General features: G+C 69.4%; 54 protein-coding genes (1 of these 54 running past the window's edge). 26 read left to right on the plus strand and 28 right to left on the minus strand.

What is annotated here, in order from left to right; translation table 11 throughout:
• Positions 1-1,970 (minus strand): phosphatase PAP2 family protein (locus MKL09_RS01555; protein ID WP_244017310.1); only part of this gene is annotated, 1,970 nt, incomplete at its 3' end.
• Between the two features lie 497 nt (positions 1,971-2,467).
• Here MKL09_RS01555 and MKL09_RS01560 point away from each other — a divergent pair.
• Positions 2,468-4,096 (plus strand): inorganic phosphate transporter, encoded by a 1,629-nt coding sequence (locus MKL09_RS01560; protein ID WP_244017312.1) that lies wholly within the window; start codon positions 2,468-2,470, stop codon positions 4,094-4,096.
• A gap of 103 nt (positions 4,097-4,199) precedes the next feature.
• Here the strand turns inward: MKL09_RS01560 and MKL09_RS01565 are convergent, their stop codons facing one another.
• Both MKL09_RS01565 and MKL09_RS01570 read right to left on the minus strand, forming a co-directional pair.
• Positions 4,200-4,427, minus strand: a complete 228-nt coding sequence (locus MKL09_RS01565) for a hypothetical protein (protein WP_244017314.1) — start codon at positions 4,425-4,427, stop codon at positions 4,200-4,202.
• A 15-nt stretch (positions 4,428-4,442) separates the two neighbouring features.
• On the minus strand, positions 4,443-4,856 hold the full coding sequence (locus MKL09_RS01570) for a MucR family transcriptional regulator (protein WP_244017316.1): 414 nt from the start codon (positions 4,854-4,856) through the stop codon (positions 4,443-4,445).
• A gap of 251 nt (positions 4,857-5,107) precedes the next feature.
• Here MKL09_RS01570 and MKL09_RS01575 point away from each other — a divergent pair, with 251 nt between their 5' ends.
• From MKL09_RS01575 to MKL09_RS01585, 3 genes are all read left to right on the plus strand, one after another.
• Entirely contained in the window at positions 5,108-6,067 is a 960-nt protein-coding gene (locus MKL09_RS01575; RefSeq protein WP_244017318.1) for a helix-turn-helix domain-containing protein, read from the plus strand.
• Positions 6,068-6,207: 140 nt separating this feature from the next.
• A complete protein-coding gene (locus MKL09_RS01580; RefSeq protein ID WP_244017320.1) occupies positions 6,208-7,167 on the plus strand; it encodes a helix-turn-helix domain-containing protein in 960 nt (319 codons plus the stop codon).
• A gap of 381 nt (positions 7,168-7,548) precedes the next feature.
• Positions 7,549-8,508, plus strand: coding sequence for a helix-turn-helix domain-containing protein (locus MKL09_RS01585; RefSeq protein ID WP_244017322.1), 960 nt, complete (start codon positions 7,549-7,551; stop codon positions 8,506-8,508).
• 13 nt (positions 8,509-8,521) lie between these two features.
• Here the strand turns inward: MKL09_RS01585 and MKL09_RS01590 are convergent, their stop codons facing one another.
• The 5 genes from MKL09_RS01590 to MKL09_RS01610 all read right to left on the minus strand — a co-directional run bounded on the left by MKL09_RS01590 (position 8,522) and on the right by MKL09_RS01610 (position 13,499).
• On the minus strand, positions 8,522-9,847 hold the full coding sequence (locus MKL09_RS01590; RefSeq protein WP_244017323.1) for an MFS transporter: 1,326 nt from the start codon (positions 9,845-9,847) through the stop codon (positions 8,522-8,524).
• Between the two features lie 99 nt (positions 9,848-9,946).
• Positions 9,947-10,870 carry a hydroxymethylglutaryl-CoA lyase gene (locus tag MKL09_RS01595; RefSeq protein WP_244017325.1) on the minus strand — a complete coding sequence of 308 codons (924 nt, stop codon included), beginning with the start codon at positions 10,868-10,870 and terminating at the stop codon, positions 9,947-9,949.
• Complete coding sequence (locus tag MKL09_RS01600) at positions 10,867-12,060, minus strand: CaiB/BaiF CoA transferase family protein (protein WP_244017327.1); 1,194 nt, start codon at positions 12,058-12,060, stop codon at positions 10,867-10,869. Before MKL09_RS01600 ends, MKL09_RS01595 begins: the two co-directional genes overlap by 4 nt.
• Before the next feature lie 105 nt (positions 12,061-12,165).
• Positions 12,166-13,056 (minus strand): LysR family transcriptional regulator, encoded by an 891-nt coding sequence (locus tag MKL09_RS01605; RefSeq protein ID WP_244017329.1) that lies wholly within the window; start codon positions 13,054-13,056, stop codon positions 12,166-12,168.
• A gap of 32 nt (positions 13,057-13,088) precedes the next feature.
• The gene (locus MKL09_RS01610; protein ID WP_244017331.1) at positions 13,089-13,499 is read right to left on the minus strand and encodes a hypothetical protein; all 411 of its coding nucleotides are present in this window, start codon (positions 13,497-13,499) and stop codon (positions 13,089-13,091) included.
• A 219-nt stretch (positions 13,500-13,718) separates the two neighbouring features.
• Between MKL09_RS01610 and MKL09_RS01615 the strand changes: the two genes are divergently transcribed.
• The 3 genes from MKL09_RS01615 to MKL09_RS01625 are packed head-to-tail and all read left to right on the plus strand — an operon-like array spanning position 13,719 to position 15,810.
• Positions 13,719-14,345, plus strand: a complete 627-nt coding sequence (locus MKL09_RS01615) for a LemA family protein (protein WP_409566892.1) — start codon at positions 13,719-13,721, stop codon at positions 14,343-14,345.
• Between the two features lie 30 nt (positions 14,346-14,375).
• Positions 14,376-15,188 (plus strand): TPM domain-containing protein, encoded by an 813-nt coding sequence (locus tag MKL09_RS01620; protein WP_244017335.1) that lies wholly within the window; start codon positions 14,376-14,378, stop codon positions 15,186-15,188.
• A complete protein-coding gene (locus tag MKL09_RS01625; RefSeq protein WP_244017337.1) occupies positions 15,178-15,810 on the plus strand; it encodes a TPM domain-containing protein in 633 nt (210 codons plus the stop codon). Before MKL09_RS01620 ends, MKL09_RS01625 begins: the two co-directional genes overlap by 11 nt.
• Positions 15,811-15,831: 21 nt before the next feature.
• On the opposite strand, the gene MKL09_RS01630 is transcribed toward MKL09_RS01625, so the two are convergent.
• The 3 genes from MKL09_RS01630 to MKL09_RS01640 are packed head-to-tail and all read right to left on the minus strand — an operon-like array spanning position 15,832 to position 17,794.
• Entirely contained in the window at positions 15,832-16,347 is a 516-nt protein-coding gene (locus MKL09_RS01630; RefSeq protein WP_244017339.1) for a hypothetical protein, read from the minus strand.
• Positions 16,323-17,207: a hypothetical protein gene (locus tag MKL09_RS01635; RefSeq protein ID WP_244017340.1), complete on the minus strand. Its 885-nt coding sequence runs from the start codon at positions 17,205-17,207 to the stop codon at positions 16,323-16,325. The genes MKL09_RS01630 and MKL09_RS01635 overlap by 25 nt, the downstream gene beginning before the upstream one ends.
• 8 nt (positions 17,208-17,215) lie before the next feature.
• Positions 17,216-17,794, minus strand: coding sequence for a hypothetical protein (locus tag MKL09_RS01640; protein ID WP_244017342.1), 579 nt, complete (start codon positions 17,792-17,794; stop codon positions 17,216-17,218).
• Positions 17,795-18,228: 434 nt separating this feature from the next.
• Here MKL09_RS01640 and MKL09_RS01645 point away from each other — a divergent pair, with 434 nt between their 5' ends.
• A complete protein-coding gene (locus tag MKL09_RS01645; RefSeq protein WP_244017344.1) occupies positions 18,229-19,557 on the plus strand; it encodes a nucleotide disphospho-sugar-binding domain-containing protein in 1,329 nt (442 codons plus the stop codon).
• Positions 19,558-19,749: 192 nt separating this feature from the next.
• Here MKL09_RS01645 and MKL09_RS01650 read toward each other — a convergent pair whose 3' ends face one another.
• Complete coding sequence (locus tag MKL09_RS01650; protein WP_244017346.1) at positions 19,750-20,862, minus strand: alkene reductase; 1,113 nt, start codon at positions 20,860-20,862, stop codon at positions 19,750-19,752.
• A 351-nt stretch (positions 20,863-21,213) separates the two neighbouring features.
• Between MKL09_RS01650 and MKL09_RS01655 the strand changes: the two genes are divergently transcribed.
• The 4 genes from MKL09_RS01655 to MKL09_RS01670 all read left to right on the plus strand — a co-directional run bounded on the left by MKL09_RS01655 (position 21,214) and on the right by MKL09_RS01670 (position 26,375).
• On the plus strand, positions 21,214-22,389 hold the full coding sequence (locus tag MKL09_RS01655) for a zinc-dependent alcohol dehydrogenase (RefSeq protein WP_244017348.1): 1,176 nt from the start codon (positions 21,214-21,216) through the stop codon (positions 22,387-22,389).
• A 91-nt stretch (positions 22,390-22,480) separates the two neighbouring features.
• Positions 22,481-23,662 (plus strand): SMP-30/gluconolactonase/LRE family protein, encoded by a 1,182-nt coding sequence (locus MKL09_RS01660; RefSeq protein ID WP_244017349.1) that lies wholly within the window; start codon positions 22,481-22,483, stop codon positions 23,660-23,662.
• A gap of 470 nt (positions 23,663-24,132) precedes the next feature.
• Complete coding sequence (locus MKL09_RS01665; protein ID WP_244017351.1) at positions 24,133-25,611, plus strand: PAS domain-containing protein; 1,479 nt, start codon at positions 24,133-24,135, stop codon at positions 25,609-25,611.
• 89 nt (positions 25,612-25,700) lie between these two features.
• Entirely contained in the window at positions 25,701-26,375 is a 675-nt protein-coding gene (locus MKL09_RS01670) for an SOS response-associated peptidase (RefSeq protein WP_244017353.1), read from the plus strand.
• 15 nt (positions 26,376-26,390) lie between these two features.
• Here the strand turns inward: MKL09_RS01670 and MKL09_RS01675 are convergent, their stop codons facing one another.
• The 4 genes from MKL09_RS01675 to MKL09_RS01690 form a co-directional block, all read right to left on the minus strand.
• Positions 26,391-26,651 (minus strand): hypothetical protein, encoded by a 261-nt coding sequence (locus MKL09_RS01675; RefSeq protein WP_244017355.1) that lies wholly within the window; start codon positions 26,649-26,651, stop codon positions 26,391-26,393.
• An 87-nt stretch (positions 26,652-26,738) separates the two neighbouring features.
• A complete protein-coding gene (locus MKL09_RS01680; RefSeq protein WP_244017357.1) occupies positions 26,739-27,038 on the minus strand; it encodes a hypothetical protein in 300 nt (99 codons plus the stop codon).
• An 87-nt stretch (positions 27,039-27,125) separates the two neighbouring features.
• Complete coding sequence (locus MKL09_RS01685; protein ID WP_244017359.1) at positions 27,126-27,758, minus strand: pyridoxamine 5'-phosphate oxidase family protein; 633 nt, start codon at positions 27,756-27,758, stop codon at positions 27,126-27,128.
• A gap of 85 nt (positions 27,759-27,843) precedes the next feature.
• Entirely contained in the window at positions 27,844-29,031 is a 1,188-nt protein-coding gene (locus tag MKL09_RS01690) for a hypothetical protein (RefSeq protein WP_244017400.1), read from the minus strand.
• 319 nt (positions 29,032-29,350) lie between these two features.
• Between MKL09_RS01690 and MKL09_RS01695 the strand changes: the two genes are divergently transcribed.
• From MKL09_RS01695 to der, 3 genes are all read left to right on the plus strand, one after another.
• Positions 29,351-29,959, plus strand: a complete 609-nt coding sequence (locus MKL09_RS01695) for an NnrU family protein (RefSeq protein ID WP_244017360.1) — start codon at positions 29,351-29,353, stop codon at positions 29,957-29,959.
• A 116-nt stretch (positions 29,960-30,075) separates the two neighbouring features.
• Positions 30,076-30,786 (plus strand): tetratricopeptide repeat protein, encoded by a 711-nt coding sequence (locus MKL09_RS01700; RefSeq protein ID WP_244017362.1) that lies wholly within the window; start codon positions 30,076-30,078, stop codon positions 30,784-30,786.
• A 28-nt stretch (positions 30,787-30,814) separates the two neighbouring features.
• Positions 30,815-32,161, plus strand: coding sequence for a ribosome biogenesis GTPase Der (gene der, locus MKL09_RS01705; protein ID WP_244017365.1), 1,347 nt, complete (start codon positions 30,815-30,817; stop codon positions 32,159-32,161).
• 9 nt (positions 32,162-32,170) lie between these two features.
• On the opposite strand, the gene MKL09_RS01710 is transcribed toward der, so the two are convergent.
• From MKL09_RS01710 to MKL09_RS01730, 5 genes are all read right to left on the minus strand, one after another.
• Positions 32,171-33,289, minus strand: coding sequence for a carboxylate-amine ligase (locus tag MKL09_RS01710; RefSeq protein ID WP_244017367.1), 1,119 nt, complete (start codon positions 33,287-33,289; stop codon positions 32,171-32,173).
• 60 nt (positions 33,290-33,349) lie between these two features.
• On the minus strand, positions 33,350-33,757 hold the full coding sequence (locus tag MKL09_RS01715; RefSeq protein WP_243965694.1) for a dihydrofolate reductase: 408 nt from the start codon (positions 33,755-33,757) through the stop codon (positions 33,350-33,352).
• A gap of 62 nt (positions 33,758-33,819) precedes the next feature.
• Positions 33,820-34,569: an SDR family NAD(P)-dependent oxidoreductase gene (locus MKL09_RS01720; RefSeq protein ID WP_244017369.1), complete on the minus strand. Its 750-nt coding sequence runs from the start codon at positions 34,567-34,569 to the stop codon at positions 33,820-33,822.
• A 164-nt stretch (positions 34,570-34,733) separates the two neighbouring features.
• Positions 34,734-36,203: an amidophosphoribosyltransferase gene (purF, locus tag MKL09_RS01725; protein WP_244017371.1), complete on the minus strand. Its 1,470-nt coding sequence runs from the start codon at positions 36,201-36,203 to the stop codon at positions 34,734-34,736.
• Positions 36,204-36,335: 132 nt separating this feature from the next.
• Positions 36,336-36,944: a CvpA family protein gene (locus tag MKL09_RS01730; protein WP_244017373.1), complete on the minus strand. Its 609-nt coding sequence runs from the start codon at positions 36,942-36,944 to the stop codon at positions 36,336-36,338.
• A 132-nt stretch (positions 36,945-37,076) separates the two neighbouring features.
• Here MKL09_RS01730 and MKL09_RS01735 point away from each other — a divergent pair, with 132 nt between their 5' ends.
• The 5 genes from MKL09_RS01735 to radA all read left to right on the plus strand — a co-directional run bounded on the left by MKL09_RS01735 (position 37,077) and on the right by radA (position 41,200).
• Positions 37,077-37,787 (plus strand): queuosine precursor transporter, encoded by a 711-nt coding sequence (locus tag MKL09_RS01735; RefSeq protein ID WP_244017375.1) that lies wholly within the window; start codon positions 37,077-37,079, stop codon positions 37,785-37,787.
• 168 nt (positions 37,788-37,955) lie between these two features.
• The gene (locus tag MKL09_RS01740) at positions 37,956-38,177 is read left to right on the plus strand and encodes a PbsX family transcriptional regulator (protein ID WP_244017377.1); all 222 of its coding nucleotides are present in this window, start codon (positions 37,956-37,958) and stop codon (positions 38,175-38,177) included.
• A complete protein-coding gene (locus MKL09_RS01745; protein ID WP_244017378.1) occupies positions 38,177-38,536 on the plus strand; it encodes a type II toxin-antitoxin system PemK/MazF family toxin in 360 nt (119 codons plus the stop codon). The genes MKL09_RS01740 and MKL09_RS01745 overlap by 1 nt, the downstream gene beginning before the upstream one ends.
• 99 nt (positions 38,537-38,635) lie before the next feature.
• A complete protein-coding gene (gene alr, locus MKL09_RS01750) occupies positions 38,636-39,718 on the plus strand; it encodes an alanine racemase (protein WP_244017380.1) in 1,083 nt (360 codons plus the stop codon).
• Positions 39,719-39,763: 45 nt separating this feature from the next.
• On the plus strand, positions 39,764-41,200 hold the full coding sequence (gene radA / locus MKL09_RS01755; RefSeq protein ID WP_244017382.1) for a DNA repair protein RadA: 1,437 nt from the start codon (positions 39,764-39,766) through the stop codon (positions 41,198-41,200).
• Between the two features lie 4 nt (positions 41,201-41,204).
• Here the strand turns inward: radA and moaA are convergent, their stop codons facing one another.
• Positions 41,205-42,263 carry a GTP 3',8-cyclase MoaA gene (gene moaA / locus MKL09_RS01760; RefSeq protein WP_409566891.1) on the minus strand — a complete coding sequence of 353 codons (1,059 nt, stop codon included), beginning with the start codon at positions 42,261-42,263 and terminating at the stop codon, positions 41,205-41,207.
• An 81-nt stretch (positions 42,264-42,344) separates the two neighbouring features.
• Between moaA and MKL09_RS01765 the strand changes: the two genes are divergently transcribed.
• Both MKL09_RS01765 and MKL09_RS01770 read left to right on the plus strand, forming a co-directional pair.
• Entirely contained in the window at positions 42,345-42,767 is a 423-nt protein-coding gene (locus tag MKL09_RS01765) for a gamma-butyrobetaine hydroxylase-like domain-containing protein (protein ID WP_244017384.1), read from the plus strand.
• A 188-nt stretch (positions 42,768-42,955) separates the two neighbouring features.
• Positions 42,956-43,282 carry a cupin domain-containing protein gene (locus tag MKL09_RS01770; RefSeq protein WP_244017404.1) on the plus strand — a complete coding sequence of 109 codons (327 nt, stop codon included), beginning with the start codon at positions 42,956-42,958 and terminating at the stop codon, positions 43,280-43,282.
• A 50-nt stretch (positions 43,283-43,332) separates the two neighbouring features.
• Here MKL09_RS01770 and MKL09_RS01775 read toward each other — a convergent pair whose 3' ends face one another.
• Together MKL09_RS01775 and mdoH are read right to left on the minus strand one after the other, a co-directional pair.
• Entirely contained in the window at positions 43,333-43,992 is a 660-nt protein-coding gene (locus MKL09_RS01775; protein ID WP_092037144.1) for a L,D-transpeptidase, read from the minus strand.
• A 241-nt stretch (positions 43,993-44,233) separates the two neighbouring features.
• On the minus strand, positions 44,234-46,174 hold the full coding sequence (gene mdoH / locus MKL09_RS01780) for a glucans biosynthesis glucosyltransferase MdoH (RefSeq protein ID WP_244017406.1): 1,941 nt from the start codon (positions 46,172-46,174) through the stop codon (positions 44,234-44,236).
• Positions 46,175-46,487: 313 nt separating this feature from the next.
• On the opposite strand from mdoH, the gene MKL09_RS01785 reads away from it, so the two are divergent.
• Positions 46,488-47,984, plus strand: a complete 1,497-nt coding sequence (locus MKL09_RS01785; RefSeq protein WP_244017386.1) for a glucan biosynthesis protein — start codon at positions 46,488-46,490, stop codon at positions 47,982-47,984.
• Positions 47,985-48,170: 186 nt separating this feature from the next.
• Here the strand turns inward: MKL09_RS01785 and MKL09_RS01790 are convergent, their stop codons facing one another.
• Positions 48,171-48,371, minus strand: coding sequence for a hypothetical protein (locus MKL09_RS01790; RefSeq protein WP_007560314.1), 201 nt, complete (start codon positions 48,369-48,371; stop codon positions 48,171-48,173).
• Between the two features lie 123 nt (positions 48,372-48,494).
• Positions 48,495-49,967 (minus strand): glucose-6-phosphate dehydrogenase, encoded by a 1,473-nt coding sequence (gene zwf / locus MKL09_RS01795; RefSeq protein ID WP_244017388.1) that lies wholly within the window; start codon positions 49,965-49,967, stop codon positions 48,495-48,497.
• 618 nt (positions 49,968-50,585) lie between these two features.
• Here zwf and MKL09_RS01800 point away from each other — a divergent pair.
• On the plus strand, positions 50,586-50,873 hold the full coding sequence (locus MKL09_RS01800) for a GIY-YIG nuclease family protein (RefSeq protein ID WP_244017390.1): 288 nt from the start codon (positions 50,586-50,588) through the stop codon (positions 50,871-50,873).
• A 62-nt stretch (positions 50,874-50,935) separates the two neighbouring features.
• Here MKL09_RS01800 and MKL09_RS01805 read toward each other — a convergent pair whose 3' ends face one another.
• Positions 50,936-51,778: an SDR family NAD(P)-dependent oxidoreductase gene (locus MKL09_RS01805; RefSeq protein WP_244017392.1), complete on the minus strand. Its 843-nt coding sequence runs from the start codon at positions 51,776-51,778 to the stop codon at positions 50,936-50,938.
• A 180-nt stretch (positions 51,779-51,958) separates the two neighbouring features.
• Between MKL09_RS01805 and MKL09_RS01810 the strand changes: the two genes are divergently transcribed.
• On the plus strand, positions 51,959-53,143 hold the full coding sequence (locus MKL09_RS01810; RefSeq protein WP_244017394.1) for an endo-1,4-beta-xylanase: 1,185 nt from the start codon (positions 51,959-51,961) through the stop codon (positions 53,141-53,143).
• A gap of 133 nt (positions 53,144-53,276) precedes the next feature.
• Here the strand turns inward: MKL09_RS01810 and MKL09_RS01815 are convergent, their stop codons facing one another.
• Positions 53,277-54,446, minus strand: a complete 1,170-nt coding sequence (locus MKL09_RS01815) for an acyltransferase family protein (RefSeq protein WP_244017396.1) — start codon at positions 54,444-54,446, stop codon at positions 53,277-53,279.
• A gap of 212 nt (positions 54,447-54,658) precedes the next feature.
• Here MKL09_RS01815 and MKL09_RS01820 point away from each other — a divergent pair, with 212 nt between their 5' ends.
• A protein-coding gene (locus MKL09_RS01820) for a murein L,D-transpeptidase (RefSeq protein ID WP_244017398.1) crosses the window boundary here: on the plus strand, positions 54,659-55,979 show its 5' portion. 260 nt of this gene lie beyond the right edge of the window; 1,321 of the gene's 1,581 nt are visible here — the first part of the coding sequence; its start codon is at positions 54,659-54,661; its stop codon lies beyond the right edge, outside the window.

Consider the following 55,979-nt stretch of genomic DNA (forward strand, 5'->3'; position numbering starts at 1 on the left):
GCCAGCGGCACGTCGTTGCGGGTGAGCGTCAGGTCGACTTCGTTGGGCAGATACCGCAGCCCCGGCGACAGGAAGGCGAGGTTGGACGTGACCCCGTCGAACCGGCCGGTGACGCCGCCGGAAGCGCTCAGGATCGCGTAGCTGGTGCGCGGGTTGTAGGCGCCGGAGGCCGCCAGCACCTGCACGGTGCCGCCGCCGAGGCTGGCCGCGCCGCCGGCGGCGATCCGGTCGGCCTGGCCGGCGGCGTTGGCCTCGACCCGGTAGACCGAGCCCGGCGCGAAGGCGACCGCGCCGGTGACGGTGAGCGTGCCGATCGAGTTGCCCGGCGACACGGTACCCCCCGACAGGGCCGCGATCCCGCCGACGCTGCCCGAGCCGCCGAGCAGGCCGCCGGCATTGACCGAGACGGTGCCGGCGACGGTGCCGTTGGCGTAGAGCGCGCCGCCCTGGCCGATGCCGACATCGATGCCGAGGCGGTCGCTCGTGTCCATCCGCAGGGTGCCGGTGACGTTGCCGAAGTAGCCGGCGGCGGAATACAGGTCGATGCGGCTCCAGTAGCTCAGCGGGCTGCCGTAGAAGGCCGCGAGCGCGTTGGTCTCGGTGTTGACCACGATCTGGTTGATCGTGTCGGTCGCGAGCTGGCCGTAGAGGCCGCCGTTGGGCGCCAGCGTGCGGGCGGCTGAAGTCGATCCGCCGTAGAGCGGCGCCAGCAGGATCGAGGCGTCGGGTCCGCCGGCCGGGGCGGCCTCGCGCGGGGCCTGAGCGAAGGACAGGGTCGGCAGGCCGTAGGTGAGGCGGGCCTGGTAGGCGGCCTGGTTGGTGGCGGACGGGACGTAGGGATTGCCGGTGGTGTTGGCGGTGCTGCCCGCGCAGGCCGCGACGGTGTTGCCGCACTGGGCCGCGAGATAGGCCTGGATCTGGCCCTGGGCCTGCACGAACTGGTTCGGCAGATTGATCGCGACGCCGGTCACCGCGGCGTTGTTGATATAGGCCGGATTGGTGAAGGCCTGGGCGAGGTCATAGGCCGAGAGCGCCCGGCTGCCGATGATATCGAGCGGGTAGTGCACGCCGAGCACGATGCGGCTCTCGCCGTACTCGGAGGCCCGCAGCAGCATGCTCTGGTATTGCTGCGGCACCAGCATCGCCAGCAAGTAGCCGCTCGTATACGCGTAGGTGGTGTGCCCACTCGGGAAGGACGGGTTGGTGGCGATGCCGTTCAGCGCCGTCGGGTCGAAGGCGTTGAAGCGGTTCGGCGCCACCTGGACGGGGCGGGAAGATCCATAGACGTCCTGGCCGGCCTGGGTGTTCGTGACGCCGTAGCCAAGATCGTAGACGCTGTTGGTGGTGTTGGGCAGACCGTTGGCGGTGGGCAGGCTGAAGCCCGCCGGCGCCACGGCCGGCACCGCCACGTAGTTGGCCGGGGTCACGCTCGGGTTGTTGGCCGCGCCGTTGGCGAAGTAGTTCTTGGCGACGCCCAGGTTGTTGCCCGTGAAGGTGTTGGCATTGACCAGCAGGTTGACGACGTTGCCGAGCGGTCCGCCGGCACCCTGGGCGGTACCGCGCTGATAGATCGGCCCGAGCTGTGCGCCGAGGCCGCCGACGAGCTGCTGCGGGACGATGCCGTTGATCGGCGTCTGGCCGGGCAGTCCGCCGGCGATGTTGGCGGCGACGCCGTAGGTGCCGAGTCCCACCGAGGACAGGTTGTTGGTGGCCGAGCTCAGCAGGTTCTTGTCGCTGATCGCCAGCTGCTGGCGCGCGAGCCCGGCGCCGTTGTTCAGTGTCACCGTCTGCGACAGGTTCAGGTCCAGCGTCGCCTGGCCGGCCGCCGTCGCGTTGAGGGACAGGAACGGCGCCAGCAGATTGAGCACGTTCACGTCGGAGGCCGTCGTGTTGACGGTCTGCGCTTGTACGCCTGAACTGCACGCGGCGACCATCAATGCCGCGATCGAGACCCCATAACGAAATTTCATTCCTGGCCCCCAAGCCTGCGGCCATTCGGCCTGCGGCGGGAGGTTTAGCGAAATCTACGACCAAGAATGTGTCATAATTCATTCACAATTCTTTGAATCTCCTCCTGTATCTCGACTGCAACAGGTTGGTATCTTAGTCGGCATAGATTTTATTCGAAACTTACTTTCGTCTTGCTATCCATTCAGCCGACGCGCGATCGTCAAAGCTTCGCGCGCCCCGTCGATCCTGACGCCTCCTTCGATCATGGAGCCGGACTATCCGTGGACGGACGTCACTTCTCGGAACGCCGGATGGACACCGTCGTACCAGTAAACGCGCCAGTCCAGGGCTCGAGGAAAATGGAATTGACTTCACGCCGACTGATATCTTCGGATCAGCGGCCGCAGACGCACGAATATAATGCTTCTGCGGATCCACGCGGTAAAACGTCACTAAAGCGTCATCCTGCAATCTTAATCCGGCCCCGCCACCCAAAAACGTTTCACCGCGAGGGCTCATGTCCGATTCCGCCGTAATGCCGCAGTCGGTGGCGGAGGGCAGGCCTGCAGGCGGTCCGCGCCTCGATCACGGAATCCATCTGGGCGGCGTGGTCGCCTTCCTGGCGGTCCTGGTGGCCGGCCTCGGCTATGCGGTGGTGAGCCTCGTCACCGACATGAACGCGGTCGGCGAGGCGCCGCTGGCCTACGGGGCCTTCGCGCTGCTCGGGCTCGCCCTGCTGATCGCCCTCGCCTTCGAGTTCGTGAACGGGTTCCACGACACCGCCAACGCGGTGGCGACCGTGATCTACACCCACTCGATGCCGCCCCTGGTGGCGGTGATCTGGTCGGGCTTCTTCAACTTTTTGGGAGTGATGCTGTCCTCCGGCGCGGTGGCCTACGCCATCGTAACCCTGCTGCCGGTGGAGCTGATCCTGCATGTCGGCTCGGGGGCCGGCTACGCGATGATCTTTGCGCTGCTGCTCGCCGCGATCATCTGGAACCTCGGGACCTGGGCGTTCGGCCTGCCGAACTCCTCGTCGCACGCCCTGATCGGCTCGGTGCTGGGCGTCGGCCTCGCCAACCAGCTGATGAGCGGCGGCACCGGCACGGCTGGGGTCGACTGGGGCCAGGCGCTCAACGTGTTCAAGGCGCTGCTGTTCTCGCCGCTCTGCGGCTTCGTCCTCGCGGCACTGCTGCTGCTCGCCCTAAAATTCACGATCCGGCGCAAGGATCTTTACGAAGCCCCCAAGGGTGAGGCGCCGCCGCCGGTGTGGATCCGCGGCCTCCTGATCCTGACCTGCACGCTGGTGTCGTTCTTCCACGGCGGCAATGATGGCCAGAAGGGCATGGGCCTGATCATGCTGATCCTGATCGGCGCCGCGCCCACCGCCTACGCGCTGAACCGGACCATGTCGGACGACACGACCCCGGCCTTCGTCCAGACCTCGACGGAGGCGAGCCAAGTGTTCGCTGCCCGCGCGGCCGGGGCCCCACCGCCGGAGGCCGCGCAGGCGCGCCGGACGGTGACGGACGCGCTGAAGAGCAAGGACCTGAACCGGCCTCCGGTCTACGCCGCGCTCTCCGCACTCGCGACCGACATCGCCGCCAGCGTGAAGAATTACGGCGCGATCCGCACCGTGCCGGCCGCCCAGACCGAGAACCTGCGCAGCGACATGTACCTTGCCGCCGACGCGGTGCGCCTGCTGCCGAGCGCGGGAGCGGACCTCTCGGAGGCCGACAAGGCGACCCTGAAGAGCTATAGCGGGCTGCTCAACAACGGCACCCGCTACATCCCGGGTTGGGTGAAAGTCTGCGTCGCGCTGGCGCTCGGGCTCGGCACCATGGTCGGCTGGAAGCGCATCGTCGTGACGGTGGGCGAGAAGATCGGCAAGACCCACCTCACCTACGCGCAGGGCGCCTCGGCCGAGATCGTGGCCGCGGGTACGATCGGGCTCGCCGAACTCTACGGCCTGCCGGTCTCGACCACGCACATCCTGTCGTCCGGCGTCGCCGGAACGATGGCGGCCAATGGCTCGGGCCTCCAGATGGCCACGGTGCGCAACATGGCGCTCGCCTGGGTGCTGACCCTGCCGGCCGCCATTACCCTGGCGGCGGGGTTGTTCTTCCTCCTGCGCCACGTGTTCTGACGCGGCCAGGCCCGCAGCCCACAGGCGGACGTTCGAACAGGCAGGGCCGTGTCCGCGATCGGCGGGAGCGGCCCTGTCGCGTTGGGTCCCGGCTTTCCGGGACCTACGGGCGGGTCATAGCGCGGACGAAGGCCAGGCAGGTGCGGCGCGCGGCGACGGTCTCGATCGCCATGAACGCCGTGACGAGATCCGCGGCCTGCTCGACGGTCTCGCTCCGCTCGAACTCGTCCGGAAAGAACGCGGCGACCGGCAGGTGAAGCGTGTCGGCGATGCGTTCCAGCATCGCCGCGGAGCGGTCCGCCTCCGGGTGCCCGTGAGCCAGCTGGGTCATAGCGCGTGTCATCGCTCAATCGACCTGAAGGCCGAGCTGGATCGCCCGGGCGATTTCCGAGCGCCGCGCGGCGTAGCCGGGCGCGACCATCGGATAGTCGGCGGGCAGGCCGAACTTGGCGCGGTAGCGCTCGGGCGTGAGGCCGTTCGCGGTGAGATGGCGCTTGAGCGTCTTGTAGGACCGGCCGTCGATGAAGCTGATCAAGCCGTCCTGCGTGATCGAGGCCTCGATCTGCGCGGCAGCCGGGCCGGTCCAGGACGCGGCGGAACCCGCGGGGCTCTTCTGAAGCACCGCGATCGCCGCGTGAACCTGGTCGATCAGAACCGGCAGGTCACCCGCCCCCACGTGATTGCGCGACACGTAGGCCGCGACGATGGCACCGACTTTTTCGAGCAGGAAGGAGGAGCGGGGTTCGGGTTGGTTGATCATGTCAGGTGCCGCGATCCGATATTGCGTTACGAATATCCCCGCCGACCGATCGACGGCCCGAAGGTTCGCCTCAGTGATCGAGAGACGCAGGATATCCCACCGAGGCCGAGTTGCCACGGAAACCTCAGGTTGCTCAAATGCATCCCTTGAGGCTGGAAACAATATACAATATGTGTCTGGCGGCGCTTGTCTGAAGACGCGGATCCCTTGTCCCCGTCGCGCGAAATGCCGGTCGATAAAAAAATTTACTTATGGAAGCACTGTTTTCGACCGAGGGCCTTAACCCATTGCAGAGCTTTCGGCGCTGGCGGGAGGCGCTGGTCGGTCGGGGCGTGCCCCTGGAGCAGGCGCGCCTCGACGACGGCCCCTTCGCCGCCAAGCTGGAGGCCGCCCGCGTCGGTCCCCTGCTGCTGACCCGCGTCTCGCACGGCGCCATGCGCAGCGAGGCGACGCGCGGGCTGATCCAGCGCAACGGCAAGGACGGCACCGTCGTGGTGATCTTCAAGCTCGCGGGCAGATCGACGCGCAGCCAGGATGACCGAAGCTCGGTCCAGCAGCGCGGCGACTTGGTGGTGATCGACCATCGCCAGGCCGCGCACGAGTCGAGCACGGACAGCCAGTCCATGTTCCTGGAGCTGCCCCGGGAGCGGCTCGAGGGCGTGCTCGGCTCCACGAGGCTCTACACATCCCTGACGATGGGCGGGGACGTCGCCTCAACGGCCTTGACGGTCAAGTTCTTCCACGAGCTGGCCCGCGTGCGTGATCGGCTCGATCCCGATTCCGCCGCCCGTATGGCGTCGGTCGGCGTCGACCTGATCGTGGCCAGCATCGCCGATCGCTTAGCCAAAGAGGTTTCGCGACCGCTGCATGGCACCGTCGTGGTCCAGCGCGCCAAGGCGCATGTCGAGGCTCATCTCGGCGACCCGACCCTCGACCCGCCACAACTCGCCGCAGCGATGGGCGTCTCCCTCCGCCGGCTCCAGGAATTGTTCCACGCGCGCGGCCAGCACATCTCCGACTGGATCTGGCAGCGCCGGCTGGAGGTCGCGGCCAAGCGCCTGGCCGACCCGGGCTGCGCCCACCTGCCGATCGGCACCCTGGCCTTCGGCTGCGGCTTCGCGAGCCAAGCCCATTTCTCGCGCCGCTTCAAGGAGCGCTACGGCAGCACGCCCCGCGAATATCGCCATGCCGCGTTTGTGAGCACCGCTTAGAGCCGTTCCCGATCGCACCACGATCGGGAACGGCTCTAAATCCTCGATTTGACGCGCTCGCCGACGCCGAACCGGCATCCACTTCGGCGCCGAGCGCTCCACGCCACCGCACCACCCGGCATCGTTGGGGACCAGGACCCGTGCAGCCCGTTTTTTCGACCGACGGCCTCCACCCGAAGAACAGCTTCAAGATCTGGCGGGACGTGCTGTTCGAGCGGCTCGTGCCGATCAAGATGGAGCGGCTCGATGACAGGCCGTTCGCAGGCAAGATGGAGGTCGCCAACGTCGGCTCCCTCAATATGAGCCGCGTCACGCAGGGCGCCCTGCGTAGCGAGACGACGCCCCAGGCGGCACGCCAGCACGACAGGGCCGGCATGGCCGTGGTGGTGTTCAAGCTCGCCGGCGCGTCGTCCTGCCTTCAGGACGGCCGGGACTCGGTGCAGAAGCCGGGCGACATCGTCGTGCTCGATCATCGGCCGGCCGTGGTGACGACGGGCCCGGGCAGCCAGTCCCTGTTCCTGGAGCTCCCGCGCGAGCGCCTGGAGAGCATGCTCGGTCCGACCCGGCTCTACACCGCCCTGTCGATGGGTGCGGAGCTGGCTTCGAGCAGCCTGGCCTCGACCTTCTTCCGTGAGCTGATCCAGGTGCGCCACCGCCTCGACCCCGACGCGGCAGAGCGGATGTCGACGATCGGCGTCGATCTCATCGTGGCCTGCATCGCCGAGCGGATGGCCAGGGAGGTGCCGCAGCCCTTACACGGCACCGTCGTGGTCCAGCGGGCGAAGGCGTTCGTGGAGGCCAATCTAGGCGACCCGACCCTCGACCCGCCGCAGCTCGCGGCTGCGGTCGGCGTGTCGCTGCGGCGGCTCCAGGAGTTGTTCCACGAGCGCGGCCAGCACATCTCCGACTGGATCTGGCAGCGCCGGCTCGAGGCGGCCGCCAAGCGGCTGGCCGACCCGAGCGGCGCCCATGTGCAGATCGGCGCCGTGGCGTTCGGGTGCGGCTTCGCCAGCCAGGCCCACTTCTCGCGCCGCTTCAAGGAACGCTACGGCATGCCGCCCAGCGAGTACCGACACGCGGCCTTCCTGAGCACCGCGTAGGGGCGTGCTGCGGCTTGGCGGCGCCAAAGCCGGTGCCGAGACCGGGAAGCCCGGCGAAATCCCATCGCCGACGCGGCGGGACGCCCGCTCCCGTGCATCCGCCCCGACTGCATGCAGGCCAGGCAGAGCGAAAGCCGGACTGCCAAGCCCGCCAGCGGGACAGGGGGCCGGAGGCGCAACGGCGTGCCGTATTTGCCTAAGCCGGCGCATTTTTGATATACGAATGCAGCAACACTCAGATAAAGGCACCACGTCGCCGGGCAAATATTTTGTTTTTGCTCAAAAAGATCTCGATAAACAATCGATGAACTGAGATCATACTGCGGAAGCGCATCGCAGATTCATCCTGCAAAACCGATTGGCGAAAACGGAATTATATGTATGAAATTATTGTTTTTATCAGAAAAACTTCCTATCAATAAAAGATTCACCCGGTGGCTGGAGCTGCTGGAGGAGCAACGCCTACCGCTCGAGCAAAAGCAGCTCGACGCCGCTCCCTTCGAGGCCAAGCTGGAGATCGCCACGCTGGGCCCCCTCACGATGACCCGGGTTTCGGAGGGCCCTTTGCGCACCGAGGCGACGCCCAGCGCCATCCGCCGTCTGGGTGACGAGGGCTGCATCAGCGTGGGCTTCACCCTCGCCGGCGAGAGGACGGTGCAGCAGAGGGATCGAGCATCGACACAACGGCAGGGCGACCTGGTCGTGATCGAACATCAGCCGGCCGTGATGACGACGAGCCCGGGCAATCAGTCCCTGTACCTGAAGATGCCCCGCGAACGCCTGGAGAGCGTGCTCGGGCCGGCCCGGCGCTACGCGGCCCTGACCATAGGGGCGGACCTTGCCACCACGACCCTGGCGACGAGCTTCTTCGAGGAGCTGAGCCGCATGCATCACCGGCTCGACCCTGTGACGGTCGCCCGCATGGGGTCGATCGGCGTGGACCTGATCGTGGCCAGCATCGCCGAGCGGATCGCCCAGGACGTGCCGCTTCCGCTCAGCGGCTCCGTCCTGGTCCAGCGGGCCAAGGCTTATATCGAGGCCCATCTCGGCGATCCGAATCTGGACCCGCCCCAACTCTCGGCCGCCATCGGCGTGTCCGTGCACCAGCTCCAGGAGCTGTTCCACGAGCGCGGCCAGCACGTCTCCGACTGGATCTGGCAGCGCCGGCTGGAGGTCGCGGCCGATCGCCTGGCCGACCCGGCCTGCGCCCACATGCCCCTCGGCACCCTGGCCGGCGGCTGCGGCTTCAGCAATCGCAGCCACTTCTCCCGCCGCTTCAAGGACCGGTTCGGCCTGGCACCCAGCGAGTTCCGGCACGCCGTCGGGCTGGGCGGGCGATAGCGGTCCGCCGCCCCTATTCAGGGCCGCGGTCGCTCCGGCGCAGGCTCTCCGGCATGGCGAACAGCAGGAGGGCGGCCGCCACCAGGCAAAGCGACCCGATTACGTAGAGGGCCGGCGTGGTGGACCCGGTCAGGTCCTTGACCCAGCCGACCATCACCGGGCTGACGATGCCGCCGAATTGCCCGAGCGTGTTGATCAGCGCGATGCCGCCGGCCGCGCCGACGCCGGTGACGAGCTTGGCCGGCAGGGTCCAGAAGGTCGGGATCGAGGCGACGATCCCGGCGCCCAGCAGCGCCAGCGCGATCATCAGCGGCACGATCTGCCGGTCGAACAGGCCGGCGGTGAAGAACCCGATGGCGGCGGCGATCGCCAGCCCGGCGACGAATTTCGGCCGCTCGCCGGAGGCGTCGGACAGGCGCCCGACCACCACCATGCTGATCGCGCCGCAGATGTAGGGAATCGCGGTCAGCAAGCCGACATAGGCAGCGCTGCTGCCGCTCGCGGTCTTGATCAGGTCCGGCCCCCAGAAATTCAGCCCGTAGGAGCCGATCTGGAGGAGGAAGTAGACCAGCCCGATCATCAGGAAGCCCGGCTGGCGGAGCGCGCCGAGGAGCGAATGGTCGCCGATCTCGCGGTTGTGGTGGGCGATCCGGGCGGACAGCAGCTCCTTTTCCGGCTGCGAGAGCCAGCGCGCGTCGGAGATCCGGTCGTCGAGGCGCATCAGCACCAGAACGCCGAGCACGAGGCAGGGCAGGCCGCCGGCCAGGAACAGCCATTGCCAGCCGGCGAGCCCGGCGACGCCGTTGAGGCCGCCGAGGATCAGGCCGGCCACCGGTGCCCCGACGATGCCCGAAAACGCCGAGGCCACGAACAGGAACGAGGTGATCCGCCCGCGATGCGAGGCCGGGAACCACAGGGTCAGGTAGTACAGGATGCCGGGCGCGAAGCCCGCCTCCATGGCGCCGATGATGAAGCGCAGCACGTAGAAGTGCCACTCGGTGCGGATGAAGATCATCAGCGCCGTGGCGATCCCCCAGGAGATCATGATCCGGGCGATCCAACGCCGTGCGCCGACCCGGTAGAGGAACAGGTTCGACGGCACCTCGAAGATGACGTAGCCGACCACGAACATGCTGGCGCCGAGCCCGTAGGCGACGTTGCTGAAGCCGAGATCGCTCTGCAGCTGGAACTTGGCGAAGCTGATGTTGATCCGGTCGAAGAACGCGAACAGGTAGCAGACCATGATCAGCGGCATCAGCCGCCACGCCACCTTCCGGACGATGCCGGCCTCGGTCACGTCCTCTGGGCGCGCGGGCGCGCCGGTCACCGCGATGGCCATGGTGTTCCTCCCTGGAGATGCCCGGCGGCCCGGTCGACCGGGGCCGGATGCGCGGGGCCGCCTTCGCTGGGCGGCTTGTTCGCGCGGCGTTTGTCGAAGTCAGGCGGCCCGGGGGACCGGATGCAGGTCGCAGGGCCGGCCGGCCTTGGCGACCTGGCCGGGCACCGCGTGGCCGACCAGCCGCGGCAGGTCCCGCGACAGGGCGATCAGGGCCGGCAGGTCGAGGCCGGTGCGGATCCCCATCTCGTGGGCCATGCTGACCAGATCCTCGGTGCAGATGTTGCCGGTGGCGCCCGGCGCGAACGGACAGCCGCCGAGGCCGCCCAGCGCCGCATCGAAGCGGCGCGCGCCCGCCTGCCAGGCGGCCAGCACGTTGGCGAGGCCGACACCGCGGGTGTTGTGGAAGTGCAGCGTCAGGTGCTCGGCCGGGACGATCTCCAGGACGCGGGCGACGAGCCGCTCGACCTGGCGCGGATTGGCCATGCCGGTGGTGTCGGCGAGCGTCACGCCGGTGATGCCGAGCGTGCGATAACGCTCGACCTGCGCGACCACCTTGTCGACGGGCTGGTCGCCCTCGAACGGGCAGCCGAAGGCGGTCGCCACCGTGGCGTTGGTCAGGACCGACGCGCCCTTCACGGTCTCCATGATCCGGGCAAATCCCGCGATCGAGTCGTCCGGGCTCATGCCCATATTGGCGCGGTTGTGGGTCTCGCTAACCGAGGCGACGAGGTTGATCTCGTCGACCTTGGCGGCGAGCGCCCGCTCGGCGCCCTTCGGGTTCGGCACCAGAGCCACGTAGACCGTGCCGGGCCGGCGGTGGATCCCGGCGAACAGCTCGGCGGCGTCGCGCAAGGCCGGCACCGCCTTGGGCGAGACGAAGGACGAGACCTCGATCCGGGAGAAGCCGGCATCCGCGAGCGCGTCCACCAGGGCGATTTTCTCGGCGGTCTCGACCCAGGCCGCCTCGATCTGGAGACCGTCGCGGGGCGCGACCTCCTGGACCAGCATCGTGTCGTCGCTCATTTCACGGCTCCCGCGTCGCGCAGCGTCTGGATCGCGGTCGCGTCGAGACCGAGATCGGCCAGAACCGCGTCGGTATGGGCGCCGAGCGCCGGCCCCTGCCAGCGCACCGCCCCGGGGGTGCCCGAGAGCTTCGGCACGATGCCAGGCATCTTCACCTGCGTGCCGCCGGGCAGCTCCGCCTGGAGGATCATGTCGCGGGCCTGGTAGTGCGGGTCGGCGACGATGTCGGCGACCGAGTAGATCCGCCCGGCCGGCACGTCAGCGGCGTCGAGGGCGGCCAGGGCGTCGTCGACGCTCCTTGCCTTCGACCAGTCGCCGATCACGCCGTCGAGCATGGCGGCGTGCTGCGATCGGCCGTCGTTCGAGCGCATCCGCGGGTCCGCGGCGAGGTCGGGGCGGCCGATGGCCTTCATCAGCCGGCGGAAGATCGGATCGCTGTTGCCCGCGATCACGACGAAGCCGCCATCCTGGGTCGGGTAGGTGTTGGAGGGAGTGATGCCGGGCAGCGCGCCGCCGGTGCGGGTGCGGATCTCGCCGAGCAGGTCGTATTCCGGGACCAGGCTCTCCATGACGTTGAACACGCTTTCGACCAGCGAGACGTCCACCACCTGCCCGGCGCCCCCATTCACCTTGACGTTGAGGATCGACATCAGCGCGCCGATGACGCCGTGGAGCGAGGCCAGGGTGTCGCCGATGCTGACGCCGACCCGGGCCGGGGGGCTGTCCGGGGAGCCGGTGGTGTAGCGCAGCCCGCCCATGGCCTCGCCGATGGCGCCGAAGCCCGGCCGGTCGCGGTACGGCCCGGTCTGGCCGTAACCGGAGATGCGCACCATCGTCAGCTTGGGGTTGAGGGAAGAGAGCACATCCCAACCGAGACCCAGCTTCTCGAGGCCGCCGGGACGAAAATTCTCGACCACGACGTCGGCGCTCGCGGCGAGGCGCTTGATGATGTCGAGCCCGTCCGTCGTCTTCAGGTTGACCGCGATCGACTTCTTGTTGCGCGACTGGAGATACCACCACAGCGAGGTGTCGCCGTGCATCTTGCGCCAAGTGCGCAGGGGGTCGCCGCCCTCGGGCGACTCGACCTTGATCACCTCGGCACCGAACTCGGCCAGGAGCTTGGTGGCGAAGGGTGCGGCGATGAGCTGGCCGAGTTCCAGCACGCGGATCCCGCTGAGCGGACCTGACACTGTCGTTCTCTCCCTGTCTTTGCAGGAAAGATACGACCAGCAGTTGGGCGATGTCCAAACGTTATGCGCCAGCCTGCGTTCTCCTCAGGCGAACGCAGGCGTCGTTCAGCCTCCGGCCGTGCGCAGATGGTCGAGAAGCAGGGCGGCGGCGGGCGGCAGGGCGCCGGGGCGGACCACCAAGGTGAGCGTCCGCGTGGCCCACGGGTCGGTCAGCGGCACCGCGGCGAGCCGCATCTGCGGCCCGAGCAGGGCGTAGACCCCTTCGGGGATCGTGCCGAGGCCCATCCCGGCCTGGGCCATCCGGCAGATTCCGTCGAAGCTCGGCACGTGGATCCGCAGGCGTAGCGGGCGCCCGAGGCGGCGAGCCTCGTCCCGCAGGGCCGCGTAGATCGAACTCTCGACGTGCAGGCCGACGTGATCGTAGTCGAGGGTGTCGGCAAGGGCGATTGCGGCACGCCCGCTCAGCGGATGGTCGGCCGGCATCACCAGGACCAGACGGTCGCCGCGATACGGATAGGCGGTGAGCGAGCGGGTATCGGTGCCGCCGGCACAGATCCCGAGATCGGCCACACCCTCCTCGACACCGAGCACCACGCCGCCGCTCGGCCGCTCGGCGAGATCCACCCGGATCCGCTCCTGCGCGGCGAGGAACGCCTGGAGATCCTCGGGCAGGAACTGCACGATCGCCGAGAGGTTGGCGAGCATCCGCACGAAGCCGCGCACGCCATGCGCGTGCTCGGCGAGTTCGAGCGCCATCTGCTCCGCGCTCGCCAGCATCCGGCGGGTATGGTGCAGCAGGGTCTCGCCGGCCGGCGTCGGACGCATCCCCCGGGGCTCGCGGGTGAGCAGGGTGCAGCCCAGCGCGTGCTCCAGCTCGGCCAGGCGCTTGCTCACCGCCGAGGGCGCGATGGCGGCCCGCCGGGCCGCGCCGTTGAGCGTCCCCGCCTCGCAGATCGCCGCGAACAGACGCAGCGTCTTGAGGTCGAGGCGGCTCACGGTCGCCGCGGTCAGAGGCGTCTCGGGAATGCTCAGGATCCTTTCTTCGCGGTCTCCTGGGGGCCGCGCCAGTCCCACGCGCCGACCGGCTGGCCGTACGCGCCGTGGCCGAGCTTCGCTCCCTGCCGGTTGACCAGGCCGAAGCGCAGCACCGCCTGCTCCAGGAAGTCGATGGCGTCGACGAGATGCGTCCGGGCCGCAGCGGTCGCGTCCTCACCCTCCTCGACGGGGGTCTCGGCGAGGTTCACCGCGGCGATCAGCACCCGGTCGCGCTCCTCCTCGATCCGCCGGTCGCGCTCGACATGGCCACGGACTTTCGCGTCGAACGCCTCGATCATCGACCAGGGCAGCGCATCCTTGTCGACCGGCGCCCGGAAGGCCAGCGCGTGGCGCCGCGCCGCCGCGGCGGCGGCCCTGACATGGTTGGCGAGTTCGGCATCCATCCCGGGTCTCCGTGCGGTCTCAACGCTTGGATCAGGCATCGTCGTCTTCCGAAAGCCGGCAACCGCCGCTCGGGACGCGGCGTGCGTATGATCTCTCGAACGCGCGCCCATCCCGCCCGTTGCCGGGGCTCTTACCTTGACAAGGCGCGCCCTTATCTCTCGGAACTGTGATCGGTGTACCGGGCCTCGCCCGGACGGGAGTACCCCTGAATGGTCTCGATGCTGAACGCCGGCGCCCTGCGCCCGACATCCGCGGCGGCGCGCCTTCTCGGCGCGCTCACGATCCTCCTGGTCGCCACCGGGCTCTCCGGCTGCGGCGCGATCAACCGCGTGCCGACCCTGGAGGAACAGGCCAAGTCGTCCTGGAGCGAGGTGCAGAACCAGTACCAGCGCCGGGCCGACCTGATCCCGAACTTGGTCGAGACCGTGAAGGGCTACGCCCAGCAGGAGAAAGACGTGCTGATCGGCGTCACCGAGGCCCGGGCCAAGGCGTCGCGCGTGAAGGTCGACGCCTCGACGGTGAGCGACCCGCAGAAGTTCAAAGAGTTCCAGGACGCCCAGAACCAGCTCTCCGGGGCGCTCGGGCGCCTGCTGGTCACGGTGGAGAAATACCCCGACCTGAAGTCCAACCAAAACTTCCTCGTCCTGCAATCGCAGCTCGAAGGCACCGAGAACCGCATCGCCGTGGCGCGGCGCGACTATATCGGCGCGGTCCAGGCCTACAACACCGAGCTACGCACCATCCCGGGCCGCTGGATCGCCGCGATCCTGTACCCCGAGGCCAAGCCGATGGAGACGTTCTCGGCGACCCCCAATGCCGACCGGCCGCCGAACGTGAAGTTCTAGAGGCGGCGCGTTTCAATGCGGCTCTCGTAGATGCGCCTCATGGGCCTGAGCACCGGGACGCTGGTGCGGCTGTTCCTCGCGCTGGTCGTCCTGTTCGCGTGCCTGGCGGTCTACGCGTTCGGGGCGCTCGCGGCCGACCTGACCTTCCCGCCGCTCACCGGCCGCGTGGTCGATGGCGCCGGCATCCTGACACCGGATCAGCGCACGGCCCTGGAGGCCAAGCTGAAGGCGCACGAGGACAAGACCTCGGACCAGGTCGTGGTGGCGACCGTGCCCGATCTCCAGGGCACGACCATCGAGGATTATGCCAACCGGCTGCTCCGCGCATGGAAGCTCGGGCAGGCCAAGACCAACAACGGCGCCCTGCTGCTGGTGGCGCCGAGCGAGCGCAAGGTGCGGATCGAGGTCGGCTACGGCCTCGAAGGCGCGCTCACCGACGCGCTGTCCCGGGTGATCATAGCGAGCGCGATCACGCCGCGGTTCAAGACCGGCGATTATTACGGCGGGATCGATGCCGGGATCGACGGGATTCTCGGGATCCTGTCGGGGGATGCGCAGGAGTGGCAGCGCAAGCCGCAGGTCCGCGCCGACGAGGTCGATCCCACGCAGGTCGCACTCTTCGTCATTCTGTTCCTGGTCGTGCTGTTCGTGGCCTGGCGCATGAACCGCGGAGGTGGCGGCCCCGGGGGTCGCTCGGCCGGGCGCGGCGGAGGCATCGTGTTCCTGCCCGGCCCCGGATCGGGCGGATGGAGCGGCGGCTTCTCGGATGGCGGCTCGTCCGGCGGCGGCTTTTCCGGCGGGGGCGGCTCGTCGGGCGGCGGGGGAGCCTCGGGTGACTGGTAGGATCGTGGACGTGCTCTCCCCGGAGGCGCGCGAACGCCTCGCCGCGGCGGTGTCCCGGGCCGAAGCCGGCACATCCGGCGAGATCGTCGTGATGATCAGCCGGCGCGCGGGCGCCTACCGCTCGGTGGTGCTGCTCACGGCCCTGATCGCCGCGCTGATCCTGCCCTGGCCGCTGATCGCGCTGACCGGGTGGAGCGCCACCGCGATCCTGCTGGCGCAGGCCGCACTCGTGGCCGCGATCCTGGCGGCCAGCCAAAGCGCGCGGCTGCGCCTCGCCCTGGTGCCGCGCCGGCTGCGCAGCGCCCGGGCCCGCGAGGCCGGGCAGCGGGCGTTCTGGTCCCGCGGCCTGAGCCGCACCCAATCCCGCACCGGCGTGCTGCTCTACCTGTCGCTGGCCGAGCGCCACGCCGAGATCGTCACGGATCTCGGCGTGCTGCAGCGCATCCCGGCGCAATCCTGGGACGGGATCCTGGCCGACCTTACCCGCGCCCTGGCGCGGGGCGAGATCGAGGGCGGCCTGACCGTGGCGGTCGAGCGCATCGGCGCCTGCCTGGCCGAGCATCTCCCGGCCGGTCCGCACGATCCGGACGAATTGCCGAACCGGGTGATCGTCGCGGATTAGCCCCGCGTCCGGAGACCGAGCCTAGCCACGGGTCCGCCGAAGCGCCGCCATGGCCTCGTCGGGCGAGGCGTCGCAGCCCGCCGGCACGACCAACTTCACGGCCAGTTCGTGCGGCGTCGCCGCCCCGTTCAGTCCCAGAACGGCGCCCGCCCGGCGCATGAAATACAGGACGCTCAGCTGCATAGCGGCCCGGGGGCCTTCGAGGGTCCAGCCCCGATAGACGTAGACGACGCGGTCATTCGGATCACGCGGCGCCGCCAGCGACGTGTCGGTACCGTGGGGCGAGGGCTCGACGAAATCGGCCGTCACCGGCAGCGGGCAGGCGCCGGTCCAGACCGCCCGGCGCCCAGCCTCGGCGCGCGGCAGGACCACACCGGCCCCGAGATTGACCGCCGCAGCCTCGACGCCCGGCTCCGGGGCCGTCACACCCTTTCCATAGGCCTGGACCCGCATCGCCACCGACAGGGCGAGCAGCAGGCACAGGGCGGCGAACCCCGCGCGGTCGGCCTGTCTCAGGCGGGTCGCGTGACCGGGCATGGCGTCCTCTCGACATGGACCACGATCGGCAGCAGCGAGGCCGCCACGGAGACGAGCGCCACGGTGACCGAGCCGGCCCCGTCGTGCCAGTACCGATAAGCCTCCGCGGAGGGCAGCATCGCCAGGATCCGGGCGATGTTGATCGCCACCACCAGGACGCCGCTCATCCCCAGGACTCCGAGCGCCCCGTGGCTGGCCGGTCGGCCGGCGATCTTGAGCACGCACAGCCAGATCAAGGCCGCCAGCGACAGGTTGTGGAAGGCCGAGCAGCCCTCCAGCATGACGATCGACCAGTCGGGGCGGGCACTGAGATAGACACCGCTCGTCTGCAGGCCGGGAAAAACGAAGCGCCCGACCCAGGCCATCACGGCGACCTCGAACGGCTCGATGGCGGGGTAGAACAGCTTGAAGACCAGCTTGCTCCACAATTCGCAGAACGACAGGGCGAGCCAGATTTGCCCGAGATCGGCGAGCAGGCGGTCCTGCGAGCGCCGGGCGAGAAGCCACGCCGCAGCCAGCGTCATGCCGGCATAGACCGCGTGGGGCTCGGGCAGGAACCAGGTCAGCGCGCAGGCAAGCAGGACGGCGAGATCGGTCCGCGTCGGCGTCGGCCGACGGTGCCGCGCCGCGAAGAGGATCGCCGCCGTGGCCAGGGTGGCGAACACCTCGCCGAGCTTGAGCTCGACGAGGCGTTGGAGACCCGGGTCGGGTTCGAGCAGCAGGCGCTGCGACGCGGCGGAGATCGTTGTGCCGCAGCCGAAGATCAAAAGACTCCAAGTCGCGACGTGGACGGGCGGATTCGCGGCGCGCACCGCCTCGGTCGGCCCGCCCCTGCCGCGCCCTGTCAGCACCCCGGCCATCCGGGCGCTCAAACGGCGGCCGGCGCGCGGCGCCTGCGCTTGAGGAAGGCTACGGTGCCTCCCGCCAAGGTGAGACCCAGCATCGCGTCGATCTCGGGTGCCGGCGCACCTCCGGAACTGCCGCCTGAGCCGCCACCGAAACCGGTATCAGAGAGGAAGAATCCGGCAGAGGCTCCGCTCTCCCCGTATGGAGAGAGTGCGACGAGGCCGGTCGCCGTGTGCCCGCTTGCACCCGAGCCGCCGCCCGCCCCGCCGAAAGTGGAGCCTTTGACCCCATAAGACGCATCGGCCGTGGCGTAGCCGATGGCCGGAGGCGATATGAGCCCCGGAAAGGTCCCCCCTCCCCCGAAGCAAGTCACTGTGCGTGCGAACGGATCCCTGCTGAGCAAGGTATCCAGGCTCGCGACCTGTCCGAGACGGGGCTGACCGGAGGCGGACATGCGCGGAACCGAGTCGGCATCGCGAAACGCGAGGGGCCGACAGTCGAAGTCACGGATCACATCGACGGGCGCTGCATGTGCAGGACTGATCCAACCGATCAAGCATAGGGCGGCGACAACGGCAGCACGCGACAGGCGTTCCTTCATTGCCCCTCCACCCCGGGTTTTGCCGTCACGGCACGCGGATCTCGAATACGCGGCCGGACACTGGATCCCGTTAACCAAGTTATTGGGCCCCTCAACAGAAACTGATATGTTGGTGCGTCGACGCGTAGGTCAACTTCGGGTTTCTACTGAATTATTGCGTATTCGACGCTATTAATCATGAACGCTACTTGTGGGCACTTACAGCCAAGGTCTGGGCTGCGACCGGTGAGACGGTGCAGACGCACATGACGCCCTCCGCCGGGACGCCGAGGGGATGGATTTGTGCGCTGCCGCACGAAGCCGGGCGCGTTGCGGTAACTCGGCGGGTCCACAGGCGATTCTCCCTCATAGACCACGTGGGTCGGACCACGTCCGCCCGCGGGATGCCGGCTCCGGAAGACGGAGCGAGACCGGCATTACCCGAGGAGACCGCCATGAAGATCCTGATCGCCGCGACGCCGCTCACCGGCCACGTGAACCCGCTGCTCGCCATCGGCCGCGCCGCCGCGGCCCGGGGCGATGACGTGCGCGTGCTCACCGATCCGGCTTTCCAGGCAAGGGTCGAGGCAGCGGGCCTACGCTTCGCGCCCTATGCGGACAACGACTCGGCCGGATTCCTGGAGACGACGCTGCCCGCCGGCCCGGAGCGCTTCCGGCGCGAGTTCCAGCGGCGCTTCATCGATCCCATACCGGTTCAGACCGCCGCCCTGCGGGCCCTGATCGCCGAGGACGCACCGGACGTGATCGTAGCCGGCAGCATGTTCCTCGGCGTGCTGCCGCTGCTCTTGGACACCGCACCGCGGCCGCCGATCGTCACCGCCAATATCAGCTTCCTGTTCCTCGACCGGCCCGACCACGCCCCGGTCGGTCTCGGCCTGCCGCCCGCCCGCGACAAGACCGAACTCGCCCGCTACGCCGCCCTGAAGGCCGGGATGGATGCAGCCTTCGCCAACCCGGTCCGGGCCTACGCGGATGCGCAACTGGCGCGGCTCGGCGTGCCGCCCCTGCCGGCCTCGCTGCCGCATTCGGTGGTCGTGCTGCCGGACCTGTTTCTTCAGCCGAGCGTTCCGGGCTTCGAGTATGATTACGGCACGCTGCCCGCGGGCGTCCGCTTCATCGGCCTGCTCCAGCCTCCGGCTCCGCCGGCCCCTCTGCCAGATTGGTGGCCTGAGCTGGAACGGGCCAATGCCGAGGGCAAGCCGGTGGTGCTGGTCACGCAGGGCACCCTGGCCAACGCGGATTTCGGCGCGCTGGTCGAGCCGACGCTCACCGCCCTGGCCGATCGGGACGACCTCCTCGTCCTCGCCACCACGGGTGGACGGCCGGTCGAGGCGCTGCGCGGCCCGGTGCCGGCCAACACCCGCGCTGCGCGCTTCCTGCCGTTCCGCGAATTGCTGCCGCGCGTGAGCGTGCTGGTCACCAACGGCGGCTACGGCAGCGTCTCGCAGGCGCTGGCGAACGGCGTGCCGATCGTCTCGGCCGGCCTGACCGAGGACAAGGCGGAGGTGAACGCTCGCATCGGCTGGTCGGGCGTCGGCTTCAACCTCGCCACCAACAGGCCGAGCCCCGACGCTCTACGGACGGCGGTGACGTGCGTGCTCGACGAGCCGAGCTTCCGGCAGAGGGCCGGTGCGTTGCAGGAGGCCTTCGCGAAGCGCGATGCGATGGCCGGGATTCTGGGCGCAATCGATGATCTCAGCCGCTCGGGCCCGGTGTGCCGCCGCAGCCCGCGCGCGGCGGTTGGGTTTGCAAAGTCGGCGTGAGGTCCGCTGGCGATCGGCTAGGACGAGCCGGTGCTCGTTCGCATCGCGGTGTACTGGGACGCCATCGCGCGCCTCCGGATTCAGCGAAGCGTTTCGAAATGTTTCACGGGAAAATGTTTCCCGTGAAACATTCACAGGTTTAGCCGATCATTCGGCGGCATTGGGGCTCCGCCGGATCACACGTCCCGTTGGTCAGCGCCGGATCGCCACCGGCCCGTTCATGCCCGGCCAATCGGAATAGCCGTTGGCGCCGCCGCCGTACCAATAGGGCTTCGGCGCCTCGGCCAAGGGGGCGCCGCTGGCTAGGCGCTGAACGAGGTCGGGATTGGCGATGTAGGGACGGCCGAAGCTGAACAAGTCGGCCCGGCCCTCGGCCAGCTCCTTCTCGGCGAGATCCAGGGTGAGCTGATTGTTGCCGATATAGGCGCCCTTGAACCGGCGGCGCAGGTCGAGGAAGTCGACGCCGTCCGGCACGTCCCGGGTCTGCTGGGTCACGCCCTCGATCGTGTGGACGTAGAGCAGGCCGAAACCGTTCAGCGCATCGATATAGGCGCCGTAGGTGGCGTGCGGATCGGAATCCAGCGGCGTCTCGCCGGGCTGCGTGGTCGCCGGCGAGAGCCGGATGCCGACCCGGGCTCCGCCGCCCCAGACTTCGGTGACAGCCCGGACCACCTCCAGGGGAAAGCGCAGGCGGTTCTCGATCGAGCCGCCGTAGCGGTCGGTACGCCTGTTGGTGGAGTCGCGGACGAATTGCTCCAACAGGTAATTGTTGGCTGAGTGGATCTCGACCCCGTCGAAACCCGCCCGCTTGGCGTTCTCCGCCGCGCGCCGGTAATCGGCGATGATCCCCGGGATCTCGTCGGTCTCGAGCGCCCGGGGCGTCACATGGGGCTTCATCCCGTCCTGGGTGAACGCGGTCCCCTCGGGCTTGATCGCGGAGGCCGAGACTGGGAGTGCGCCGCCGGGCTGAAGCTCGGGATGCGAGATCCGGCCGGTATGCCAGAGCTGAAGGAAGATCAGACCATCATTGGCATGGATCGTCTTCACGATCCGCGACCAGCTCTCGACCTGCGCGTCGGACCAGATCCCCGGCGTGTAGGCGTAGCCGACGCCCTGGGGTGAGATGTTGGTCGCCTCGGAAATGATCAGGCCGGCATTGGCCCGCTGCCCGTAATAATCGGCGGCGAAATCCGGCGGCACGCCGTCATTGTTGGAGCGGCTGCGGGTGAGCGGCGCCATCACCACCCGGTTCTTGAGGGTCAGGTCGCCGATAGTGACCGGCTGCAGGATCGGGCTGTTCGGCATGAGACCTCGGAGGGAACACTTCTGGAAGGACGCGCGGCCCGGGCTGTCGCCAGGCATCGGCTGGCCGGCATCGCGGCACCGGCAGGCCCAGCGGAATGGTCGTTAACCGGTCATGGTCGGGGCTGGGTTCCACGGCCGCGTTTCGATCGGCTCAGGTAGAGGCCATCGCCGGTCGGCGGTGCGGAATGCCGCGGGAACCGGAATCCGGGGCGCGTCTTGCCCGACAGGCGGCATCGCGAGCGGCTTGGCCCTGCGTGTCGCCTCAACGGAACTTGACCGTACTGCCGGCGACTTGCCCTCGCGAGGCCGCGCCCCGCGGTTGCACGTCCCTCGATCTGGAGAACCGACGCCATGAAAGCCCTCTGCTGGCACGGCAAGAACGACATCCGCTGCGACACGGTCCCGGATCCGGTGATCGAGGATGCCCGCGACGTGATCATCAAGGTGACGAGCTGCGCGATCTGCGGCTCGGACCTCCACCTAATGGACGGCCAGATGCCGACCATGAAATCCGGTGACGTGCTCGGCCACGAGTTCATGGGCGAGGTGATCGAAGTCGGCCAGGGCTTCACCAAGTTCCGGAAGGGCGACCGGATCGTCGTGCCGTTCAACATCAATTGCGGCGCCTGTCGGCAGTGCAAGCTCGGCAATTACTCGGTCTGCGAGCGCTCGAACCGCAACGGCGAGATGGCGGCCGCGCAGTTCGGCTACCCGACCGCGGGCCTGTTCGGCTACTCGCATCTCACCGGCGGCTACGCGGGCGGCCAGGCCGAGTACGTGCGCGTCCCCATGGCCGATGTGGCGCCCATGAAGGTGCCGGATGGCATGGACGACGAGTCGGTCCTGTTCCTCACCGACATCCTGCCCACCGGCTGGCAGGGCGCGGAACATTGCGAGATCCAGGGCGGCGAGATCATCGCGATCTGGGGCGCCGGCCCGGTCGGCCTGTTCGCGATCCAGTCGGCCAAGATCATGGGCGCCGGGCGCATCATCGCCATCGACACGGTTCCCGAGCGCCTCGCCTTGGCCAGAAAATCAGGTGCCACCGACGTCGTCGACTTCATGAACGAGGACGTGTTCGAGCGGATCAAGGAGATCAGCAAGGGCCAGGGCGCCGACGGCGTGATCGACTGCGTCGGCATGGAGGCCAGCGCCGGCCATGGCGGCCTCACCGGCGTGCTCTCGACCCTTCAGGAGAAGCTGACCTCCACCGAGCGGCCCTACGCCCTGGCCGAGGCGATCAAGGCGGTCCGGCCGTGCGGCATCGTCTCGGTGCCGGGCGTCTATGGCGGCCCGGTGCCGGTCAATATGGGCTCGATCGTGCAGAAGGGCCTGACCCTCAAGAGCGGGCAGACCCACGTGAAGCGCTACCTGGAGACGCTGACCAAGCTGATCCAGGAGGGCAAGTTCGACATGACGTCGATGATCACCCACCGCTCGACCAACCTCGCGGACGGCCCGGACCTGTACAAGACCTTCCGGGACAAGGCCGATGGCTGCGTGAAGGTGGTCTTCCACCCGAACTGAGTTCGCGTGCGGTGCGTTAACGCTGCCTCCGAGGCCCCGGTCTTCAAGGACCGGGGCTTTGACTGTCGCTGTATCCCAGGATTGATCCCGTATGACGATGCCGGCCGCCCGTACTCTGCTGCCTATCCTCCTCTCGACACTCGTCGGGCCAGCCCTGGCGCAGGAGCCCGTGGCCGCGACATCGCCGCCACCGGCCAGTTCGTCCGCGCTGACGCAGGTCGCGCGCTTCCAGCATCAGGTCACCGGTGTGACCGTGGCGCAGGACGGACGGATCTTCGTGAATTTCCCGCGCTGGACCGAGGATGCCCCGGTCTCGGTGGCGGAGCTGAAGGACGGCAAGCCCGTCCCCTACCCGGACGTCGAGTGGAATGCCTGGCGCAACGCCCGCAAGGACGAGGTCGACCCAAAGACCCACTTCGTGTGCGTGCAGAGCGTCGTCGCCGATCGGCACGGCCGGCTCTGGGTGGTCGATGCCGCCGCTCCCGCCATGGCGGCCGTCGTCAAGGACGGCCCGAAGCTGGTGGCGATCGACCTGAAGACCAACACGGTCTCCAAGACAATCGCATTCGACCCAGCGATCGCCCCGCAGGGCTCCTACCTGAACGACGTACGGATATCGCCAGACGGCAAGACCGCCTACCTCACCGATTCCGGCGCCGAGGGCGCGCTGGTGGTGGTCGATATCGATTCGGGCAAGGCTAAGCGTCTGCTGGCGGGCGTGCCCGCGACGATGCCCGACACCGCCGTGACCGTGACCTATGACGGCAAGCCGCTGCGGCGGCCGGACGGGCGCGGCGTCGAGTTCTCGGCCGACGGCATCGCCCTCTCGCCGGATGGCAAGACGCTCTACTGGCAGGCGATCAAGGGCAAGACGCTCTACAGCCTTCCGACCGACGCACTGACCGGCTGGGTCACGGCATCGCTCGTGCCGGAGACGCTTGCCGACAAGAGTCTGACGGGCAAGATCGTCTCGGTGGGCGAGAACGGACCTGCCGACGGGCTGCTCATCGACCGCGACGGCAGCCGCATGTACGTGACCTCGCCGCAAGACGATTCGATCAAGGTCCGCGACTTCGCGGCCAAGGAGTCCGGCCTGACCACGCTGGTGCAGGATCCGCGGCTGCGCTGGCCGGACACGTTCAGCCAGGGCCCGGACGGGACGGTCTACGTCACGACCTCGCATATTCAGGATTCCGCCTTCTACAAGGAGGGGGCCCCGATCGCCCTGCCGACCGAGCTGTGGAGCTTCAAGCCAACGGCCGCTCCGCGCTGAGCTACGCGCGCACCTGACGCCTCCGTGCCGGGGAGCCCGGTCCGGAGGCTTCGGTATCCCGAACCTGCATGTATCCCCTGATCCCCGCGTCTTGCCCCTGGCAGGATTCCTTGGACGGCCTAGGATGCTCCGTACGCGTTTCGAACGCGTACGCCCCGGCTTAAATAGACCCATCGAATACCAATATAAGTCAGATATTCTTGCCCGATCATGCATGATTTTCATTTACAATGACATCAGTAATCGGAATACTGAATTAAAGACTTTAGATATATCAAATTACGCAAATACATATCTAATCCAAATCTTGATCCTTCTAGAAATGTACAAAAACAACCCGATCGCACTCGAGTTCTGATATTAATTTTTTGTTAATGATAGCCGCAGTAACAACTCTACGTAATCCCACTTGGCGCACGCCGAATCAGATCCACGGCGGTCGAGACATTTAAGCAAGGACGAGGCGGTCGATGGGCTTGCTGCTCAATAAGGATCTCCACTCGAAAGTGGAAGCATTGGATCGATCCCAGGCGGTCATCGAATTCGCCCTCGATGGCACGATCCTGACGGCGAACAAGAACTTCCTCGAAGCGGTTGGCTACCAGCTCGACGAGATCCGGGGCCAGTCCCATGGAATGCTGGTCGCGCCGGCCTTCCGGGACAGCGAAGCCTACCGCGAATTCTGGGCTGCGCTCAGGCACGGCGAATTCCAAGGGGGCGAGTTCAAGCGCATCGGCAAGGGCGGCCGCGAGGTCTGGCTGCAGGCGACCTACAACCCGATCCTCGGCCGCGGCGGCAAGCCGACCAAGGTCGTCAAGTTCGCCAGCGACGTGACCGAGCAGGTGATGCGCACCATCGGGTACGAGGGCCAGATCAAGGCGATCAACCGGGTGCAGGCGGTGATCGAATTCGCCCTCGACGGCACGATCCTGACCGCGAACGACAATTTCCTCACGTCGATGGGGTATCGGCTGGAGGAAATCCAGGGTCATCACCACAGCCTGTTCATCGACCCGGAGACCCGCCAAGGCGCCGCATACCGGCAGTTCTGGGACAGCCTGGGCCGCGGCGAATACCAGGCCGATGAGTATTGCCGGCTCGCCAAGGGCGGGCGCGAAGTCTACATCCAGGGCAGCTACAACCCGATTTTCGACCGCGACGGGCGTCCGCTCAAGATTGTCAAATTCGCCACCGACGTGACCGCCGCCGTGCTGGAGCGCCGGCAGCGGGCCGCGTTGCAAAGCGCCATCGCGCGCGACCTGGCCGCCATCGCGGAGGCCGCATCCGGCGTCTCGCAGCAGGCCGGGCAGGCCGCCCAATCGTCGACGCACGTCTCCGGCGACATCCAGACCGTGGCCTCGGGCGCCGAGGAACTCGCCGCCTCGGTCGCGGAGATCAGCGCGCAGGTCGGGCAGGCCTCGGAGATCGCCGGGCAGGCCGTGGGCCAAGCCCGGGAGACGCACCGGATCATCGCCGGCCTCAGCCAGTCCGCGGCCCAGATCGGCGAAGTCGTCGCTCTGATCCAGAGCATCGCGGCGCAGACCAACCTGCTGGCGCTCAACGCCACGATCGAGGCCGCGCGCGCCGGCGATGCCGGCCGGGGCTTCGCGGTGGTGGCCTCCGAAGTGAAGGAGCTCGCCAACCAAACCGCCCGGGCCACGGAACAGATCGGCACCCAGATCGCGGGGAGCCAGGAGGCGACCCGGGGGGCCGTCGAGGCGATCGGCTCGATCCAGGGCACGATCGTGAAGCTCAACGAGGTCGCGACGGCGATCTCGACCGCCGTCGAGCAGCAATCCGCCGTCACCCGCGAGATGTCGGCCAGCATGCAGACGGCCGCCAGCGGCGTCGGCGCGATCACCGCGAGTCTCGGGGTCATCGCCCAATCCGCCGAGCAGGCGAACAGTGCCACGCAGCAATTGCGCGCGGCCGCGCAGAACGCCGCCTGAGCGCGGGCGGCCCGGCCGCGTGCGAGTAGCGTGCGGGGCCGGCCGGTTCGCGGCGCGGTTCCCGACGCCCCGGACGGTCCGAGAGCCCCATGTGCAACCTCTACAGCCTGCGCACCGGCCCCGCCGAGCTGCGCCGCGCCTTCGGGCTCGCCCGCGACCGCACGGGCAACCTGCCGCCGTTGCCGGCGATCTTTCCGGACCAGATGGCGCCGGTTGTCTGGAACGGGGCGGAGGGCCGGGAACTCGCCATGATGCGCTGGGGCATCCCGGGCCCGAAGGCGTTCGGCGAGCATCCGGTCACCAATGTCCGCAACGCGGCGAGCCCGCATTGGCGGCCCTGGCTCGGGCCGGCCCATCGCTGCCTCGTGCCGGTCACCGCGTTCAGCGAGTATGCCGACACCAAGCCGCGCAAGACGCCGGTGTGGTTCGCCCTCAATGAGGATCGGCCGCTCTTCGCCTTCGCGGGCATCTGGCGGCCCTGGTCCGGCGTGCGCGGGACCAAGCGTGAGAACCCGGACCGCGTGGCGGAGGAGCACCGGCTGTTCTCGTTCCTGACCACGGAGGCGAACGGCATCGTCGGCCCGGTCCACCCGAAGGCGATGCCGGTCCTGCTAACCGAGCCGGAGGAATGGGCGGCCTGGCTAGAAGCGCCCACCGCGGAGGCGCTCAAGCTGCAGCGCCCTCTGCGGGATTCGGCGATGCGCGAGGTCGCCCGGGGCGAACGCGCGGACGGCCCCGCGACGGATGACGAGCCGGAGACGTAAAGGCCGGTTCGACCGCTACTGGATCGAACCGCCGTCCCGCGCCTGCAGCAGCCGCAGGGCCTCTTCCAGCACCGCGTGCAGGTCGGCTGCCCCTTGCAGGCTGAGGGGCAAGCCGACCCGCTGGCCGTGGATCGTATCGAGGACGATCATGGCGAGGTCCTCCCCGATCAGCAGGCTGGGCTTCGGCAGGCAGAGCGGCAGGACGAAATCGCCCTCGGTCTCGCCGAGGACATCGAGCGCGTCGCCGGGGCGAAAGGGCTTGGTCTTATCGCTCATCGCGGGCTGTCCTCGCGGGCATCTCCGGTACGACGGGCTCAAGGCTACGCCATCGGGAGGTCCCCCGCCAGTCTTCGCGACGAAGCTTCAGCGCGCGGCCCCGTCCCCCCGGTCGAGGACGCGCAGCGACCGGACCGTCAGCGCATCGATCTCCAGGGAGCCGACCTTCAGGGAGTTCACGTCGAGTGCTCCGACCCGGGCGCGGCCGACCGAGAGGCAGCCGATCGCGAAGGCGCCGAGCGCGACCGCGCCGAGGGCCGCGACCCCGATCGCGAGCGCGCCCAACGCCGAGGCACCGACGGCTCCCGCCCCGAGCGCGGCCGCATCGCGAGACCGGCGGGGTCCAGCGAAGCGGGGCCTCTCCTTCGGAACCGGGGACTCACGCATGCGGGATCCTTTCGGCGCAGCGCCTTGTGTCTCGCTCCGGAACGCGCTGCGGTTGGCTCCGGTTCGCCCGCCGACCGACCGAAGCGCTCAGTAGAGCCGCGTGCGGTAGGAATCCGCGATCCGCGCCTCGGCCTCCGGGATATCGGAGGCGGCGGTCTGGTCGGCCAGGATGCGACCGAGGCTGGGAAAGGTGTCGCGCGCGATGTGGCGTGCCGGATCCCAGAGCTGCGCGCGCATCAGCGCCTTGCCGCAATGGAAGAACGCCTCTCGCACCCGCACGATCAGCCCGATCGTCGGCACCGTGCCTTGGGCGCGCATCGGTTCGAGCAGCGCGCGATCCCGCGTCACCGCCGCTGTGCCGTTCACCCGCAGGGTCTCGTCGATGCCCGGCACGAAGAAGATCAGCCCGATTCCGGGGCTCTCGATGATATTGTGAAAACTGTCGATGCGATTGTTGCCGCGCCGGTCGGGGATCACCAGGGTGCGGGCATCGGGAACGGCCACGAAGCCCGGCGCGTCGCCCCGGGGGCTGGCATCGGCATGGCCGGCCGCGTCGGCGCTCGCCAGCACCAGGAACGGCGCGAGCGCGATGAACCGGCGGGCGTAAGCGTCGATGTGATCGAGCACCTTGCCGGCAGCGAGCGCACCGACGGCGCCGAACTGGGCGCGCAGGTCCGCCGCGTCGCGGATCGTCGCGGGATCCGGGGTTTCGCTGTCCATGAGACCCTCCTGAAAACCGCCGATGGCCGGATCACTGCTCCAAGCTTAACGATGGCCCGGGGCTTTCGGAACGGGGTCGAGCCCGTCAGGGCCAGACACGGATCGCCACCGGGCGGCGCAGGAGGTCCCGGTCTGAGGTGATCGTGCAGCCCTCGACGCGCAGGCTCGCGTAGGTGAGCAGGGCGCCGTCGCCGACATCGTCGAAGTTGCGGCCCTTCGCCCCCGGATCGAGGAGCGACGGATAGGCGATCAGCGGCACGGTCGCCTTGCACGGATCGTCGTACAGGGTCGCGCCTTCGAGGAGCAGGCGCGGCGTGTCCCAGGCGATCAGGTCGCGCGAACTCGTCCAGTAGAACCCGGATTTTGCGAACCCCTCCCCGGCCTTGGCCATGAACACCGCGATCCAGGCGCCCGTGCCCCAGTGGCGGACCACGGCGCCGACAGGTCCCGGGAATGGCCCCACCGGCCGGCACGTCTCGGGACGCTGGACGGCTTTGCGGTAAGGGTCCGGGAAGGCGGCGGTGAAGCCGGTGCCGGTCCAGGCGCGCCAGCGGGCCGGGTCGGCGGGATCGTCGCTGCGGAACAGGCAGACACCCGCCTCCTGATCGCTGCCGGGGCGGTCCCAGCCCGTGGTCGAGGCCAGAACGTAGCGCCAGCGCCCGTCCGCGACGATGTTCGATGGGTTGAAGAAGCCGCGATGTCGGCCCTGGCCAACCTCCTGCCGGAACGGTGCACCGGCCACCACGACGGGCGGGCTTTGGCGCAGGAAGCTGCGTCCGCCATCCGTCGAGGCGGCGGCCGTGATCGTGTTGTACCAGCACGCCATGTAGGCCCCTGCCGGGCAGCGGCCGGGATGCTCGTTGGCCTGGTACTCGTGGTGCAGGAGCGCGGCGACGCGGCTGCCGTCCTCGGTCCAAGTGGCGGTGATCCAGGACCGGTCGTCATAAGCCGCCGGGTCGGCCTTCTCACCGGAATCGAGCACGACCGTGCAGTCGAGCTTGAGGTGGTCGAGGTCCGGCCCGCGCAGGGCGCGGTTGCGGTAATGCATGCCGAACACCGCCACCGCACCGGCGGCATCGCGGAACGCCCGGGCCGGCGCATCCGGGACATCGGCGCCGTCGCAGGCATCGCGCCCGGCCTTGAACACGATTGATGGCGGCCCGACCAGGGTCAGGGCCGAAAGGGGCGGCTCGGCGGCGGCCCGGGCCGGCGGGGGGATGATGAGGAGGAGCGCCAAGAGGGCCGCGGCGAGTAGAGCGGTACGCTGCCGGATCCCTCCCCCCTCTGCGGGGGAGGGTGGCCCTCGAAGGGGGTCGGGAGAGGGGCAGCGCGACGCTGCGGGCTTCGGCTCCCGAAGCGATCTTTCCGGATGCGGCGCTCCCCTCTCCCGACCCCTGGTAACGCAGGGGCCACCCTCCCCCGCAGAGGGGGGAGGGAGAAACGGCGCCCCGCCACCCGCACCAGCCATCCCGTACGCCAAACCCATCGCTGAAATCCGGGTGCGTCCCGGCCACGCCTGGACAAAGCGCGCCAGATTCGCTTGAGAACGGTTACAGAGTACTTGCCGCCCGGCCGCCGTCCGAAAGTCCCTCATGCTCCTCCTGATCCTCGGGCTCGTGCTGTTCCTCGGCACGCATGCCTTCTCGATGGTGCGCGCCAAGCGCGCCGAGATCGTCGGCCGGATCGGCGAGGGCCGGTACAAGCTCGGCTACACCGCCCTGTCGCTGCTCGGGCTGGTGCTGATCGGGATCGGCTTCCACGATTACCGGCTCGCCGGCTACATCCCGGTCTGGGATCCGCCGGTCTGGACGCGCCACCTCGCCCTGACGCTGGTCTGGCTCGCCTTCGTGTGCCTCGCCGCCGCCTACTTGCCGGGCCACATCCGGGCCAAGGCCAAGCACCCGATGCTGCTCGCCGTGAAGATCTGGGCGACCGCCCACCTGCTGGCCAACGGCGATCTCGGCTCGATCCTGCTGTTCGGCGGCTTCCTGGCCTGGGCGGTGGCGGCGCGGATCAGCGCCAAGCGCCGGGCGCTCGCCCCCGGGGCGGTGGTCGCCCAGCACGGCGGTGCCGTCGCGGCCCCGCATGGCTGGCGCAACGACATCCTGGCCGTGGTGATCGGGACGGCCGTCTGGTTCGTGTTCTCGCGCTACCTGCACTACCCGCTGATCGGCGTGTCGGTCTGGCCCGGCACCGCCTGAGGGCCCCGCACACCCGCCCGACCACGCTCGCTGTCGCCAACCCGGCCCCCGTGTGTTAGGCGCGGGGCTCGATAGCTGTGCAAGGTGGCCCGCGGACACGCGCGGGCCGGGAAATGATGGCCGAGAACAACGAGTTCATCCGCGAGGTCGACGAGGACTATCGCCGCGACCGGATCTTTCAGATCTGGAAGCGCTACAGCGGGGTGATCATCGCGCTCGCCGTGTTGCTGGTGGTGGGCGTCGCCGGCTGGCGCTACTGGCAGAACCAGCAGCGCGTGGCCGCCGAGACCGCCTCGGTGCAGTTCGACGAAGCCAACCGGCTGGCCCGGGACGGCAAGGTCGCGGAAGCCGACAAGGTGTTCGACGCGCTGGAGCAGCAGGGGCCGGCAGGCTACCGCCTGCTCTCCCGGTTCCGCTCTGCGGCCGAGACCGGCAAGCGCGACCCGGAGGCCGGTGCGAAGGCGTTCGACACGCTCGCCGGTGACACCGGCCTCGGCGACGGCCTGCGTGATCTGGCACGCCTGCGCGCGGCGCTGCTGCGCCTCGACAGCGCGAACCCGGATCCGGCACTCGCCAACCTCCAGGGGCTCGCCGCCGGCACGCCGTTCCGCCACACCGCCCGCGAGATGCTGGGCCTCGCCGCCCTCAAGAAGGGCGATTTCGAGGAGGCCGGCCGCTGGTTCGACCAGTTGGTCGCCGATCCCGAGACGCCCCGGAACCTGCGTGAGCGGATCGAAGTCTACGCGGCCCTCGTGGCGGGCGGCCCGGTCACCGTGACCGAGGCCAAGCCCGAGGTCGCCGCCCCGCCCCCGCCGATCACGCGCTGATTTTTCTTCGAACGTCTCGAGATACACCATGGACATGCCGACCGTCGCGATCGTCGGGAGGCCGAACGTCGGCAAGTCGACCCTGTTCAACCGCCTCGTGGGCAAGAAGCTCGCGCTCGTGGACGATCGGCCGGGGGTGACCCGCGACCGGCGCGAGGGCGATGTCGCGTTCGGCGGCCTCCACTTCCGGGTGATCGACACCGCCGGGCTGGAGGAGGCGGACGCCGCGACCCTCGTCGGCCGGATGCGGATGCAGACCGAGGCGGCGATCCTCGCCGCCGACGTGGTCTTGTTCGTGATCGACGCCCGGGCCGGGGTGCTGCCGGCCGACCAACCCTTCGCGGAAATGGTGCGCCGGGCCGGCTGCCCGGTCATCCTGATCGCCAACAAGGCCGAAGGCGGCGCCGGACTCGCCGGCGCCTACGAGGCCTTCACCCTCGGGCTCGGCGACCCGATCCCGTTCTCGGCCGAGCATGGCGAGGGCCTGGGCGAGCTGCACGAGATGCTGAAAGGCGTCCTGCCCATGCCCGAAGACGACGAGGACGAGGATGACGGCCCCGGTGGCCGTTCCCTGAAGGTCGCCATCATCGGCCGTCCGAATGCCGGCAAGTCGACGCTGATCAACCGCATGCTCGGCGAGGATCGCCTGCTGGTCGGCCCCGAGGCCGGCATCACGCGCGATTCGATCTCGCTGGATTGGGAGTGGCGCGGGCGCAAGATCAAGCTCCACGACACCGCCGGGATGCGCCGCCGCGCGCGGATCGACGACAAATTGGAAAAACTCGCGGTCTCTGACGGGCTGCGCGCCGTCCGCTTCGCGGAGGTGGTGGTGGTCCTGCTCGACGCCACGATCCCGTTCGAGAAGCAGGATCTCACCATCATCGACCTCGTCGAGAGCGAGGGCCGGGCCGTGGTGATCGGCCTCAACAAGTGGGATCTGGTGGCCGACCAGCCGGGCCTGCTCAAGCAGCTGCGCGAGGATTGCACGCGCCTGCTGCCGCAAGTGCGCGGCGTCGCCGTGGTGCCGCTCTCGGGGCTGGCCGGCGAGGGCCTCGACAAGCTGATGCAGGCGGTGGTGCAGGCCTCCGAGGTCTGGGACAAACGGATTTCGACCTCGCGCATCAACGACTGGCTGAGCGAGGCGACCTCCCGCAACCCGCCCCCGGCGGTGTCGGGTCGGCGGATCAAGATCCGCTACGCCACCCAGGTGAAGAGCCGACCGCCGCATTTCGCGCTGTTCGGCAACCAGCTCAACGCCCTGCCGAAATCCTACACCCGCTATCTGGTCAACACCCTGCGCGAGACCTTCGAGCTGCCGGGCACGCCAATCCGGCTGTCGTTGCGGACCTCACAGAACCCGTTCGACAAGGGCTGAGGCGGCCCGTCACCGGGACGCGTCGGCGATCCAGTCCACGGCGGCCGACAGGGCGGCACGCTCGTCCCGGCCATCGGCCAAGGCGGCTTCGAACGCCCCGACCTGCCCGTCCGCGCTGGTGCCCTCGGTGACGATCGCCCGGGCGCGGGCGACGTCCGCGGCGCATCCGAGCGCGTCGGCATCCTCCTCCACCAGGGCGAGGACCGCCTCCAGCGCCTCGGCGAACGGCACCGCTTCAGCCCGCGCTTCGTCGATCAGCGTGGCGCGCACGCCGCTATGCTGGGCGCGCCACAGGTTCTCCGAGGCAAGCGCCCGCGAGACCCCGTCGAGCCCGGCATTGAGGTCGGGCCGGCGCACGCACAGGCGCACGAGGCAGCGGTACAGGGCGGCGACGCACAGCGAATCGTCGAGCCGGGTGCAGGCATCGGCAATACGCAATTCCAGGGTCGGGAACTTAATCGACGGGCGCAGGGACCACCACAGAAAGCTCGCATCCGCGATGGCGCCGGAGCGGGTCATGATGTCCACGAACCGCGCATGGGCGGCGGCATCGCGGAACAGTTCCGGCAGGCCGGTGCGGGGCAATTCGCCGAAGACGCTCAGCCGATAGGCCATCAGACCGGTCGCCTCCCCCTGCCAGAACGGCGAGGAAGCCGAGAGCGCCAGCAGCAGCGGCTGGAACGGCAGCAGCCGGTTCATCAGGTCGACCCGCGCGTCCGGGTCCGGCACCTCGACATGGACATGCATGCCGCAGATCAGCGCTCGCCGGGCCGCGATGCCGACATCCGACAAGATGCCCTTGTAGCGCTCGCCGTCGGTGGCGGTCTGGCGGGACCAGCGCGCGAGCGGATGGGTGCCGCAGGCGAGCAGGCTCAAGCCGTTTTCGGCCGCGATGCCGGCGAGTTGCATCCGCTGGCCACCGAGATTGTTTCGCGCAGCCTGCGCATCGGCCAGCGGCGGCGTGCAGACCTCGACCTGCGCGGCGACCAGCTCGCGCCCGGTCTCGGGCAGCTCCGCCTGCACCCGAGCATGGAAGCCGGCGAGATCGCCCCGGGGCGTGCCGCGGGTCTCGGCATCGGCGAGGAAATACTCTTCCTCGATGCCGAAGCGGTAGCTATAGACGCTCATCGAGCCTCCGGACACGCGACATGCACGCCAACGTCCCGGCCCGCCGGAAGGTGCCGGTCGTCAGGGCCGCAGCGCCCCGCCCACCAGCCAGGCCGGATCGAACCAGCGGTCGGCCTCGCCGTCGTAGGGCAGGCGCGTGATGTCCCAGTTCTGGATGTACTGGGCGTAGACGTTCCACACCGCGATGCCGCCGCCGACGAAGATCCGACGGCCCGGGTAGCGCTTGAGCACCTGCTCGGGATCCTCGTGGCTGCGGATCACGTCGATGGTGCGGTCCTTGAAGGCGAAGTCTGGCACTGAGGCCACGGTTTTAGGCCCGGCGATCAGCACGTGACCCATGGTGAGCGCGAAGAAGCGCGTCACGTCCTCCACGAACAGCGGATCGGTGTTGCCCTCCCAGGGCAGGTGCCCGTTCAGGCCGAGCTGGCCGCGCAGGCCGATCGCACAGATGCAGCGGACGTCGATCATCGTAAATCCCAAACCCTGCGGGCTCCGCCCGCAACCCGCCGGGGCCGCAGGCCCCGGACCCCCTACTCGGGCGCGCGGAACTGCAGCACCCGATCGGTGGGGAAATCGTAGAGCTTGCCGGTCTCGGTCCAGTCCGGTGCGGCGAGCCGCACGAAATGGGGGGCGAGATCCTCGGGGGTCTTGAGGGTCTCGGGGTCCTCGCCCGGCATGGCCGAGCGGCGCATGCCGGTTCGCAGCGGCCCCGGGTTGAGTAGCATCGCCCGGATGGCGGTAGTTTCGTTCTCCGCCGCGTAGGTCCGCACCAGCGCTTCGAGCGCCGCCTTCGAGACTGAGTACGGCCCCCAATAGGCCCGGCATTTCGAGGCGGCGCCCGAGGAGACGAAGACCACCCGGCCGGCATCGGACATGCGCAGCAGCGGGTCCAACGAGCGGATCAAGCGCCAGTTGGCCGTGACGTTCACGTCCATCACTTGGCCCCAGACCTTCGGGGTGATGTGGCCGATCGGCATGAGCGCGCCGAGGATGCCGGCATTGCCGACCAGGATGTCGAGCCGCTTCCAGCGCTCGTTGATCGCCGCGCCCAGCCGGTCGATGGCGTCGTAATCGGCGAGATCGAAGGGCACGAGGGTAGCGCTGGATCCGGCCGTCCGGATGGCGTCGTCCAGTTCCTCCAGGGCGCCGACCGTGCGGGCCACCGCGACCACGTGGGCGCCGGCCTCGGCCAGGGCCAGGGCGGCGGCCCGCCCGATGCCACGGGACGCCCCGGTGACCACCGCCACGCGGCCTTCGAGGATTTTTTGAGACTCAGCCATGCGCGGGACCTAGCGCATTTTGGCGCTAGGCGGATCAAAAAGTTCCGGTTTCAAAAGGTCCGAGACCTTTTGCGGGTACAGGGTGGAACCCTGCATAGACCCAGGGGCGCTGCCCCTGGACCCCGCCAAAGGGCTTGCCCTTTGGGAACCCCGTATCGGCCGGCTCAATCCGCCTCGGCCAGCATGGCGAAGCGCTTCGGGCCGGCGATGGAGAGGTCGGTCAGGCCGGTCGGATAGTCGCCCGTGAAGCAATGGTCGGTGTATTGCGGGCAGGCCGCATTGCGCTCCTCCTCGCCCATCGCCCGGTAGAGGCCTGGGATCGACAGGAAGGCGAGTGAATCGGCGCCGATATACTTCCGCATCGCCTCGAGGTCGTGCGTCGCGGCCAGCAGCTTCTCCCGCTCCGGCGTGTCGATCCCGTAGAAGTCGGGATAGGTGATCGGCGGCGAGGCGATCCGGAAATGCACCTCGGCAGCGCCGGCCTCGCGCATCATCCGGACGATCTTCACCGAGGTCGTGCCGCGCACCAGGCTGTCATCGACCAGAACGATGCTCTTGCCCTCGATCGCCGCGCGGTTGGCCGAGTGCTTCATCCGCACTCCGAGCTCGCGCACCGATTGCGTCGGCTGGATGAAGGTGCGGCCGACATAGTGGTTGCGGATGATCCCCATCTCGAAGGGGATTCCGGTCTCCTGCGCGAAGCCGAGCGCGGCCGGCACGCCGGAATCCGGCACCGGCACGACGATGTCGGCGGGGGCAGCGGCCTCCCGGGCGAGTTCCCGGCCGATCGCCTTGCGCACGGCGTAGACGCTCTTGCCGTTCACCACCGAATCCGGCCGGGCGAAGTAGATGTACTCGAAGATGCAGGGCCGCATCGGCACGGCGTCGGCGAAGCGGATCGACTCGACGCCCTCCTCGGAGATCACCACGACCTCGCCGTTCTCGACGTCGCGGACGTAGCGGGCGCCGATGATATCGAGGGCGCAGGTCTCGGAGGCCAGCATGTAGCGGCCGTCGAGTTCACCGAGCACCAGCGGGCGGATGCCGAGCGGGTCGCGGGCGCCGATCAGCTTCTTGTTGGTGAGCGCGACGATCGCGTAGGCGCCCTGGATCGCCTGCAGGGCATCGATGAAGCGCTCGACGATCCGCGGCTTCCGGGAGCGGGCCGCGAGGTGGAGGATCACCTCGGTGTCGGAGGTCGACTGGGTGATCGCGCCGTCGCGCACGAGGTCGCGGCGGATCGACAGGGCGTTGGTGAGGTTGCCGTTATGGGCGACCGCGAGGCCGCCGCTGGCCAGCTCGGCGAACAGCGGCTGCACGTTGCGCAGGATCGTCCCGCCGGTGGTCGAGTAGCGCACGTGCCCGATGGCGGCGCGACCTTTCAGTCGGGCGATGGTGTCGCCGTCCGAGAAGGAATCGCCCACGAGGCCGGGGCGCCGCTCGGAATGGAACACCGCGCCGTCGAAGGAGACGATCCCGGCCGCTTCCTGGCCGCGGTGCTGCAGGGCGTGCAGCCCGAGCGCCACGATGGCCGAGGCCTCCGGGTGCCCGAAGATGCCGAAAACACCGCACTCCTCGCGCAGCGTGTCGCCGTCGAGATCGAAAGCGGCGGAATAAGCGTCGGATTGGGACATGCTGCGATCGATCACTTCACGAGTCCCGGCGGCGACGGGCCGGCGCGCCGGTCGTCGCGGATATCATCCGATCGTCTCCGGAACCGCTATCTAGGCGTTCCACGCAGACCGACCAACGGCGCGCGCCGCAGATCAGCGTCGCGTCGGGGCCGGCGCGGTCTCGGTCCGGCGCTGAGGCGCCGGGTCGGTCTCGGCGGGGGCGTCGGCCGCCTCGTTGGGCGGCGTGACGGCCTTCGGCTTCTTGAACTGCTTCAGGAAGCCCTCCGGATTCTCCGGCAACTGAGCCACCAAGGCGTCCCCGGACTTCTCCAGCATCGGGCGCGTGCGCGCCTGCGCGGCCCAGTCCGGCACCTTGCCCTGCACCAGCCAGGACAGGAACACCCAGCCGATCACGCAGATCAGGAAGCCGCGGCCCGCCCCGAACAGGAAGCCCAGCGAGCGGTCGACCGCGCCGATGCGCGAGTCGAGCACCACGTCCGAGATCTTCACGGTGATGATCGAGACGACGATCAGCGTGCCCAGGAAGATCGCCGCGATGGAGGCGACCAGCGCCACGGTATCGCTGTTGACGTGCTGCTTCACCAGCGGAAGCAGCATCGGATAGAACGACCACGCGACGGCGGCGGCGGCCACCCAGGCGATGATCGCCAGCACCTCGCGGGTGACGCCACGCACGGCCGCGAGCAGCGCGGAGACCGCGACGATGCCGAGCACGACGAGATCCAGAACGGTAAACGGCATCTGTGAACTTTTAGGAACCAGAGGGGATGCCGCGGCGGCCATGCGGCTCCCCGGGACCGGGGCCGAAGTATACCAAGCCGAACCTCGGCCGTCACCCTCAGGGACGGGCCTCGGGCGAGGCCTGTGCCGTCCATGCATCAGCCCGGGCCGACCGTGAGCGCGGACCGGGCCGCGGCCGGCCCCGTTTACCTCGTTCCGATCGCCGGCCTGTTCGGCGCGGTGCTGATGATCTCGCTGGTCCTGGCGGGCAAGATCGTCTCGGTGGGCGGGCTGACCTTCACGGCGGCGGTGATCGTGTTTCCCGCCTCCTACCTGTTCGGCGACGTGCTGACCGAGGTCTACGGCTACGCCAGCACCCGGGCGGTGGTCTGGACCGGCTTCCTGGCGCAGGCGCTCTGGATCCTGGCCTACGGGATCGCGGCGGCGCTGCCGCCCGCGCCGTTCTGGCCGCACCAGGCGGCGTTCGAAGCGGTGCTTGGCGCCACCCCGCGGCTCGCGCTCGCCGGGCTCGCGGCGTATCTCGTCGGCGAATTCCTGAACGCCTACCTGCTCGCCAAGCTGAAGCTGCGCTTTCGCGGGCGGGGCCTGGCCGCGCGGCTCGTCGCCTCGACGCTGGTCGGCCAGGGCATCGATTCGGTCCTGTTCATCGGGCTCGGCTTCGGCGGGCTGTATCCCGCCGCGGATCTCGTCCGCCTCGCGCTCTCGATCTGGATGCTGAAGGTCGCCTGGGAGATTGTGGCCCTGCCCCTCAGCGTGCCGCTGATCGGCTTCCTGAAGCGGGCGGAAGTACGTGATGCCTTCGATACGGAGACGGATTTCAACCCGTTCCGCCTGCGGCGATGATGGGTGTTGGCGGCAACGGGAAAGTGCTACCTTTGTAGCACCTTCTGAAGGAGCGTGACCATGCCGGTAGCCAAACGAACGCCTGGCACGACAACGAACGTCAAACCGCCGACTCAAGCGTCGACAACGGCAGTCGTGACCGTTCGGCGCCAAGGCGGAGCCCGCGTGATGACGCTCCCTCCCGCCGTTCTGGCCGCTATCGGAGCCGATACGGGCACCGACCTCGCACTCGCCGTACAGGATGGCGCCCTGGTCGCGACACCGGTCGCGAAACGGAAGCGCCGCTACACCCTGGTGGAGCTTCTGGAAGGCGCCGAGCATCTGCCGGCGTTGTACGCGGATACGGCCAAGGCTCTGGAGGGTCCCCCAGTGGGCAATGAGATCGGGTGATGGGCCCGCGGCCGAAGGTCCCGAAGCGCGGCGAGATCTACTCGACCAACCCCAACCCGGTCGTGGGCCGAGAAATGCGAGATCGGCACTACTGGGTTGTCCTGACGCCGGAGGCTGTGAACGTTCACGGCACGGCCATCGCCGTGGTCATTTCCACCGTGGCGGCGGGCGCCCGCGCCGCGGGCCTCGCAGTCCCCGTCACGGCGGATGGCGTGACCGGCGTGGCGGTCTGCACGCAGGTCCGCAGCTTCGATCTACGGGCGCGCATCGCCGACGGCAGTGCGAGCCTCGCCGGTGTCGCGGATCCGGGCACCGTGGGCGAGATCGCCGCGCGGGTTGCCAGTCTCGTCGACCCCTGAGACCAATGCCGCGAACCGACTCGCCTCACGGGTCCGCATCGTGCATCGGTCCCCGGGGAATCGAGGATCGGGGGCGTTTCGGTGGCGGGCAGTAGGTCGGTGACGGAGTCCGGGTCGGATATCGGCGCCCACGGCGCCCGGCTGACGATTGATCTCGGGGCGATCGTGGCGAACTGGCGGATGCTGGCCGCCCGTGGGGCCGATTGCGCCGCCGTGGTGAAGGCCGATGCCTATGGCTGCGGCGTCGCCCGGGTCGGGCCGGCCCTGTGGTCGGCCGGGTGCCGGACCTTCTTCGTCGCTCACCTCGCTGAGGGCATCGCGGCCCGGGCCGCCCTGCCGGAAGCCGCGATCTACATCCTGAACGGCCTGCCGCCCGGCGCCTGCGCGGCCTTCGCGGCGCACGACCTGCGCCCGGTGCTCGGCAGCCGCGAAGAAATTTTGGAATGGGCGGCCTTCTCGGGCGGAGGCCAGCCGGCGGCGCTCCACGTCGATACCGGCATGAACCGCCTGGGGCTGCCGGTGCCGGAGGCACTGGAACTCGCCGGCGATCCGAGCATTGCGGCTTGCGGCATCGACCTGCTGCTCAGCCACTTCGTCAGCGCCGAGAAGCCGGAGGATCCGGTCAACGCCCGGCAGATCGCCGATTTCGCGAGGGTCCGGGCGGCCTATCCGGGCCTGCGGGCGTCGCTCGCCAACTCCTCGGGTGTCTTCCTCGACGGTGCCCGGCACGACCTGCTGCGGCCGGGCTACGCCCTGTTCGGCGGCAACCCCATACCCGAATCCACCAATCCGATGCGCCCGGTGGTGCGGCTGGAGGCCCTGATCGCGCAGGTGCGGCATGTCGAGGCCGGAACCAGCGTCGGCTATAATGGCCGCTGGACCGCCCCCGCGCCGAGCCGGCTCGCCACCCTGTCCCTCGGCTACGCCGACGGCTTCCCGCGAGCGATCAGCGGGCGCGGGCAGGCCCTGGTCGGGGGCGTGCCCTGCCCGATCCTGGGTCTGGTCTCCATGGACCTGATCATCCTCGACGTCACCGCGGCCCCCCCGGCCCGGCGCGGCGCCGAAGCCGTGCTGATCGGCGACAGCCTCGATATCGACACGGTCGGCCGCGCCGCCGGCACGATCGGTTACGAGATCCTGACGGGGCTGGGTTCGCGTTATGTTCGAACTTATGTAGGGTGATCCGGACCCTCTTTCGGACGCCGGACCAGCGGCGCGCGGACCCGAATGGCCAAGATCCACCAGACCTTCGTCTGCCAGTCCTGCGGGGCGGTCTACAACCGCTGGCGCGGGCGCTGCGAGGCGTGCAACGGCTGGAACACGATCGTCGAGGAGGCGGCCGCCGCGCCTGGCCAGTCCGGCCCGGTGGCGACCCGGCCGTCCCGTGCCCGCGGCCGGGTGTTTCCGCTGGAGGGCCTGACCGGCGAGACCAAGGAGGCGCCGCGTATCCCCTCGGGGATCGGCGAGCTCGACCGGGTCACCGGCGGCGGCTTCGTGCGCGGCTCGGTGATCCTGCTCGGCGGCGATCCCGGCATCGGCAAATCGACCCTGCTGATGCAGGCCTCCGCCGCCATGGCGGGGACCGGCGAGCGGGTCGCCTACATCTCGGGCGAGGAGGCGGTGGGCCAGGTGCGGCTGCGGGCCGAGCGGCTGGGGCTCAGTTCCCACCCGGTGGATCTCGCGGCCGAGACCAATGTCGAGGACATCATCGAGACCCTGAGCCAGGGCCGCCCGCCGGCGCTGGCGATCATCGATTCGATCCAGACCATGTGGACCGAGACGGTGGAATCGGCCCCCGGCACGGTCACGCAGGTGCGCTCCTCGGCCCAGGCGCTGATCCGCTTCGCCAAGACCACGGGCACCGCAGTGATCCTGGTCGGCCACGTCACCAAGGACGGCCAGATCGCCGGCCCCCGGGTGGTGGAGCACATGGTCGACGCGGTCGCCTCGTTCGAGGGCGACCAGGGCCACCATTTCCGCATCCTGCGCGCGGTGAAGAATCGCTTCGGCCCCACCGACGAGATCGGCGTGTTCGAGATGACCGATGCCGGGCTCGCCGAGGTGCCCAACCCCTCGGCCCTGTTCCTGGCCGGTCGCGACCATCAGGCCGCCGGCACCGCGGTCTTCGCCGGGATGGAGGGGACGCGGCCCCTGCTGGTGGAGATCCAGGCGCTGGTGGCGCCGTCCTCGCTCGGCATGCCCCGCCGGGCGGTGGTCGGCTGGGACCCGAACCGGCTGTCCATGGTGCTGGCGGTGCTGGAGGCCCATGGCGGCATCCGGCTCGGCACCCACGACGTGTATTTGAATGTGGCCGGCGGCCTGCGCATCACCGAGCCGGCGGCGGACTTGGCGGTGGCCGCCGCCCTGGTCTCGTCCCTGTCGGGAGCGGTGCTGCCGCCGGAGACCGTCTATTTCGGCGAGATCGGCCTGTCGGGTGCGATCCGACCCGTGGCCCAGGCGGGTGCGCGGCTCAAGGAAGCCCAGAAACTCGGCTTCGCCAAGGCGCTGATCCCGCAGGGCCGCGGCGAGGGCGACAAGGCCCTGTCGGTGGAGACTCTGCGCCACATCGCTGACCTAGTGGCCGGGATCAGTGCCGGGGCGCCGCGGAAGGGCTCCGGGCAGCGCGGGCGGGCGCAATCACGCTACGCTGACGAGGAAATCTGAGCAGTTAGCCCCCCGTCACGCTCATGTGCCGCGCCACCGCGGCCGGGCGCTGGCGCTCGATGATGAAGTCGTGCCCCTTCGGCTTGCGGGTGATCGCCTCGACCACCGCCGCCGCCAGCACGGAATCATCGTCTGATGCCCGCAGCACCGCGCGCAAATCGGCAGAATCCTCCTGGCCCAGACACAAATAAAGCTGGCCGGTGCAGGTCAGGCGCACGCGGTTGCAGCTTTCGCAGAAATTGTGGGTCAGCGGCGTGATGAAGCCGAGCTTGCCCCCGGTCTCCTCGACCCGGACGTAGCGCGCCGGACCGCCCGTGCGGTCGGGCAGCGGCGTCAGGGTGTAGCGGCACTCCAGGCGCTGTCTCGCCACCGACAGCGGCAGGAACTGGTCGGTGCGGTCGGCCTCGATCTCGCCCAGCGGCATCACCTCGATCAGCGTCATGTCCATGCCGAGGCCGTGAGCCCAGGCGATCATGTCGGGGATCTCGTCGGCGTTGACGTCGCGCAACGCCACCGCGTTGATCTTAACCTTCATGCCGGCCGCCCGGGCGGCCGCGATGCCGTCGAGCACCACCGGCAGGTCGCCCCGCCGGGTGATCGCCCGGAACTTTTGGGGGTCCAGCGTATCCAGGGACACATTGATCCGGCGCACGCCGAAGCTCGCCAGCTCCTTCGCGTACCGGGCGAGCTGGGTGCCGTTGGTGGTGAGCGTCAGCTCCTCCAGCGCGCCCGAATCGAGGTGGCGCGACAGGCGGCGGAACAGATGCATGATGTCGCGGCGCACCAGCGGCTCGCCGCCGGTGATCCGGAGCTTGCGCACGCCCCGGGCGATGAACACGCCGCAGAGCCGGTCCAGCTCTTCGAGGGTCAGCAGGTCGCGCTTGGGCAGGAACTGCATGGTCTCCGACATGCAGTAGGCGCAGCGCAGGTCGCAGCGATCCGTCACCGAGATGCGCAGATACGAGATCGCCCGCTGGAACGGGTCGATCAGCGGCGCGGGCGACGGCGCGCGGGGCGCGTCGGCCATAAACCCCTGCGGCGTGCTGGAGATGTCATCGAGCATGATTGAGCATATGATGCCCGATACGGTCGTGGGCAAGCCGACCCCGGGCCGCAGCCCCCGGATGCTTGAGGAGTGTGACCCGTGAACGAGGATCTGTGGCCGACCGAGATCCGCCTGTCGGCCGACCGTCGGGTGCTCAACGTCGCCTTCGAGGATGGGTCGCGCTTCGCCCTGCCGGCCGAGTACCTGCGCGTGTCGAGCCCGTCGGCCGAGGTGCAGGGCCATTCGCCCCTGGAGCGCAAGGTGATCGGCGGCAAGCGCGCGGTGGCGATCCTGGCCGTGGAGCCGATCGGCAACTACGCGGTCAAGCTCGGCTTCGACGACATGCACGACACCGGCCTCTATGGCTGGGGCTACCTGCACACGCTGGGCCGCGAATACGATTCGCGCTGGCAGACCTACCTCTCGGAACTCGCCGAACGCGGCCTCGACCGCGAGACGGCCCGCACCGCCCCGGTGAAGCAGGGCGGGGGCTGCGGCTCGGGCTCGTGCGGGTGCCATTGAGAGCTTGGTAGCCTTCCCATCCTCCCCCTCATCCTGAGGTGCCCGCAGCAGCGGGCCTCGAAGGAGCCCTCCAGAAGGCGCCGCGATCCCTGGAGGGCTCCTTCGAGGCCTTCGCTGCGCTTCGGCACCTCAGGATGAGGGGGAGATTTGGATGTCCCTTGGTCGACAGCACCAGCCCCGGAGCCACCATGGCCTTCACCTGCACGATCCCCGCGGTGCCCACGATCCAGCAGGACGACGCCACGGTCCGCATCACCCGCTGGGATTTTCCGCCCGGGGCGGTGACCGGCTGGCACGAGCACGGCTGGCCGTATTTCGTGGTGATGCTGGTGGAGGGGGTACTGCGCGTCCATGACGGTGCGGCGGTCCGCGAGACCCTGCTCGCGGCCGGGCAATCCTACATGCGGCCCGCCGGCATCCGGCACGACGTGATGAACGGGTCGGACCACCCGATCGCGTTCATCGAGATCGAGGTGAAGCGCCCGGATACGCTGGTGACGCTGCCCGAAGCCTGAACGCAGAAGGGCCGACCTCGCGGCCGGCCCTCACCAAAAAATCCCAAACCCTAGCGCTGGACGACGACCTTCGTGCCGACCTTGGCGCGGGTGTAGAGGTCGGTGACGTCGTCGTTGGTCATGCGGATGCAGCCCGAGGACACGGCGGTGCCGATGGTCTCCGGCTCGTTGGAGCCGTGGATCCGGTAGATCGAGCCGCCGAGATACATGGCGCGGGCGCCGAGCGGGTTCTCGATCCCGCCCTTCATGTAGCGCGGCAGGTCGGGCCGGCGGCGCAGCATGGTCGACGGCGGGCGCCAATCCGGCCACTCGCGCTTCATCGTGATGGTCTGCACGCCGCCCCAGGTGAAGCCCGGACGGCCGACGCCGACGCCGTAGCGCAGGGCCTGGCCGCCACCCATCACGTAGTAGAGGCGCCGCTCGGCCGTGGAGACCACGATCGTGCCGGCGCCGTAGGGGCCGTTATACGCCACGGTCTCGCGCGGGATCGCCGACATCTGCGGCACGGCCGCGTCGAGCGGGTCGGCGGGGTTGAGGGAGGCGTTGGCCACCGGCACCGCGACGGTCTCGACGGCTTGCGGTCGCACCCGCACGGTGAGCGCGTCGTTCAGCGGCTGGCGGGTCAGCGGGTCGATCTCGTAGGCGAGCGCCGGTGCGGCGCAGGCGGCCGCGCCGATGAGCCCTACGAGGGCGGGAAGGAAACGACGCATCAAAGCCTCTCGGGGCAGGCGCGAAATCAGGTGGGAACGCGGCGAATTACCGGGGCACGATGCCGTGCCGATCCTCGCCAAGGGGTAAACGCTCGCGCCCCAAATCCAACCCTCAAACCGCCATGCTTAGCCGGTTCCGCCCCTCCGTGACTCGATGGCAACACTGTGGCAGCTTGGCCGTAACCGCCGGGATGAGGAATGGGCGGTTTGACGTGTCCCGATCCGCCCGGCCCCCAAAAACTCACGCCTCGTCGGTGGCGAGCCAGATGGCCGGTTCCAGGGGCGCCGTGCGGACCGGGGCCGGGGCGGCCGGCAGGCCGCGGATCTGCGCCAGCTCGGCCAGTTCCGGAGCCTGCGCGGTGTCGTCGGCGGTGAGGAACAGGCCCCGGGCCCGGGCGGCGCGGCCGAGATCGGCCCGGCTGGTCCAGACGCTCTGGGCCGGGCTCGCCAGCAACGCGAGGGCCAGCGGCGCCAGCCACAGGCCAAGCCAGGCATTGCCGGCCCAGACCAGGGCGAAGACGATCAGCGCCCCGACCACCACGGCATCGGCCTGGAGCCGGAACGCCTCGGCCCAGGAAACCTGCCGGTCGTCGCGGTCCTGAGTTTCCCAGCGCACCACCCGGCCGAGGAAGGTCGAGACCACGGCGCCGGCGGTGAACAGGGTCAGCACCGGCCACAGGAACACCCAGACGACCTGTTCCAGGGCGGCGCTGGCCAGCAGCGCCTTCGTGCCGCCGAAGGACGCCCGGCGGCCCGGCGAGGCCAGGACATGGCCGAGGCTCAGGACCTTGGGCAGCGCCAGCACGGCGAGGCTGAGGGCGGCGAGCGCGTGGGCGGCCGCGCCATGACCGGTCAGCCCGTAGGCGAGCAGGCCGAGATCGCCGGTCCGAGCCGCTTGCCAGGACGCCAGCCCGAGGAAGGCGATCCAGAGCGGCAGCATGCCGTAGGCCAGGATGCCGACGGCGAGGTGCGAGCGGCTGGCGGCGTGGAGGCCGGCCCAGGGCAGCACCCGCAGGTGCTGGAGGTTGCCCTGGCACCAGCGCCGCTCGCGCCCGAGCAGGTCGACGAGGTTGGTGGGCATCTCCTCCCAGGTGCCGCCCATCTCGGGCAGTAGGCGCACCTCCCAGCCGGCGCGGACCATCAGGGCACCCTCGACGATGTCGTGGCACAGGATCTCGCCGCCGAGCGGCGCCCGGCCCGGCAGGACCGGGAGCTGCGCGTTCTCGGCGAAGGCCTCGATCCGCAGGATCGCGTTGTGGCCCCAGTAGCTGCCCTCCGGCCCCTGCCATGTCTCCAGGCAGCGCAAGGCCAGGGGCGCGTAGAGGCGCACGGCGAATTGCTGGATGCGGGCGAACAGGGTGTCCCGGCCGGCCGCGTAGGACACGGTCTGGATCAGGCCGGTGCGGGGGCTCTCGTCCATCAGCTGGACCAGCCGGGTCATGGCCGCGCCGGTCATGAGGCTGTCGGCGTCGAGGACGATCATGAAGGCGTAGTCCGCGCCGTAGCGACGGCAGAATTCGCCGATATTGCCGGCCTTGCGGCCGATGTTTTCCGACCGGCGCCGGTAGCGGATCCGCGGTAGGGCCGGGTCGGCTTCGCTCCAGGCCTGGATGCGGGCGAATTCGTGCTCCTCGACCGCCGCGATCGCGCCGTCCCGGGTATCCGAGAGGACGAAGATGTCGATGTCGTGCGCGTCCGCTCGTGCGAGCGAGCGGGCCATCACCCGCAGCCGGGCGAACACCGCCACCGCGTCCTCGGCGTGGATCGCCACCACGGCGGCGGTGCGGCCAGCGCTTGCAGCCGGGACTTCAGCCGCCTCGGAGCGGCGCTCCAGAACCGATTTCGCCCGGTCGCCCAGGATGGCGGCCACGAGCCCGTAGACGTATTGGCAGGCGACGAAGGCCTGCCAGCCCATCACCAGGGCGAACAGGACCAGGATGGCCCAGGCCAGCGGGCTGCCGCCGGCCGGGTAGGCGAGACCCGCCAGCCATGCGAGACCGCCGGCGGCGGCGAGGCTCGGGATCGCCAGGGCGAGGCGCCGGGCCAGCAAGGTCCGGCCGCCACCGGTCCAGGCCTCGGGTTCGCGCGCCACGGCCGGAGACTCCACGCGCTGGGGATCGGGCGCACCCGGATGGGCGTTCCGGTGCGGCTGTTCGGCCGAGGAGGTGACCCGTGAGGACACGGTGCGAGGGAAAGGCATGGCGCGAAGAACTCGACCGTGGAAGCCTGCCGGCTGCCCCGCCGCGTGCGGGCGGGGACCGATGAGCGTGGACACCGATAGCCGGGGTGAGGACACGCAGCCGACCCGGCCGCACAGGCAGCCGGAGGCCGAACGGATCGATCCCCCCTCCCGGCGCCGCGTTCTCAGAACCGTCCTGACCGCGGCTGCCGGCAGTATTGTACCTAGCGCTATAGATCTGAATGACGCCCGAACATGGGCCGGGGCGGCGCTTCAGCTGCAGAGTCCGGGTTCCAGGGGGCCGCAGGACGGTGCGATGACCTTCGAGACTCTGTCGGCTGAGGCCCAGCGCCTCGTGGCCGCGCCCTATGCGGGGCCGGCCACGGAGCTGCCGCCGGCGCTGGCCGGGCTCGACTATGACGGCTATCGGAGCATCGTCTTCCGTCCGTCCGAGAGCCTGCCTCTCGGCCGGCATTTCAGCGCACAGCTGTTCCACCGGGGCTTCCTGCAGCGCAAGCGCGTGGCGCTCTACCTGCAGCCGCGGAACGGCCCGGCGCGGCCGATCGCCTACGAAAACCGGCTGTTCGATCTCGGCCAACGGCTCGCCGGCCAGAGTTTTCCGGCCGATCTCGGCTTCGCGGGCTTCCGCCTGCACTACGCCTTCCCGGACACGCCGGCCTGGCGCCCCAAGGGCTTCCAGGAGGAGTTTCTGGTGTTTCTCGGCGCCTCCTATTTCCGGCTGCGCGCGGCCGGCCAGGAATACGGGCTCTCGGCCCGCGGTCTCGCCATCGGCACCGGTGCGCCGGAGGGGGAGGAATTTCCCGACTTCATTGCCCATTGGCTGTGCGAGCCGGAGCCGGAGGCGCGCAGCCTCACGGTGCTGTCGCTCCTCGACAGCCCGAGCGTGTCCGGCGCCTACCGGTTCGTGATCACCCCCGGGGACCCGGCCCGGATCGCCGTCACGGCGGCGCTCTATCCCCGCAAACCGATCCCGCAGCTGGGGCTCGCGCCGCTCACCAGCATGTTCCTGTACGGCCAGAACGGGCCCGGCGCGCGAGGCGCGAAGCCGTTCGACGATTTCCGCCCGCAGGTGCACGATTCCGACGGGCTTTGCGTCGCCACCCCGGACGACCGGATGTGGCGTCCGCTGGTCAACGGCCGCAGGCAGCCGCAGATCTCGGCCTTTGCGGCCAAGCCCCTATCGGGGTTCGGGCTGCTCCAGCGCGAGCGGAGTTTTGCCGCCTATCTCGACGTGGAGGCGCGCCAGGAAGCCCGGCCCGGCCTGTGGGTCGCGCCCGGTCCGGAGGGGGCCTTCGCGGAGGGCGCCGTGCAGCTCTACGAAATCCCCTCGGCGGAAGAGTACATGGACAACATCGTGGCGGCCTTCGTACCGGCGGCGCCGATGCAACCCGGCACCGCCCTGCATCTCGCCTACGGCCTGACCACCGTGGGGGCGGAGCCGGTGGATGCGATCCCGCAACCCGCCCTCGCCCGGGTCACCGAGACCCGGTTCGGCTCGGCCGAGCGCCTGCGCCCGACCGCCCCGCCGAACCCGGAGCGGCGGCTCTGCGTGATCGATTTCGAGGGGCCGTCGCTGCCCAACGGCGCGGACGAGACGATCGCCGCGGAGGTCTCGGCCAGCGCCGGCACGCTGCACGAGCCGGTGGCCAACTTCGTGCCGCAGACCGGCGGCTGGCGCATCTACGTGGAGTGGCGCCCGCCCCAGCCGATGCCGGAGGGCGATGTCGTGCTGCGGGCGCGGCTGGTGCGTGGGACGAATCCGCTCAGCGAGACCTGGGACGCGGTGGTGTGACCTGAAGTGTTCGCGCATCGATCCGTGCCGATCGCGACGCGCCCCCTCTCCCGTGCGGGAGAGGGTTGGGGTGAGGGTCGAGAACGATCCGGAGAGGTCACACCCCTCACCCTGTCTCTCTCCCTCAGGAGAGGGGACCCACGCCAGTTCGGCAAAGATCCGTCACCGCGGGAGGCCTAACTCTCCTCAAGCGCTGCGCCGCTCGCGCTCCAGGCGTTTTGCGAGGCGGGTGGCGCCGTAGACCTCGCTCAGGCGGCGCCGCGCGGCGTAGACCGGCGGCGCTTGCCGCTCGACATGGGCGGCCGCGATCACGCGCAAGGCGGAGTCGACCGAGCGCTCCAGGCGGCGTTCGGCCGAGACGGCGAAATCCTGCTTCGAGTCCAGCATGCGATGATCCCTCGTGCGAGGCCGGGCCCGCCCTCTCGCGGGGCGGTGACCGGCGGCATGGGGCAGCTTCGGCATCCGGCTTGACCGTATCAAGGCAGCTTGGCCGTAAGCAGCGAGGCGGCGTTACCGCAGTTCCTCGTGCCAGGTCCGGCCGTCGCGCTCGATCAGCGCGATGGCGGCGGTCGGCCCCCAGCTCCCGGCGGGATAGGGCCGCGGCGCCTCCGGGCGGTCGGCCCAGGCCTTGAGCACGCCGTCGGCCCAGGCCCAGGCGGCCTCGACCTCGTCGCGGCGCATGAACAGGGTGGCGTTGCCCCGGACCACGTCCATCAGCAGGCGCTCGTAGGCATCCGGATAGCGCTGCTTGAAGGTCTCCTCGAAGGAGATGTCGAGGTCGGTCGGGCGCAGGCGCAGGCCGCCGGGGCCCGGATCCTTGGTCATCACTTCGAGCTTCATGCCCTCCTGCGGCTGCAGGCGGATGACGAGGCGGTTGGGCTCGCGGCCGAAGGCCTCTTCGGGGAAGATCGAGAACGGCGAGGCGCGGAACTGCACCACGATCTCGGACAGCTTCTGCGGCAGGCGCTTGCCGGTGCGCAGGTAGAACGGCACCCCGGCCCAGCGCCCGGACTGAATCTCGACCTTCATGGCCACGAAGGTCTCGGTCCGGCTCTCGTGGCCGAGCTCGGTCAGGTAGCCCTCCACCGGCTTGCCGTCGACGGCGCCGGCCACGTACTGGCCGCGGACGGTGGCGAACTGGATGTCGTGGGCGGTGATCGGCTTGAGGGCGCGCAATACCTTCAGCTTCTCGTCGCGCACCGAGTTCGCCTCGAGATTGAGCGGGCTCTCCATGGCGGTGAGGCACAGCAGCTGCAGGATATGGTTCTGCAGCATGTCGCGCATGGCGCCCGAGGTATCGTAATAGCCGGCCCGGCCCTCGACCCCGACCGTCTCGGCCACGGTGATCTGGACGTGGTCGATCACGTCCGAGGTCCAGAGCCGCTCGAAGATGGTGTTGGCAAACCGCAGGGACAGCAGGTTCTGCACCGTCTCCTTGCCGAGGTAATGGTCGATCCGGAAGATCTGCGATTCGGGGAAGACCTCGCCGACCGCATCGTTGATCGCGCGGGCGGATTTCAAATCCTTGCCGATCGGCTTTTCCAGCACGACCCGGGATTTTTCGCCGACCAGCCCGTGCGCGGCGAGGTTGCGGCAGATCGAGCCGTAAAGGTCGGGCGAGGTGGCGAGGTAGTAGGGCCGCACCTGGTCGGGCCGCTCGTCGAGCTTCGCCACGAGGTCGGCCCAACCGCTCTCGCCGGCCCCGTCCACCGCCACGTAATCCACGTGGTCGAGGAAGGCGTTGAGCGCGTCCTCGGCCAGGTCCGCGGCGGGCACGAAGCGCTTGAGCGCGTCCCGGGCATGCTCGCGGAAGGCGTCCGTCGACAGGTCCGAGCGCGAGGCGCCGATGATTCGGCTGGTCTGCGGGATCTGCCCGTCCCGGAACCGGTAGAACAGGGCCGGCAGCAGCTTGCGCGCCGTGAGATCGCCGGTGGCGCCGAACACGACGCAGTCGAACGAGGCGACGGGGATGATCGTGGCCAAGAGTGCGGCTCCCTGGTGTCGTGCGCTGGTGCGGTGCAGCGATCGCGCCATACCGACCTAACCTGGGTGCAAACGCTTCGCCAGACGAGGGGCGGCCGTCAGGAAGGTTCGGGGCGCATGCCTCCAGGGGAGGATCGCGGCTTGATGCGCCGACCGTGACTTACGCCCCGTCATTGCGAGCGGAGCGAAGCAACCCAGGAAACCGCGCGATGCGTCGGTCCGCTCGACGGAACGGACGAGAAAAGTCGCAGGTGAGATGCGGGTCAAGAGGGGTCCCATCAACAGTGACGCTGCCCAGGAGTGGAGTTTCGGCACGATCCGTTTTCCGTCCGCGCTTGAAAGCATCCTCCGTCGCGGAGCCCTGGGTTGCTTCGCTCCGCTCGCAATGACGGCGGGAGCTCTCGCTTCTCATCAAGTCCCTGAACGCCCCCGCGTAATCCCGGCTCTGAACCCAATCCACCAGCGTGACGCAATCCAGCGGCGGCAAGCTCTCGCAGGCCGTGCAAGCCCGAAACGCCTCTCACGGGCGCGCGATGACGCCCATCCCGTCATTGCGAGCGCAGCGAAGCAACCCAGGGTACCGCGCGGCTGATCCTTCTGCTCGACAGGAGAACCACCATGCGCGCGCCGGCCGTCTACATCATGGCGAGTCGCCGCAACGGGACGCTCTATACCGGCGTCACCGCGAACCTGTCCCGGCGCGTCTACGAGCACCGCGAAGCCCTCCGTCCCGGCTTCACGCGCCGCTACGGTTGCAAGCTCCTGGTCTGGTACGAGGGCTACCCGACGATGAGCGAGGCCATCGCCCGTGAGAAGCAGATCAAGGCCGGCTCCCGAAAGAAGAAACTTGGCCTGATCGAGGCGATGAACCCGGATTGGCGCGATCTGTATCCCGGCCTCGCGTGAAGTTCTTATGCGTCGCGGAGCCCTGGGTTGCTTCGCTGCGCTCGCAATGACGGTAGCGGCTCTCACTCCGCCATGAACCGCTTGAACGCCTCCGAAAAATCCGGATGCCAGCGCGACAAAGCAGGCCGGTTCTCGATGATGTCGCCGGCGGCCCAGGCGATGCGCTTGGCGTCCTGCGCCCTTGTGGTCTCGTTGTCGGGGCAGAGGATGTAGAAATCGCCCGCTTCAAGCCGCTCCAGCATGAAGGCGACGGTCTCCTCCGGCGTCCAGGCGCCCGCCGGCTTCTCGGCGACGCCCCGAGCCTTGGTCAGGCCGGTATAGACGAAGCCGGGGATCAGCAGGTGCGCGGTGGTCCTGCAGCCCTCGCGGTTGCGCAACTCGTGGGCCAGCGCCTCGGTGGCCGCCTTCACGGCCGCCTTCGAGACGTTGTAGGGCGCGTTGCCGGGCGGCGTGGTGATGCCCTGCTTCGAGCCGGTGACGATCACCGCCCCGGGCTTGCCGCCCGCGATCATGCCGGGCGCGAAGGCGTGGATGCCGTTGACCACGCCCCCGAGATTGGTGCCGAGGATCCGGGTCCAGGTCTCGGCGTCGGAAAACAGCTTGCCGCCGGCCTCGATCCCGGCATTCAGCATCACCACGGCCGGAGGGCCGGCCTTGGCGACATGGGCTGCAAGAGCCTCCAGGGCCTCCCGGTCCGAGACATCGGTGGGCACCGCCCGGACCTCGACGGCGGCGAGCTCGGCCACGGCGCGGTGGGCGTCCTCGAGGGCCGGGCCGGGCAGGTCGGCGAGCCAGACATTCATGCCGGCCCGCGCGAAGGTTTTGGCCGCCGCGAGCCCGATGCCGCTCGCCGCCCCGGTGACGACCGCGCTGCGGCCCGGGCTGATGGCGGGATGCTGGCTCATGACTTTCGTCCTCGGCTGAATGACGCTGCTGAAATGGGATGTGACGGGGCGCGGGGAACCCGCGCCTCCTTTTGCGATGTTGGGAGACCGTAATCCTCTGCCGGAGAGATGCATGGTCGACGGCTTCCCTCATCCGTTGACGATATGTGTCCCTCCCGGCCCCCGCACAAAGGACCCGGCATGACCCCACGACCCGGCCTGCCGAGCCGCCGTGCGCTCCTCGCCGGGGCGGCCTGCGCCGGCCTTGTCGCGGCGGCGCGGGCCGCACCTTCCGGGTTCGGCCCCCTCGGCAAGCCGTCCTGGTCGGGCGACAGCCTCCAGGCGGCCGCCGCCGCCAAGGGGCTGCTCTACGGCTGTGAGGTGCCGTTTCACCGCTTCGACTCGACTCCGGCCTACCGGCAGGCGGTGGCGCGAGACTGCGGGATCCTGGTCTGCGGCACCGAGATGAAGATGGAGGCGGTACTGCCCGCCCCCGGCCGCACCGATTTCGCCCGGGGCGACGCGATCCTGCGCTTCGCGCGGAGCAACGGCCAGCGGATGCGCGGGCACACGCTGGTCTGGCACGCAGCCCTGCCGCCCTGGGTCGCGCCGCTGCTCGGCCGGGCGAGCGCCGTCCAGGCCGAGGATTTCATGCGGCGCTGGATCGAGACCGTGGCCGGGCATTACCGCGGGCAGATCGTCGCCTGGGACGTGGTCAACGAGATCCTGGGCAACGAGGCCGATCCCGACCGGGGCGGGGGCCTGCGCGATTCTCCCTGGCTCGCCGCCATGGGGCCCGGCTACGTCGACCGCGCCTTCCGGATCCTGCACGAGACAGACCCGGCGGCCGCGGGCACCTGGAACGAGGACGCGGTCGAGCAGGGGGCGCCCTGGATGGAGGCCAAGCGCACCAAGGTGCTGCGCCAACTGGAAGCGATGCGGTCGCGCGGTGTGCCGATCCGGCGGTTCGGACTGCAATCGCACCTGACCAGCACGGTCCCGGTCGACCAGGGCCAGTTGCGCCGCTTCCTGCACGAGATCGGCCAGATGGGGCTGGGGATCGCGGTGACCGAGCTCGACATCGACGACCGGGCCTTCCCGTCCGACGTGGCGACCCGGGACCGGATGGTGGCCGACTTCGCCCGTCGCTACCTCGACGTGGTCCTGGCCGAGCCCGCTTTGCTCGACGTGGTCACCTGGGACATCTACGACCCCGACACGTGGCTCAACGACCACCCCTACCGCAAGCGGCCGGACGGGTTGCCCCAGCGGGCGCTGCCGCTCGACGCGCAGTTCCAGCGCAAGCCGCTCTGGCACGCGATGCAGGCCTGCTTCCGGGCGGCGCCGGACCATGCGGCCGCGCGCGAAAAACTCAGGCGGGGGTGATGCCGGTGCGACCTTGTCTGTCGTCAGGAGCCAGCGGAGTTACCTGGCGGCGCCGGACGAGGCTCGGGTCCCCTCTCCCGTGCGGGAGAGGGACAGGGTGAGGGATGCGACCTCTCCGGACAAACCTGGTCCCTCACCCCAGCCCTCTCCCGCTCGGGAGAGGGGGCCGTGTCGCGCCCCGCATGGGCTCGTGTGAGCGCCCTACGGTCCCGAGAACGGGCTCCGGCGGGCGGTCCGCCAAGAGCCTTCGGCGCAACCGCGCGCAGGGGCGCTCGACCCAGGTGAACATCCCCCAGCACCAGAGCAGGGTCAGCGGGAAGGCCACCAGCATCAGCGGGACGCCGTGCAGGCCGGGCACCTGATGCAGCACCAGCGCCACCACGGCCATGTGGGCGAGATAAAAACTGTAGGACCAGAGGCCGAGCTGGCGCATCGGCCGGGCCGCGAGCCACCGCACCGCCCGGCCTTCCCCGTGCAGCAGGTAGGCGAAGGGCACGAACAGGGCCGCGCTCTGGATTGTGTAGCGCACGGTCTCGCGGAAGGCGGGATCGCGCACGGCCAGGGTCAGGAGGATCACGGCGAGGCTCGTGGCGACGTGCCAGAGCGTCGGGCGCCAGGCCCGATCGGCCGGGATCACCGGGTTGTTCCACAGGCCGAGGCAGCAGCCGAACAGGATCGCGTCGATGCGGGTGTGGGTCCAGGAATAGTTCAGGCTGTAATCGGCCAGCCGCCAGACGTTGACGCACCGGATCCCGAGCACCAGGGCGCAGAGCCCCAGGCAGGCCAGCGCCGCCCGGCGCGGCTGCAGGCGCCCGAGCCACAGAAGGTAGGCCAGGGGGAAGACCAGATAGAAATGCTCCTCGATGGCGAGGCTCCAGAGGGGCACCGGCAGCACCGCCTCGGTGCCGAACAGCCCAGGATAATTGGTCAGGAACAGCACTTGGCCGAGCAATGCCGCCGGCTCGACCCGCATCCAGTCGAGGAGCCCCGCCGCGTAGAGCGCCCCGGTGGCCGCGAGCGTCAGGTAGAGCGGCGGCAGGATCCGGAGGCTGCGCCGCAGGTAGAAGGCGGCGAGCGAGACCGTGCCGGTGCGCTCGCGCTCGATCCGCAGCAGCGTCGTGATCAGGTAACCGCTGAGGAAGAAGAACACCGTGACGCCGAAGCCCCCCGGCACCACGTGGCTGTAGCCGCAATGGGCCGCGAACACGATCAGGATCGCGAGCGCCCGTACCCCGTCGAGCTGGGGCAGGTAGGGCATCGTGCTCGGGACATCCCCGATGCGCTGGGATCCGGAATCCGGCATGGCGGCGGCTGATCGTCCTTCACGGCACGGCCCGGCAGGGTGCGCCTTTTCCGCGCGAACCGATATCCGCAGGCGGTGCCAGAGGGCGAGCCCCTCGCCGGATGGTGAATGGCGCCCGCGGCCGGCCCGATCGACCGGAGGAGATTGGTAACCGTACCGCCCCATCATCCCGCCCGACCGCGCCGCCCCGGGCGCCGTCGGGAGTGTTGCGTATGGTCCCGGCCCGATTCCGCCTGTCCGCCCGCCTCGGCGCGGGTCTCTCGGTGCTGGCGCTGCTCGGCGGCCCCGTGGCTGCGCTGGCGCAGGGGGCGACCCCGGTGCCGGCGCTCGCCGTCCCGGTGGCGGTGCCGCCGGCGTCCGTCCCGGCCCAGGAGCCCGCGAAAAGTTCGGAACCCGCGAAGACTCCGGAGCCCAGGCCCGGCGAGCCCGCGAAGATTTCCGAGGCGAAGGCCGCGGAGCCCGCGAAGAGAACGCGCGAGCCGGCGCCGCTGATCTACGCCAAGGTCTCCACCGACCCGACCCCGACGCTCACCGCCCGGACCTTCCTGGACACGCTGAAGGTCGCCGACCGCTACGCCGCCTTCGCGGAGGCCGGGGGCTGGGAACGGCTGCCCGACGACCTCATCCGGCTCAAGCCGGGGGAGCGCAGCCCGGCGATCCCGTCCCTGCGCCACCACCTGACGTTGACCGGCGACCTGCCGGTGGACGCGCCGCCGAGCGACCGGCTCGACCCGCCGCTGGTGGCGGCGATCGCGGCGTTCCAGGGCCGCCACGGCCTGCCCGACAGTGGGATTCTTGGCCGGCTCACGATCAACGCGCTGAACGTGCCGGCCGCCACCCGCCAGCGCCAGCTCGCCGCGTCCGCGGCCCGGCTAATGGGCTCGAAATTCCCGTTCGGCGAGCGCTATGTCGTGGTCAACATCCCCTCGGCGAATGTCGAGGCGGTGGAGAACGGCGCGGTGGCCCGCCGCTACGTCGCGGTGGTCGGCTCCCCCGACAAGGCGACACCCCCGGTGGAGACCCGGATCACCGACATCAACTTCAACCCGACCTGGACCGTGCCGGCCTCGGTGGTGAAGAACGAGATCATCCCGCAGATGCGCAAGAACCCGGGCTACCTCACCCGGAACCACATCCGCATCCTCGGCCCCACCGGCGAGGTCGACCCGACCAAGATCGACTGGGCCGGCAACAAGGCTGCGGCCTATACGCTGCGCCAGGATTCCGGCTTCGACAATTCGCTCGGCCAGGTGCGGATCGACATGCCGAACCGCTTTGCCGTCTACATGCACGACACCCCGGCGAAATCCCTGTTCGCCGCGAATGTCCGCTTCCACAGCCACGGCTGCGTCCGGGTCGGGCAGGTCAAGGAGCTGGTCGGCTGGCTGCTGCAGGGCACCGACGGCCCGAACGGGCCCGGCACGAGTTGGGGCCCGATCGAGATCGAGACCGGCATCGCCGACGGCGAGCGCCGCGACATCAAGCTGGTCAAGCCGGTGCCGGTGACCTTCGTCTACCTCACAGGCTACGCCA

Source organism: Methylobacterium sp. J-048 (genome assembly GCF_022829515.1).
In the GTDB taxonomy this organism is placed as follows: Bacteria; Pseudomonadota; Alphaproteobacteria; order Rhizobiales; family Beijerinckiaceae; genus Methylobacterium.

Coding starts and splice junctions, on each gene's coding strand:
- MKL09_RS01560 (WP_244017312.1), top strand. CDS start 2,468: ATGTCCGATTCCGCCGTAATGCCGCAGTCGGTGGCGGAGGGCAGGCCT.
- MKL09_RS01565 (WP_244017314.1), bottom strand. CDS start 4,427: ATGACCCAGCTGGCTCACGGGCACCCGGAGGCGGACCGCTCCGCGGCG.
- MKL09_RS01570 (WP_244017316.1), bottom strand. CDS start 4,856: ATGATCAACCAACCCGAACCCCGCTCCTCCTTCCTGCTCGAAAAAGTC.
- MKL09_RS01575 (WP_244017318.1), top strand. CDS start 5,108: ATGGAAGCACTGTTTTCGACCGAGGGCCTTAACCCATTGCAGAGCTTT.
- MKL09_RS01585 (WP_244017322.1), top strand. CDS start 7,549: ATGAAATTATTGTTTTTATCAGAAAAACTTCCTATCAATAAAAGATTC.
- MKL09_RS01590 (WP_244017323.1), bottom strand. CDS start 9,847: ATGGCCATCGCGGTGACCGGCGCGCCCGCGCGCCCAGAGGACGTGACC.
- MKL09_RS01595 (WP_244017325.1), bottom strand. CDS start 10,870: ATGAGCGACGACACGATGCTGGTCCAGGAGGTCGCGCCCCGCGACGGT.
- MKL09_RS01610 (WP_244017331.1), bottom strand. CDS start 13,499: ATGGATGCCGAACTCGCCAACCATGTCAGGGCCGCCGCCGCGGCGGCG.
- MKL09_RS01615 (WP_409566892.1), top strand. CDS start 13,719: ATGCTGAACGCCGGCGCCCTGCGCCCGACATCCGCGGCGGCGCGCCTT.
- MKL09_RS01620 (WP_244017335.1), top strand. CDS start 14,376: ATGCGCCTCATGGGCCTGAGCACCGGGACGCTGGTGCGGCTGTTCCTC.
- MKL09_RS01630 (WP_244017339.1), bottom strand. CDS start 16,347: ATGCCCGGTCACGCGACCCGCCTGAGACAGGCCGACCGCGCGGGGTTC.
- MKL09_RS01635 (WP_244017340.1), bottom strand. CDS start 17,207: ATGGCCGGGGTGCTGACAGGGCGCGGCAGGGGCGGGCCGACCGAGGCG.
- MKL09_RS01640 (WP_244017342.1), bottom strand. CDS start 17,794: ATGAAGGAACGCCTGTCGCGTGCTGCCGTTGTCGCCGCCCTATGCTTG.
- MKL09_RS01645 (WP_244017344.1), top strand. CDS start 18,229: ATGAAGATCCTGATCGCCGCGACGCCGCTCACCGGCCACGTGAACCCG.
- MKL09_RS01650 (WP_244017346.1), bottom strand. CDS start 20,862: ATGCCGAACAGCCCGATCCTGCAGCCGGTCACTATCGGCGACCTGACC.
- MKL09_RS01655 (WP_244017348.1), top strand. CDS start 21,214: ATGAAAGCCCTCTGCTGGCACGGCAAGAACGACATCCGCTGCGACACG.
- MKL09_RS01660 (WP_244017349.1), top strand. CDS start 22,481: ATGACGATGCCGGCCGCCCGTACTCTGCTGCCTATCCTCCTCTCGACA.
- MKL09_RS01665 (WP_244017351.1), top strand. CDS start 24,133: ATGGGCTTGCTGCTCAATAAGGATCTCCACTCGAAAGTGGAAGCATTG.
- MKL09_RS01670 (WP_244017353.1), top strand. CDS start 25,701: ATGTGCAACCTCTACAGCCTGCGCACCGGCCCCGCCGAGCTGCGCCGC.
- MKL09_RS01675 (WP_244017355.1), bottom strand. CDS start 26,651: ATGAGCGATAAGACCAAGCCCTTTCGCCCCGGCGACGCGCTCGATGTC.
- MKL09_RS01680 (WP_244017357.1), bottom strand. CDS start 27,038: ATGCGTGAGTCCCCGGTTCCGAAGGAGAGGCCCCGCTTCGCTGGACCC.
- MKL09_RS01685 (WP_244017359.1), bottom strand. CDS start 27,758: ATGGACAGCGAAACCCCGGATCCCGCGACGATCCGCGACGCGGCGGAC.
- MKL09_RS01695 (WP_244017360.1), top strand. CDS start 29,351: ATGCTCCTCCTGATCCTCGGGCTCGTGCTGTTCCTCGGCACGCATGCC.
- MKL09_RS01700 (WP_244017362.1), top strand. CDS start 30,076: ATGGCCGAGAACAACGAGTTCATCCGCGAGGTCGACGAGGACTATCGC.
- der (WP_244017365.1), top strand. CDS start 30,815: ATGGACATGCCGACCGTCGCGATCGTCGGGAGGCCGAACGTCGGCAAG.
- MKL09_RS01710 (WP_244017367.1), bottom strand. CDS start 33,289: ATGAGCGTCTATAGCTACCGCTTCGGCATCGAGGAAGAGTATTTCCTC.
- MKL09_RS01715 (WP_243965694.1), bottom strand. CDS start 33,757: ATGATCGACGTCCGCTGCATCTGTGCGATCGGCCTGCGCGGCCAGCTC.
- MKL09_RS01720 (WP_244017369.1), bottom strand. CDS start 34,569: ATGGCTGAGTCTCAAAAAATCCTCGAAGGCCGCGTGGCGGTGGTCACC.
- purF (WP_244017371.1), bottom strand. CDS start 36,203: ATGTCCCAATCCGACGCTTATTCCGCCGCTTTCGATCTCGACGGCGAC.
- MKL09_RS01730 (WP_244017373.1), bottom strand. CDS start 36,944: ATGCCGTTTACCGTTCTGGATCTCGTCGTGCTCGGCATCGTCGCGGTC.
- MKL09_RS01735 (WP_244017375.1), top strand. CDS start 37,077: ATGCATCAGCCCGGGCCGACCGTGAGCGCGGACCGGGCCGCGGCCGGC.
- MKL09_RS01740 (WP_244017377.1), top strand. CDS start 37,956: ATGACGCTCCCTCCCGCCGTTCTGGCCGCTATCGGAGCCGATACGGGC.
- MKL09_RS01745 (WP_244017378.1), top strand. CDS start 38,177: ATGGGCCCGCGGCCGAAGGTCCCGAAGCGCGGCGAGATCTACTCGACC.
- radA (WP_244017382.1), top strand. CDS start 39,764: ATGGCCAAGATCCACCAGACCTTCGTCTGCCAGTCCTGCGGGGCGGTC.
- moaA (WP_409566891.1), bottom strand. CDS start 42,263: ATGCTCGATGACATCTCCAGCACGCCGCAGGGGTTTATGGCCGACGCG.
- MKL09_RS01770 (WP_244017404.1), top strand. CDS start 42,956: ATGGCCTTCACCTGCACGATCCCCGCGGTGCCCACGATCCAGCAGGAC.
- MKL09_RS01775 (WP_092037144.1), bottom strand. CDS start 43,992: ATGCGTCGTTTCCTTCCCGCCCTCGTAGGGCTCATCGGCGCGGCCGCC.
- MKL09_RS01785 (WP_244017386.1), top strand. CDS start 46,488: ATGACCTTCGAGACTCTGTCGGCTGAGGCCCAGCGCCTCGTGGCCGCG.
- MKL09_RS01790 (WP_007560314.1), bottom strand. CDS start 48,371: ATGCTGGACTCGAAGCAGGATTTCGCCGTCTCGGCCGAACGCCGCCTG.
- MKL09_RS01800 (WP_244017390.1), top strand. CDS start 50,586: ATGCGCGCGCCGGCCGTCTACATCATGGCGAGTCGCCGCAACGGGACG.
- MKL09_RS01805 (WP_244017392.1), bottom strand. CDS start 51,778: ATGAGCCAGCATCCCGCCATCAGCCCGGGCCGCAGCGCGGTCGTCACC.
- MKL09_RS01810 (WP_244017394.1), top strand. CDS start 51,959: ATGACCCCACGACCCGGCCTGCCGAGCCGCCGTGCGCTCCTCGCCGGG.
- MKL09_RS01815 (WP_244017396.1), bottom strand. CDS start 54,446: ATGCCGGATTCCGGATCCCAGCGCATCGGGGATGTCCCGAGCACGATG.